Consider the following 55531-nt stretch of genomic DNA (forward strand, 5'->3'; position numbering starts at 1 on the left):
CGCGGGCCGTCTTCGAGTCCTTGGCGATCGAGACGAGCGTGCCGGCGCCGAGAACCGGCTTGCCGAGTTCGGGATGCGAAGCATAGGTCGGCATGTAGAAGAAGTCGGCATCCTGGCCGAGTTTCGTGCCCTCAGGGAAGAAGGACGGAATGAACGACGCCTGATGGTGCATGTAGCACTTCGGCGGAACGGAGAAGAGACCCTTCGGGCTGTCGCGGAAGTCGGTCGAGGCAACAGCCGCGACGCCGCCATTGACGTATTTCTCGTTCTTGGCGAACTTGCCGAATTCGTCGATCGCGGCAACGACGGCCGGATCGGTGAATTTCAGCTCGTTGGTCGTCCACTTGTCATAGGCTTCCGGCGGCTGCATGCGCAGCATGAGGTCCTCGACCCAGTCGGTCGCCGGCCAGCCGGTGGCGCCGCCGGAACCGAGACCGATGCACCAGGGCACGCCGCCATCCTTGACGATCTGATCGGTCAGAGCATGCAGCTCTTCCATGGTCGTCGGGATCTTGTAGCCGGCTTCTTCGAAGTTCTCCGGAACGTACCAGACCAGCGATTTCACGTCGGCCTTATACGGGAAGGCGTAGAAGGCTTCCTTGCCGTCCTTGCCCTTGTAGGTTCCATAACCGACCCAGCTGTCGCCGGCGCCGTAATTGTCCTTGATCCACTTGGAGTTGTCGTCGCCGAGCGGCGTCAGGAAGCCCTTGCTGGCGAGATCGGCCAGGAGGCCGGGCTGCGGCAGAACGGCGATGTTCGGCGGCGAGCCTGCCTGCGTATCGATGACGATCTGCTGTTCGTAGTTTTCGGAAGAGGAGTATTTGACATCGATGCCGGTGGCTTCGGTGAAATAGGCAAGGACGCTCTGGAAGAACGCCTCGTCCTCGCCGCGCCACGGCCCGAAGATCGTCAGCGGCTGACCCTTCAGATCGGCATGGGCAGCCTTGAATTCGTCATAGCTCTTCCAGTTGAACTTAGCATCTTGTCCCGGGGCAAATTTCAAATCGGCCGCGGATGCAGCACCGGCAAAAAGCGCTGCCGCGGCAACGCCCATCAAAAATGACTTTTTCATGTGATCATCCTCCCATCACAATCCCAACCGCGCCAAATTCCCTCAAAAAGAAATTTCAAAGCGCTTTGACACCCAACTCATTCCACTTTCGGTGGAAGGGAGTCAAGTCATTTCACGAGAATCCCGCCGTGAACACGCTTGTAGAGCGGTGCAGCGGCGGTTATCGGGAAATATGGAGCGATTTTTCTTGAGTCAAGCGCGCCAGATGCTACATAATTGAAAGCGCTTTGGATGCCACTGGGAGGCGGCAGGCCTTTTGAAGACGGCCGACGGATGGGCCGGGAGGAAGCATAGCAGGTGAATCTCAAACAGCTATCGGAATTGCTGGGGCTGTCGCAGACGACGGTGAGCCGAGCGCTGAACGGCTATCCCGAGGTCAACGAGGCGACCAGGGAGCGCGTGCTTCAGGCTGTCAAGGAAACCGGGTATCGGCCGAACAAGGCGGCGCAGCGGCTGGCAACCGGCAAGGCAGGCTCGATCGGCCTTGTCATGCCGACGGCGCCCGGCCACCAGTCCGACGTGCATTTCGGCGAATTCCTGGCCGGGCTCGGCGAAGAGGCCGTGCGCCACGACTTCCACTTCGTCATCATGCCGGCCGACCCGGACGACGAGGTTGCGGCGCTCAGGCGCCTTGCGATCAGCGGCAATGTCGATGCACTGTTTGTCGCCTATATGCGCGGCCACGACCCGCGGCTTCCCATGCTGAAATCGCTCTCGATGCCCTATGTCGTGCACGGCCGCTCCTTCGGTTCGGAGCCTGACTATCCCTATCTCGACATCGACAATGAAGGCGCCTTCTACGATGCGACGCGGCTGTTGCTGCAGTTCGGCCATACGCGCTTTGCGCTGATGAACGGGCCGATGCAGCTCGATTTCGCCATCCGCAGGAAGAACGGCGTAATATCGGCGCTTGCCGAGCGCGGGCTGGCGCTCGAGGAGGATTGTATCAGCCATGCGCTGATGACGGACGAGCAAGGCCTGCTGGCGATGGAACACTTCCTGCAGCTGCCGGAGCGGCCAACAGCCATCCTCTGCTCCAGCACGGTGCTGGCACTCGGCGCGATCCGCGCGGTCAACCAGGCGGGATTGCGGCTCGGCGAGGATATCTCGCTGATCGCCCACGACGACGTGCTGCCGCTGTTGAAGCCGGAAAACTTCTCCGTGCCGCTGACGACGACGCGCTCCTCGCTCAGGGCCGCCGGCGTCCGCATCGCGCAGCGGTTGATCGGCACGGTGAAGCAGGCCGGCCCCTTCCCCGACCAGGAGCTCTGGAAGACCGAACTGATCGTCAGGGCGTCGACCGGCCCTGCCCCGCAGGTATAATCAAAACTGCGGCGGAGTTTGCTCTGCAGCGCGATGGGCGGCGATGACCGTGTTGGCCATCAGCATGGCGATGGTCATCGGCCCGACGCCGCCGGGAACCGGGGTGATGGTGCCGGCGACCGCAGAGACCTCCTCGAAGGCGACGTCGCCGACGAGCCGGGTCTTGCCCTCGCCTCTTTCGGGGGCTGCCACGCGATTGATGCCGACGTCGATGACCGTCGCACCCGGCTTGACCCAATCGGCCCTGACCATCTCCGGCCGGCCGACGGCGGCCACCAGGATATCGGCGTTGCGGCACACCTCGGAAAGGTTCTTGGTTCTTGAATGGGCGATCGTCACCGTCGCATTGGCGTTGAGCAGCAATTGCGCCATCGGCTTGCCGAACAGGTTGGAGCGGCCGATGACGACGGCGTTGAGGCCGGAGAGGTCCTCGCCATGGGTGCGGCGGACGAAGACCATGGCGCCGGCCGGCGTGCAGGAAACCAGTCCGGTCTTCAGGTCGCCGATGGCAAGCTTGCCGGCATTGGCGATACTGAGGCCATCGACATCCTTTTCCGGCAGGATCGACTGGATGATCGGCTCGCTGTCGAGCGGCTTCGGCAGGGGCAATTGCACCAGGATGCCGTGGATCGACGGATCGGCGTTGAGGGTGGCGACGAGGGCTGCCAGTTCCTCCTGTCTGGTCTCGGCCGGCAGCGTATGCTGGACGGATTTGAAGCCGCATTCCTTGGCCATGCGGCCCTTAGAGCCGACATAGGCGTGGCTTGCCGGATCGTCGCCGACGATGACAACCGCAAGGCCTGCCGTGACGCCGCGGCTCTTTTCCAGCGCTGTCGTCGCACTCTTGACCGTCTGAATGACCGATGCAGCTACGTTTTTACCGTCGATTACTGTCGCCACGCGTCTCTCCGCCCTGTTTCGCGTCAATCTATGGATAGTTGGCGAGCGTCAAATGCCCGCTAACGCCCTATCCTGTCGGAAAGCAGCAATGCAATATCAAAAATGCAAGGAAATGTTCGTTCAACGCAGCGGCTGCCGCACTTCGAACGTATGAACACGAAGCCGGTCGCGCAGGCCGGAGATCTCGGAGCGTAGCACCTCCATCTCGTCGACCGTGGTCGAGACCGGTTGCGGAGCCGGCGGCGCGGAAGACAGCGGCGAGGATACCGGCATTTCCTCTTCGGATGCCACCATGGGTTTGCGCAGGCGCAGCAGGAAAGCCGCAGCAAGACCGGCGACAAGACCCGCGGCAGCGCCGGCCAGCGAGCCGCCGGGCAGGCCATCGGACGACGATATCGCCGTTGCCAGCGCCGGCTTCATGAGAGCGATATGACCGTCGGCGACCGTTCCCGCCGACGCGGAAGCCGAATCTTCCAGCCGCGAACGCGCGGCCGCCGCCTTGTCGCTGAGCTCGGTCAGCCGGGAAAGATCGACCCCGGTATCCCGGCTTTGCGCGATCAGCGTGTTGCGGCGGTCGTTCAGGGCCTTCCGCGCATCGACGGCGGCCTTGGCGGCGACGTTGGCGGTCTGGGCAAGACGGGTCAGCTCCTTGCCCATATTCTCCTTCAGACCATCGGTTTCAGCCTGCTGCCGCAAAAGGCGCGGATGGCGCGGGCCGAGCTCGGCCGAAAGCTGCGCAAGCGCTGTCTTGGCGACCGCATATTTGTCGCGCCAGTCCTGCAGCGCCGGCGAGAGCATATCGGAGGGAACCGAACCGTCGAGCACGCCGGCGAGTTTTGCGGCTTTCAATCGGTCGGCCTGCGCCTTGGCGTCCAGGATGGTCTGGTCGGCCTCTTTCAGATCGGCATCGAGCCCGTCGATCTGACGGCGAAGATCGACCGCCACCTTGACGTTGCCCTCGCCGCTCTTTGCCGTGAAGGCCTTAAGTTCTGCCTTCGCCGCGTCATAGGCCTCGCGCCAGGCGGCGTCGGTTGCGGCGTTGCCGCCGGGTCCGTCTGCTGGGGAGACCGCTTCGGCAAGCCTTGCAGCAATGCGCATGGATTTGCCGCTGTCGCCGGTCGTCACTCTCACGAGGATCGTGCCGGCGGCGGCATCGGGCAATATCTCGACCGCATGCTTCAAGGTCGCCTCGGCGCGCGAGGCCGGATCGGCAGCAGCCCCGGTCGCCGAGAGGAGATCGAGCGCAACGCCAAACGCATTGGCTCTGGGGCCGGCAAATTCGGGATCGTGATCGAGTTTCAGGGCGGCGACCGTCGAAGCAATCACCCGCGTCGACATCAGCCCTTTCGCGGCAGCCTCTGTGAAGGCGGCCCGGCTTGCGGCATCGGTCTTCACCGCAAGCGTCGCTTCGGCGCGGTAGAGGGTTGGCGAAGCCGGCATCAGTGCCGGCAGGCCGGCGCCGATCGTCGTCGCAACCGCCACCATCATCGCAAGACCAATGCCGCCGACGCGACGCCGTGGCGCCGCCGGGCGGGGCACGGCCGGTTCGTCACGGATCGCGGCCGGCGGCTCGGGCGAGATCATCGGCTCGCTGGCCGGAGCAGTCGGCTCTTCACGGCGCGCCTGTTCCTGAGGAAGCGTGTGGCCGACGTCGTTGGCGGCCCGCAGGCGATTGCCGAGGATGGTCTCGATGCGATCAACCAGCGGCGGCGTGGCCGCCGCTTTTGCGCGCTGCTCTTCCAGCGCGCGGCCGATGGCGCGCAGCAGTTCGGCCTCGGGCGGCGCGATATCAGGCCGGTTCGACCGGGGCAATCCATAGGGATCGTCATGGGCGCGCGCCGTCGCAGGCGGCCGGGCGGCTGCGCGATCGTGAAAGCTGCTTCTGGCCCTGATATCGTACATTTGCGCCACATCTCATGCACATGATGGCCGAATTCGCTCATCCGCACGGATGCAGATGATTAAATCAGTCTAAATATTCATGGCAAAGAAATGGTTAACCGCAGCGTGTAAGAATTATGCATCATTCCTCAAATCGGAGTCGATCCAAGGATAAATTTGCGCGCCTGAAAAGACGCGTTGCAGCGTCAGCTGGCTTTCTTTTGGTCTGACTGCGGCTGCAGCACGGTCACGTGCTCTTCCGGATGGCTGAGGATCCTTTCGCGCCGGCGGAAGCGGTAGCGCAGGACATGGAAAAGAAAGATCGGGATGCCGACGATGTAGCGGCGCCAGAGGCGCGTCGGCTCCTGCAGCAGGCGATACGCCCACTCCATTCGCATCATCCGAACCGTCTTCGGCGCACGCGGGACGGCGCCGGAGACGAAGTCGAACAGAGCGCCCACCGTCAGCACCAGGCGCGCATGATCGGCCCGGATATTGTCGTGGACCCATTTCTCCTGCAACGGCGTTCCCATGCCGACGATCAGGATATCGAGCTTCTGGCGCTCGAGCTCGTCGGTGATGACAGTGGAATCGACCGTGTCGAAATAACCGTCGGAGACCACGACGAATTCATGCCAGGGCGTATGCCGGCGGAAATTTTCCGCCGCCGCCTCGACGACCGAACGCGTGCCCCCGATGAGGCCGATGCGGCGCGGGGCCTCCATGAAGGTGAGGAAGGCCGGCACGAAATCGGTGCCGTTCAGATTGGCGGGAAACGGCGCACCATGGGCGATCTGCGATGCGATGTTGAGGCCGATGCCGTCCGGCAGCACCAGATTGTGCGACATGATCCGGTAATATTCGTCGTCGTGAAGTGCGGTCAGCATGTTATGAGCGTTGACGAAGCAAACCACGGTCTGGCCGACCGGAATGGAGGCCAGCTCGTTGATGAAAACGAGGGCGTCGTCCCAGCCGAGATCGCAGACCGGCAGATCGAAGATCGTCCGCCGCGATGCGAGCACCGCGAAGTTTGCAATCAGATTCATTCCTACCTCCTGCCGAGGGTGCTGCATGCGCCCGACATCCCGGAAAACAAGCCCATAATTCCGCACCGGAGGTCTCGAAAGGACCGGCCGCGTCCCGCCCGGACGGCGCCGTCCCGATCTCGGGAGGCGGCACACGCCAAGCTGTGACACCTGATATAGCAGGACGGTTTCAAACAACCCTTAGGAAATTTCCTTGAATTTCTATGCGCGTATAAGTGGTTTATTAACCACACGCGCCAACGAAAAACGGCGCCCTGCGGCGCCGCTTTTCGTCGATGATAATATAATGCTTAGTGGGCGGCAGGGGCCGGCGCTTCGCCGGCCGGTGCGGTCTCGACGATCTTGACAGGTGTGCCCATCTTCTTCGGCTGCCCGGCGGAGCTTTGCTTGACCTCTTCCTTGGAGAGATAGTCGAGCTGCTCCAGCATTACGTCGGCGACATATTCGCCGCCGAGGCGCTCGTTCATGCCCTTCTTGATCTCTTCGCGGAAGGCCTTCGGATCGAAGGATTTGATGTGGGCGATATCGACCATCTTGTTGCCGATGAGCAGGCTGAAAAGCTCGTCCGTCGTCATCTCGGCCAGCGGCAGCGTCACACCCTTCAGCATCTCCTTGTTCATCATGAAGGAAACGCGGCCAAGAAGGTAGCCGGTCACCGCGCCGTCACCGATGATCGGTACCGTGATCGTTTCACCCTTCACCAATTCGAGCGCGCTCTGCTTGGAATCCGTTGCCGCGGGCGCCGGCGCAGTCGCCAGGTACACCGAGAAATAGACCGATGCCAAGGTGATGGCGCAAACCCAGACACCGGTGAGGACGAGCTTGACCATCAGTTTCCACGCGCGGCGAATTGTTCCTGGGAATAGGTGCCGTCGGCATCGGCGTCCTGAACGGCGTTCTTCAGGAGGTCGGCGACGGCGCGGACCGCTTCGAGATGCGCCTCGACACGACGGGCATTGAGAACCAGCTTTTTCTTCAAGCCGTGCAGCTGATCGAGATGGGCAGCGGCGAGCTCGGCCGGATCGGTGTCGCGGAACAGCATCGACAGCTCGTAAAGGCAGCGGCTCTTATGCGCATTGGAGACCTTAAGATCAAACTGCGGGTCGTTACCGATCCGGGTGTTCTCATTGTCGATGATCATTTCGAGGCGTCCGAGAACGGATTTGATCCTGTATTCGTTCGAAACTATTTCCATGGTACCCCCGGTTATGCGTCGTTTAGAGCATGACGCCGACAAGCGTGCGCGGTTTTCGGCCGACGTCATCTCTAACTATCTGATTGAGAACAGGATTCATATTTCGGGCCAAGGGGCCTAAAATCATCCTGTTTTATCGGTCTTGGCGTCAGCGGTTGGCGTGCCGAATGTCTTGCGCTGGAAGTCGTCGATCATGCTGAGCGCAGTGTTACGGTCATCGTTATCGGTCGAAGCATTGACGATCTTGCCTTCCTGCCGGCGCAGCTGCTCGCTGTACATCTGCTTGGCGATGCCGATGCCGTCACCCTTGGCCATGACATTGCCAAGCTGCTCGGCCATCATGCCTTTCCAGATATCGCCAGTCGCGCCCTTGCCGTAGACGTCGTCGCTTTCGCTCGGCAGCATGTTCTTGACGAAATTCTGCAGAACCATGGCCTCGAATTTCCGGTAGCTTTCCGGCACTTCCTCAGCCTTGGTGCGGTTCTGGATGTTGTTGAGGCCACTCTTCTCGCCGATATGGTCGAGAACATCGACCGTATTGGAGAAGCCCTTGCCGTTCTCGGCGAGGCTCGTTGCAGCAAAGGCCGCACGATTTGCCTTCAATTTTTCCTGGGCTGCCTGAACCTCCATGGGGTCGGCAGCTTTGACAACATCCAGGACCAGATCACTGGGGGGCGAAATAGCCACGTTACAATCCTCTAAATTAAGATCGTAACGACTATGGATTTCGAAGCTTGCTGGAGGCTGGCGTTGCGAACTGCTGATCGATGACATCGTAGACCGCACTGTCATCGGCCTCGCGGCGCTCGGCCTCGAGGGCCTCTTTCATGCCTTCTTCAAAACGGTCGCCCTTGGCGCGTTCGCGCGCCAGCCGCATCTCGTGGACCTGCTGCATGCCGGTCAGCTGCTGGTCCTTGATGCTCAGCCTGCCGAATCGATCTGCGTAATTCTGCGAGAAAGCGTGGTGGACCGGATCCATGGAGCCGAGCGCGAGGATGACGTCGTCCATCGCCGCATTGACCTCGACGCGCTGGCGGCTGGTTTCGGCCAGATCGTTCTCGGCCATCCTTTCGATATGCCGCTGCACCGAGAGCAATCGCTTCAGCTTCTGGGAGCGGTTCTTTTCCATCATGACAGCCTCATCGCCCGATATAGATCGAGCCGAAGGACTGGCCGAACTGGCTGACCATCGCCGCAATGGAGAAATAGACCAGGAAAAGCCCGCCCATCAGCAGATAGGGCGTGGAGATGAAGTAAACCGGGATCTGCGGCGCCAGCTTGTTGATGAAGCCGATCGAGACGTTGAAGATCAGGCCGTAGATCAAGAACGGGCTCGACAGCCGCAGCATGATGTAGGTGGTCTGTTCCAGCGTATCGGTAAAGGAGATCAGTGTCGCGCGCATCTGCATCAGGCCGCCGAACGGCATGGTCGTGTAGGAATCGATCAGCGCGCGGAAGACGATGTGATGAAAATCCATGATGAACAGGATCATGATGCCGGCAAAGGTGACGAAGGCGGAAAGGCTGGTCTCCGGCGTATCTTCTAGGATGTCGGCGGAGCCGGGCTGGGAGTAGCCGACCATCATGGCGAGGATCGAGGCGGCGAACTGCATGCCGAGCGTGTAGATCCTTGCCAGCATGCCGTACATCACGCCGATCAGCGATTCGCTGACGATCAGGCCGATATAGGTTCCGGAACCGGTGTGAACGGCCGGATAGACGGTGTCCCAGAGCAGCGGCATGACGGCGATCGACAGCCCGCCGGCGATGAAGACGCGCAACTGGTCGGGCACGCGCGCCGAGGAAAAACCCGGAAGAGCCAGCACACAGCCACCGATCCGGCAGAAAACCAGAAACAGCGCGAGAACGGTCCCTTGCGGGTCTGTTATCATGAAATAGAGCCCAAAATCTTTATCTCGATGCCCTTGGCCAGTTCGACATGCGACAGGACGGGCAGCGTGGCGAACAGCCGTTCGATGATCATGCGCACATAGGAGCGTGTTTCCGGCGACGTGACAAGTACGAATGGCAGGCCGCGATCCATGAACTCACGGATAACTTTAGTGGCTTGCTCACTGAATTCCTCAAGGCTGCGCGGATCGATGTCGAATTCGATCACTTCGCCCTTGGCGTCGCGCTTCAGCGCCTGGTGGAAAGCGAGATCCCATTTGCTGCCCAGCCTGAGCACACGCAGCACGCCGTTGTCGGCAAGGTCGCCACAGAGCTGCTGGGCCATGCGGATACGGACATGCTCGACGATCTGCTCAGTCTTTCTGACATGCGGGGCGAGCTCGGCCACCGCTTCGAGAATGAGGTGCAGGTTGCGGATCGACACGCGTTCGGCAAGCAGAAGCTTGAGCACCGCCTGGAGGCCCGAATAGGACATGTGCGACGAGCAGATCTCGTCGGCGAGCTTCTTGTATTCGGGGTCGAGCCGGTCGATCAGCACCTTGACGTCCTTGTAGGACAGAAGCTGCGGCAGATTGTTACGGATGACCTCGCTCATATGGGTCAGCACGACGGAGACGTTGTCGATCGGCTGGAAGCCCTCGCGTTTCAGATCGTCGGTGAAGTTTTCGAGGATCGAGACGGCAGGCATGCCGAAGGCGGGTTCGCGGATTTCATCGCCGGGGATGCTCGGCCGCCGGCCGGCACCGGTGACGACGAGGACTTCGCCGACGCGCAGCAGGTTGGAGGCCACCGTCGTGCCGTGAATGCGGATCTGGTACGATTTCTCGACGATGGCGATATCGTCGGTGACCTTGATCTCGGGCACGACGAAACCGTATTGCGTGGCAAACTTCTTGCGCATCTTGCCGACGCGGAAAGCGAGTTCCTGGTGGGCGCCGAGCAGGCGCGTCGAGACCATCTTGCCGAGTGCAAGCTCGATCTCCGAGGTCCGCAGCACCGCCTTGACCGAATCCTTTTCCAGTTCCTTGCTCTGGACGACCTTCTTTTCCTCCTGCTCGCGGCGAAGCTTGTTTTCAGCCTCGACCTGGCGCGGAATGAACCAGGCGCCGAAAGCGAGAAGACCGCCGAGGAAGGTGAAAGGGACAAACGGCAGGCCCGGCATCAGCGCCAGGACGAACATCAGCACGGCCGAGACGGAGAGCGCGCGGGGGTAACCGCTGAGCTGATTGACGACCGCCTGGTCGGTGGAGCCAGTGGTACCGCCGCGAGAAACGAGAAGGCCGGCGGCGAGCGAGACGATGAGGGCCGGCATCTGCGAGACGAGGCCGTCGCCAACGGAGAGCTTGACGAAGACGTCGGCCGCTTCGCCGATCGGCATGCCGTGGCGGAAATAGCCGATGATGATGCCACCGAAGACGTTGATGGCGGTGATAATGAGGCCGGCAACGGCATCGCCGCGTACGAATTTCGAGGCACCGTCCATCGCACCGAAGAAGGAGCTTTCCTCTTCGAGTTCTCGGCGCCGGCGCTGGGCTTCCTTCTCGTCGATGATGCCGGCCGACAGATCGGCGTCGATCGACATCTGCTTGCCGGGGATCGCATCGAGCGTGAAACGCGCGCCGACTTCGGCGATACGCGTGGCACCCTTGGTGATGACGATGAAGTTGATGGTGATGAGGATCAGGAAGACGATCAGACCGATGACGAAGTCGCCGGACATCACCAGGCTTGCGAAACCGGCGATGACGCCACCCGCTGCGTCGTGACCTTCATTGCCGTGGGACAGGATGAGACGGGTCGTCGCTATGTTCAGCGCCAGCCGGGTCATCGTCGCGATCAGCAGAATGGTCGGGAAAGACGAGAAATCGAGCGGCTTCTGAATCCACAGCGCGACCATCAGGATCAGCACCGAAAATGCGATCGAGAAGGCCAGTCCCATGTCGATCAGGAAGGCTGGGATCGGCAGGAAGAGAATGCAAATGATGCCGATGATGCCGAGGGCAAAACCGACATCGCGCAGGCTCGGGGCGACTTTCGGAAGGGGGAGTGCAGGTGGTTGCGCCATATCGATTCCGTCTCTTCATGAGAGGAGGCCGACACGAAGTCCGCCCAGTTCGGATCGAGACTTAAATGGCGAAGCTTGCGCGAAGTTGGCTCAGAAGCCGGACTGGATGCGCGAGAAGACCAGATTGGTGAAAATCGAGATCTGCGAGCCGACGAAGGGGGCGGTTACGCCGACCACGACCAGCACGGCGACAATCTTCGGCACGAACGTCAACGTTGCTTCCTGCACCTGCGTCAGCGCCTGGATCAAGGCAATGACGAGACCCACCACCATTGCAGCGAGGACCGCCGGACCGGAGGAAATCAGCACGGTCCAGATCGCCGCTTGGAACAGATCCAATGCATCAGCTTCATTCATCTGAAGGCAACCTCATATCGCCCCGAAGCAGCCCCGCCGTGGCCGGGCCGCTATTGGTTGGTATCACCCGGCGCGTCGGCGCCGCGGTATCAGGTATCGCTGTTGTCGCTGGTCGTGGTCGTCGTGGCCGGCGCCTGGCTGGCAACAGTGATTCCCGCCTGCACGAGTATCTTACCGCCATCCTTGGTGGTCGCAATGACGCCGTCGGAATAAACTTTGACGGAATCGACGATGCCTTTGACGCTGCCATCAGCGCTTTCCATGTATTTGCCGACGTAGCTGCTGGCCTGGGTCAGGCTGGAGCTGGACAGCAGCGTGTCCAGCTTGGTGTTGGTCTGGATCGTCTGCTCGACCTGCGAGAAGCTTGCCAGCTGCGACATCTGCTCGCTGGCATCGACAGGATCGGTCGGATCCTGGTTCTTCATCTGCGCGATGAGCAGCTGAAGGAAATTGTCGTAGTTCAACGTCGCCTTCTGCTGGGCCGAATTCGTCGAGCCGGTCGTCGACGTGCTCACGCTTGATGTTGCATCTACCGCCATGGTGCAATCTCCCTGCGAATCTGCTCGACCATCGTCGGCGGCATTTCGTGGTTGTTGAGGATATTGTCTTCAATCGCATAGAGGCCGCGGATCGCTTTCAATGCATCGAAGGCGCGGCCGGTCGACACAAGCGCATCAATGCGCTTCAGTTCGGCGAGGATTTCCTCGTTTTTGAAGCAGCTGAGCAGCATGGTGATCGACTTGCGGAACATCGCCGTCGAGTGGTCCTTGCCCTCGGGGTTGATGAGGATCATCTGCGCGATGAAATAGAGCTGACGCAGGGGCGTGGTGGCAGCTTCCGGCTGCAGGACGTGATTTTCGAGAAGGAACGTCACATCATTCAGGAATTCCAGCGCGACCTTGCGGTCGACGCGCAGGACGGCGCCGTTGATGAAGATTCTTTCTCCGGCTTTCAGAGAAATGCGAAGTGTACTTTTCATTTAAGTCCATCCCTGATGATGGTGGTAACGTCGATGATGCCCTGGTAGTTATTCGACAGGCGTTTTCGGATCCTGTCGCATTCCTTCAATATCCAGATCGCGATCGAGATGAGGTTGGCCCTTAGCTGGATCTCCAGCTGATTGTCGGGATGTTTCAAATCCTCGATGAAGCTGATCCACACCCGGCGGGTATAAAACAGCGCTTCGATGGCTTCCCGGCCGTATTTTTCCTTTTCGCGCGCCAACGACAGCAGGTCTATGGACCGGTCAAGAACCTGCCATTCCCGCTCTTTCGCGTCGGCCACCGAGTCCTGCAGGACTTCGGCATATGAGAACTGATACATTCATGCATCCTTCTTTATACTGCGCGCCTTTGCTCATCAAAGGTAGTTTACGAGACTCAACTGCTGGATCTTCGAGACGATCGTATAAGCCGTTTCAAGCTGTGTTTCCAAAGTCTTGACGAGGGTCGAGGCCTCGTAGGGATCGACGCCCTGAAGATCGACGAGCTTGTTCTTGATGATGTTCGACTGGGCGTCGAGGGCGTCGTTGGACTTCTTGACGCGCTCCTGGGAAAGGCCAAGCTGGCTTGCCTGCGTCACGAGGCCGCTGGTCGCCTTCGTCGTGTAGGTGATCGCCTGTTTGGACACCGTGCTCATCGCGTCGCTGCTGAGGTTCTGGCCGAGCAGCGCCGAGGTCATCACCGAGGCGAGCGCCATGTAGCGCATGCCTTCGGAATTGGCGTTGGTCGAGGATTCGATCACTTCGGAGTTGCTGATGCGGCTTGTCATGTTCTGGTTCGATGCCTGCGACCAGCCGGTCGTCGCATTGGTCCAGTTTGCCTGGCTGAACATCGGCTCCACCGTCGTCGTGATGAAGGTGCTCATCTCGGTGCCTGTGAGAGCACTGACCGCCTTGCCGAGGCCCGTCGCATAGGTGTTCAACTGTGTAACGATGGCGGCACTCGTCGCTGTCGTCTTATCGGTCAGCGGCTGTACATCAGTATTGATGCCGGAGAACAGATATTCGCCGTTCACCATGGTATTGGCCGTGTCCATCATGGTGGACAGAGCGCTGGTCGCCGACTGGATGGCGACGGTGATGCTGCCGGGATCATGGCTGCCCTGGAGCGCCGTCAGCTTCGAAACCAGGCCGTCGCCGACGTCCTTCATCTTGGAGAGGCCAAGCTGGGAGGATTCCATGCGGGCGGTGACGAGCGAATTGCTTGCTTTGATCGAGTCGATCCTGTCGGTCTCGCGGCTGAAGTCTACGCTTCTGGCGGCATTGCCGCCGAGCGAGACGCCGATATCCGCATAGACTCCCGTCGTTGCCTCCATCGTCGCCTTGGTCATCTGGTTTTGCGCCTGACGGATCGTCAACCGCATCGCATTCTGAATGGCCGAACTTGAAATAAATGAGCTCTTCATGGCTTAACTCGCAATATCCAGCAATGACTTCAGCATTTCGTCGACGGCGTTCAGGATCTTGGTCGCCGCCTTGTAGGACTGCTCTATGTCGAGAAGCAGCGTCAGTTCCTCGTCGAGGTTGACGCCGGTCTCATTGGAATAGGCTTCGTCGGAGCGCGACAGCGCCGCCGAGGTGTTTTCCGCCGCCGTCGTAGCGTTGCTGCGGTACTGCTCGAGCCAGCCGAGAGAATTGGTGGCATATTCCATGATGCTGACGTTGGAATCGATGCCCGTCGTGGCGTCGAAACCGACTGCCGGTCCTGCTGCCGGGTCGAAATCGATGTCGGAGCCCAACGCGGTATAGAGGCGATCGAGGTCCGTCGTATAGCCGCTGAGGTGGGTAGGATTGTTGACCACGCCGTTGGCGTTGACACCGCCGTCGCGCAGGCGCATCGGATCGCCGCCCTGCGCGGTGATGACGCGGCTGCTGACGGTGATGGTCGATGCCATGCCGGCAATCGCGGTGCCGCCTGTGTCGACCGTGCCGCCGCTCCAGGTAAAGAGGCCGGGCACATAGGCCGGGCCGGCCGCGGTGTTCTGCTCCTTGAAGAGTGAGACCAGGCCGCGGGCGACTTCGTCGAGCTGCTTCTGGAAATTCGGGGCGATCTCGTCACGGACCTGGAGGAGCGATTGAAGGCTCCCCTGTGCCGTCGTCGTCGACCCGTTGCCGCGCGGTAGTGCGACACCGTCGATATAAACCGAATTGCCGACAGTGGTAGCGGTATAGACATCCTGAGACTTGAACGTCACCTTACGCGGAACCGTCTCGAAGAGGATCGTCCCGTCGGAGGTGCTCAGCACCATGTCGTTGTTGTCGCGCGTCGTGGTGTTGACGCCGACGATCTGCGAAATCTGCTTGAGAGCCTTCTCGCGTTCATCGAGAGCGCCGGAGGCATCCGCACCCGAGGCCGTGGCGGTCTTCACCGCGTTATTGGCCTTCTCGAAGTCACTGAGGAGCGTATTCAGCTTATCGACGTCGGTGGCGATCTGCTTGTCGGCGGTGGCGCGGACGTCCTGAACGGATTGCGAGGCATTGTTCAGCGAGTTGGCGACGTCCTGAGCGGCAGTGATGGCGCCTTGAGCGGCGACGGTGCTGCCCGGCGTCGTGCGGAAGGCCTGAAGCTTCTGCTGGAAAACACCGAGGTAGGTGGATGGCGACGTTTCGTAGTCGTTGCCACCCACGATCGACTTGAGGTCCTCAAGACCGCCGAGCAGGGCTTGCTGGGCGCTGTCCTGCGAGGATGTCTTCAGATATTGCCGCAGCAGGGCTTCTTCCTGTGCCCGGTCGATCTTGACGACCTGGGCGCCGTTCAAGGACGTGGTTAGCATCGCCTGTCGGCGCACGTAATCTTTGTTGCCCGCATTCGAGATATTGTTCGATACGACACTGCTCTGCGTGCCGGTATTGTTGAATATGTTCTGCGCGGTATTAAGTGCTGACGTGAGCGACATGGCTTAGCCGTTACCCTGCTTATCTCTTGAGGTTGACGAGGACGTCCATGATGTCGGAACCCGTCTGGAAGACCTTGGAATTGGCGGTATAGCTGCGCTGCGATTCGATCATCTCGGTCAGCTCGCCGGCAAGGTCGACGTTCGAACCCTCGAGGGCGCCCGATTTGATCGTGCCGAGACCGTTGGTCTGCGGGAAGCCGGTGACAGTGACGCCAGACTGGCCGTTGGCGCTGTAGACGTTGCCGCTCATCAAGGTCAATTTGTCCGGGCTTGCGACGTTGGCGAGCGGAATGCGGTAGAGCGGCTTGGTGCTGCCGTCTTCATACTTGGCATAGACGATGCCGTCGCCATCGATCGTGACATCCTTGACCGGAGTCGCCGCCTGGCCGTTCGGCGTTCCGGTACCGGCAAAGGCGGCGCCGAGCTGCGTCAGGCCGGAGAAATCCATGTTGATCGTCTGGCCGGTCACCGTGTCGGTGATTGGGACAGGGGCAGTCGAGGTCATCTTGCCGTTCGAGTCGAAGGTGAGCGTGCCGGTGCCGACTGGGCCACCGGCGGTGTAGGGGAAGGAGGTGGTGCCGCCAACCGCCGCGTTGGCGTTGCGGAACATCGCCACTTCCCAGGTGGCTGCCGTGGCGGGAGGTGCCGGCGGCGGCGCTGCCGCGACAGAGGCTTTCGTGAAGTAGAAGTCGTACATCACTTTGTTGCCGAGACGGTCGTAGGCGACCATCGAGACCTTCTTGGTGTCGGTCGTCGGGGTGGCGGGGTTGGCGCTCGGCCGGCTCGCGGCGGCAACGACGTTGGCGTTGGAATCGAGGTTGCCCTTGAAGATACCGGAGGTCGAGGCGATGGCGGTCAGGCCATCCTGAGTAACGTTGACGGGAACGAGGCCGTCGAAGCCGTTGACGACGACGGCGGGAGAGCCGGAGTCGTAGGAATAGCCCATCAGCTGGAAGCCGGCGGCGTTGACGAGATTGCCTTCATCGTCCTTCTGGAAATCGCCGGCGCGGGTCAGAACCGGCGTGCCGTCAGCGCCTTGGACGATGAAAAAGCCGTCGCCCGAGATCGCAAGGTCGGTGCTCGAGGTGGTGTAAGAGATATCGCCCTGGTCGGAGACGGCCTGACGGACCGAGCTCTGTACACCACCGGAATTGTAGTTGCCGCCTGAGGAAGGCAGAACCAGCGACGAGAAGCTCGTCGACACGGCCTTGTAGCCGGAGGTGTTCACGTTGGCGATATTGTCAGCGACGGTGCTGAGGCGGTTCGCCTGCGCGTTCATCCCCGATACTGCCGTCTTCATGCTGCCGAAAATGCTCATCTGAAAACCTCGTTTTACCTGTTAAGCTCGAGAGTATTTGGCGGGCCTTGCGTGAAGCTGTCTGTCATGGCGCGCTGCGAGGCCAATATCGAGATTTAGCCGGGCGCTGCCGCCCGGCCGGAAAAATCAGGCCCAATCGATGCAGTAACCAAGGAAGCGCTTGGAATCGACCGGATCGACGCCGAGCTTTTTGCGCAGCTTCTTGCGCAGCTTGGAGATGTGGCTTTCGACGACGTTCTCCTCGACCTCTTCATCGAAGATGCCGTAGATGGCGTTGAAGATCTGGGTCTTGGTGACCCGGCGACCGCGATTGGCGATCAGATATTCGAGGATGCGGCGCTCGCGCCGGGGAAGCGCGAAGACTTCGCCGTTGATCTCGGGGTCGCGACCGTCCGAGAAAACACGGATCCCACCGATTTCGGTATAGTTGGAGATCGCCTTCAGCCGGCGCCGGATCGCAGCCGCCCTTGCGAGGATTTCGCGGGGATGCACGGGTTTGCGCACCACGTCGTCGACGCCGCAATCGAACAGTGCAAGGGTGTTTTCCAACGAGTGCTGGTCGCTGACCGCAATCACCGGCGCCATCGACCGGTCTCGGATCGCTCGGGGCAGTTCGTAGTTACGCTGACCCTGACCGATCAGGAAGGCCTCGACTGCCGCTATATCGGAATCGGCGGCGGTCTGCACCCACTCGCCGAATTCAGTCGGATCAAAGCCGGTGGAGGGAATGCCCTCACGGCCAAACAGAGATGTGTATCCATCTTTCACGAGCTCACGCTCATCAACCACGACGATCATTCGTCCGCCTCCGAATCAGTCTGGCACTTCGATGATCTATGGGTACGAATCGCACGAATCGGCGACAACTCGTTAAAGTTAATGGCAGAAACTAATAATTGATTAAGATCTGTGTGGCGATTTGATCTATATCTAGTGGGTGAGATTGTTTATGCACACCAAAATTTCGTGGAAAAGTTAACGGTCTCTTAATTATGACTTGCGCGGGTGATTCACGCCGGATTCCTGCCATATTGTGACACAGTTTCGTCACAATACGCCTCTTCTATCTTTGGTTGAATCAATTTCGGCAAAAGTTACTCGCATTGGGAGTCCACTTGCCGTAGCCCGTGGCGACCAGATTGGCGATGACGCGGCAGACATACTGCTTCTGCGCGGGGTCGTTATTAGGCCCTGCGTGGTACCTGGCTACCGCCATCGTCCATGTCTCGTGACGGTCATGCAGGTTTCGGAGAAATTTTGCCGCATATTCCACATTGCGATGCGGATCGAACATATCCTCGGCCGAGCCGAAATTTCCGCCATGATAGTAGTGGTTGATCTGCATGCAGCCGATGTCGATGAGTTTGGCGCCACTGCTGCGAGCGACATCGAACTGCCTCATCGCATCCTGTTCCGAGGGCGGAAAGAACGCCTTGCCTTCGACGTTCATGGCATAGGGATAGAGCGAGCCCTTGCGTCCGGTCTCCGTCAGGCCGACCGAATAGAGGATGCCTTCCGGGATGCCGTATTTGGCAGCTGCCGACTGGATCTCACGCTCGCAGGCGCCGGTAGAGGCTACAGCCTCAGAGGTAAACGCCGCCAGTGCCGCCGCTGCGGCCAGCAGAAACGTCTTCAATACCGGTCTCGCCTGCGCCATTGAAGCCTCCATCCGTCCGCGCTGCCGTCTGATTGTGGCGCTCGCGCGCCTCGCCGCCCTGCCCCTGCTGAGGGAGCGACTGCTGCTGGGAGGCCTGGCTGCCTGCCTGATTGCCAGCGTCGCCACGCTCGACCGGCGCCATGCTGATAGTGACATTGTCGACCGCGTAGCCCTGGCTGCGCAGAGCTTCAAGGATCTTGCCGTGATCTTCCTTCATCTGACGATAGGCCGAGCCGGTTTCGACCTTGAGGTCGATGTTCAGGGCGTCGCCGGACAGGCGCATGGTGGCCGTCACCAAGCCGAGATCGAGCGGGTTCATCTGGATCTTCAGCGTGTTGACCACCTTGCCGGTGCTCGTCCATTCCGCCGCGTTGGATAGTGCCGAGCTCGGCTGCATGGCGCGCGCCCATTCTGAATCGCCGGAGAGAGCGGCGGTGACGGAGGCGGAATTCGAATTCTGCATCAGGCCGATATAACGGCGCGATTCCAGGACCGAAACATTTTCGACATCGGCCTTCTTCGAGCCGTCCTTCGGCCCGGCCTGATCGGTGCCGAGGTGAACATCCATCGACACGCCACGGCCATCGGCGCGGCTGATTCTGAACATCCTGCCGTCGGCGGCTTCGGCATTCTCCGATCCGGGAACCTTGACGTCATCCGCCTTGTCGCTGTCGAGGTTGCCGCTGACGGCCGCCAGGGCATCCGACGCATGGCCGCCTGCCTTGGCTTCGATACCATCGAGCTTCTTGCCGTCGGGTTTGACGTCATCGGCTTTGGCGGAGGGGTGATGCGCGCCTGCTGCCGCCGATAAAGCGACCGCGCCGTCGGTTGGTTCCTGCTTCAGCAGGCCGAGGACATCGGAAATGCCGCCGTCATCATCGTCGCCGTCGTTGTCTGTATCGGTTTCCAATGCATTGGCCTTGGCGTGTTTGCCGCCTTTGGCTGCCTGAGCGACCTCCTCGGCCGAGCGGTCCTTTGGATCGAGCTTGCCAGCGGCAAGATCCGCCGACATTTTGACCGCGGCCTTTCCGGGCTTTGCCGCAACCTTTTCGGCATTGGCGATCGCTTCCGGCTGCACCTCAGCCTGCGCCTTCAGCGCGGCGTCGCGGAGATCAATCAACGGTTTTGCGCCGTGGCGGCCGCGGATCGTCTGCGCCACTTTCTCGGCACTGCCATCAGCAACCGCACCCTGATCGGACTGCGCATCGTCGGCGTCGTCATTGGCGGTACCGCCGCTTGCCTTGGCAAGCGCGTCGGAGAAGCCATTCTTCTGGCCGGCAGCATCGTCTTTTCCGGCCGGTCGCGCAGATTTCGCAATCGCGGCGGACTCCGCACCGGCGGCTCCGCCGGAGACGCTCATATCCATCATTGTTCGTTGCCTTCCTGCGCCAGAAGACCGTCGATCTCGTCGAGCTTGGACCGATTGGTCGTCATAAATGCGTTGAATGAGGGGTCGGTACCCTGGCTCTGGCCAGTCGATGCCACACCTCCCGGAACAGGCTCGGGAAGCGCGCCTGGCGCTCCCGGTTGCGTCGTGATAGCCGCAGCCTTTTCAGAAGTGATTTCTTGATTAGAAGTGTTAGGATTCGGGGCTTGCGTCAAGCTTGCCGGGTCGGGAGCGCGCAGGATCTGATCGGCAACCGATCGCGCCGCCTCCTGCAGCGCCTGATCGCGCGGTGAAAGCGTGTTGCCGGCGATGCCGGTGACATTCTTCGCCGCCCGGTCGACATCATCGGTGGGAAGGCCGGCCATGCCGCCATAGAAATCCGCCAGCGGACCGAAAGCATTGTCGGTGCCGCCGCCAAGCGACTGCACACGCTCGACCGCCATATGCGCCAGCTCCGGCTTACCCGCGATCGCGGCAGCGCGGGCGATGCGCAGATAGACCTCGCGCTGGCGCGGCGCGTCCATGAAGGACAGGATGTCGATGACGTCCTGCGGCTTTACGTCGTGATCGTGGCCGACGACGAGCGTGACGAAAAGATCGGCGAACTGGCTGGCATAGGGCGAATGCAGGAAGCGCCTGATATAACGCTGCGAATAGGCCATTCCCCTGTCGAGCATCCCCTTGTCGACGCAGATGGCGACTGAGCGGCGCAACGCCGCTTCCTCGACGATCGTACCAGGTGCTGCAAGGCGCGCCTGGTCATAGAGATCCAGCGCGTCTGTCGGCTTCGTCGCGATCAGCACGTTGCCGCCTATCAACGCAAGGTAAGGGCCGATTTTCTTGTCGCGGTATTCCCTGGCCATCTCTTCCAGCGTCTTGGCGACGAGCAGCCCCTTGCCGCTCAGATATTTTCTGAGGACATCGGTAACACGGTTGTCGAAATAGCCGTTGACGTCGTGGGCGATGAGATATTCGAGCGTCTGCGGATTGCCGCCGCTCATCGCGTAAATCAACGCTGCGTCGACATTGCGGTCGTCATCGAAGACCGACGTAGCGACGCTGCGCAGCCGCTCGTCGATCGTGCCCAGCATGAAGCGCTGCATCTCACCGGCCGAATGATCGCCGGAGACCACGGAATCCTGCACGAACTGCAGCGACCGCATCATCTTGTACGGCTCGAGATCGTCCGGGTCCTGCGCCCTGCCTGCGGCCGACGAAAGCAACGCCAGGCCGAGGGCCACAAATCCGACATAGCGATGCTGCCGACGCGCCATCCTGTTATCCTCGATCCGCCTGCACCAGAATCTCGATCCGGCGGTTGGTCGCGTTGAACGGGTCGGACGGCAGCTTCAGCCGACGGTCGGCGAAGCCCGAGACCTGGGAGATACGCTTCTCGTCGAACCCGCCGCGCACGAGCATGTAATAAGCGCTCTGGGCGCGGTCCATCGAAAGCCGCCAGTTCTCGTTCTGCCCGCCCTTGTACGGGCGCCCGTCCGTGTGGCCGCGGATGGCGACCGCGCCACCCCTCTCCTTCAGGATCGCGCCGATCTTTTCCATGGCGAGCACCATCTCCTGACGTGGAACCGCAGAACCGATATTGAACATCGAATCGTCGTTCTGGTCGGAGATGCTGACCAGCAATCCGCCTTCGGATGCCGTCACGGTCAGACCTTCTGCAAGCTTTCCCGCAACGCCGCCGATCTGCTGGGCGATCTGCTCCTGCAGCTGCTCTGCTTCCTTCTGCTGCTGCTCTGTCTCATCAGTGCTCTTGTCGGCATCCTTCTGATGATCGGCGTCCTTTTGCGCTTCGGCCTTCTTATCGCCTGCCTTCTTATCGCCAGACTTTTTGTCATCCGGCGCCTTGCCGTCCTTGGCCTCGACCGCGCCCTTGTTTTCCTTGGTTTCTTTGAGTTCCTGGGCGGCGGCCTTCTGATCGGTGGTCAGCGGTACCGGCTTCATATCCTCGACCTTGGCGATCTCGGTTGTCTCGCTCTCGGCCGCCTGCTCATCGCTCTTGCCCGGAGGCGCGGACTTACCGGCTGTCGTGACCTCGACCTGCTTCGTCCAAAAATCCGGATCGAAGGGATCGCGATAGGCCTCGCCGCCGTCGGCACCGGTGGCCGGGCCGGAATCGGAGGCACCGCCGTCGCCCTTGGCGCTGACATTGGCCTGCTGGCCGACTTCCTGGGCGATCTCGGCGAGAACCGAATAAGGGTTTTCAAAGAAATCGGCCTCGGAATAATTTGTTTGATCCCCCGACGTCGAGGTCTGGTCGTCACCATCCGCCGAGGCCTTGCCGTCGTTCGGATTTTCTTCCTTCTGCTTCGACTTCTCCTGCTTCTCCTCTCCCTCGGCATTGTCGACGGGCTTCTTCAGGCCCTTTTCGGTCGGCTTTTCATCGGAGAGCTTGATCGGATTAAAATAGGTCGCGACCGAAGCCTTGGTCTCCTCGTTGGCGGCATTGACCAGCCACATGACCAGGAAGAACGCCATCATCGCCGTCATGAAGTCGGCATAGGCAATTTTCCACGCACCGCCATGGGAGCCATCGTGATCGCCGCCGCCATGTCTCTTGACGATGATGATCTCGTTCTTGCCGTGGTGGTGGTTCTCGCCTTCGCTCATTCCAGAACTTTCTTCAAGCTGGCCGCCCAGGCGGACATACGGGTGACGATAACGGATTCACCGATCTCGACGGCAAGATCGATATCGTCAGTCTCAACGTGGCGAACCGCCCCGGCATGTTCGCCGAGTTCGGCGTTCAATATGTCGAAAAGCCGGATAGGGCCCCGGACGACGATCGGTCCGGCCGCGCCCTCGAGGATGGCGGCGCGCAGCAGGGCGGCGAGGCTTTCGGCAGCCTTGGCGGCGAGCGCGTCGGTCATCACGGGCGCGATGGCGGCGGCAGCGCCGGCGCTGACCAGCTGCGCGACCTCTTCGGCGATATCGCGGATGCGGGAGGCAATGACCGCCGCCGCCTCGACTTCGTAGCGAAGCTTCAGCTCCTCGAGCTCACGCGCATGGACCTCGGCCAACGTCTGGGCCTCGGCTTCGTATTTCTCGGTCAAATCAGCGGTGGCTGCGGCATGACCTTGTGCATAGGCCTCGCGGCGCTCCACCTCGACGTCGATTGGCGGTTCGCTCGGTATTTCGGAAAAACCGTCGTCGCCAAAATCGTTCATGTCGATGATCGGCGCTGATGGCTCCGGTTCACCGAAATCCTTCAAATACCGGGAAAGCGTAATGCTCATAAAAAACCATCCAGCATCCGGGAGGCATGCAGCATATCCAGCCCCGCTCAAAACGACCTTGCGCTCAGGCACGTCGTTTCGAAACGGGCAAGGGCTTCACCTTGCGCCGGCACGGATTCGGACGATGCCTTCATGCCGGAAACTAGGAAGTCAAACTTGCGCGAGGATGAATGGCGCCGCCATCCGCAATCGCGCTCACCTTTATTCCAGCAGAATCAGAATCTTGCTCGAAGCCGTGTTGAGGATCGAGATTGCTTCGACAGCCATCTGCTTTTGGGTTTCGATCGCTTTCTGCCGGATCGAAGCCTCGTCCATGTCGGTATCGACGAGCGCACCAACGCTCTTGTCGATCGAATCGGCGAGATCGGCGGTATAATCTATCTGATCGTCGATACGCGTCTTCATCACGCCGATTGAAGCGGCTGTCGTCGTCAGCGAGGAGAGCAGCGAGTCGGTCACATCAAGCATATCGGTGAGTTGCGCATCGGTGGTATTCTGGCCGATCGCAATTTCCGTCCCTGTCGCCGGCGTGGTCGAGTTGGCGTTCAGCAGATAGTAGTTGCGCGCCGTAGCGCCGCTGTTGTTGATCGCATTAGCGTCGGCCGCCTTGGTGAACAGGCCACCGCTCGCATTGTTCTTGTCGATGAGGATGGTCTGCGACGACGGGAAATCGATGGTCCGGGCCTGATATTCGCCGGTCGGAGCGCGCACGAAGCTTGAGATGACCGACCATGTCGGGGGCGCGGTGGTATTTCCGTTCAGCAGCCAGTTCTCACCCGCAAACGAAGTCGATTCAACGACCGTCTGCAGTTGCTGCTTGTATTCGCTGATCTCGGCGTTGATCTTGTCCTTGTCGGTGCCCGGCTCTCTTGCCGAAACCAGCTTGGCGCGAATCTGCCCCATGAGATCGATCGCCGAATTCATCGCCGTGTAGGTCGCGTCCACCTTGGCCGCGCCCAGACCGAGCGCATCGCCGATCGTTCCGAGATTGGTGCTGTCGGAGCGCATGACGGTCGCAACCGACCAGTAGGACGCATCGTCGGCGGCCGTCTCGATACGATATCCCGAGGATACTTGCTGCTGGGTCTGGCCGGCTTCTTTGTTGATGCTGCGCAGCACCGCAAGCGCATTCACCGCGGCCGCGCTGGTAATCTTAACGGTCATCGACAGGCTCTCGGAGTAGGATAAAAGGGCAGGCCGGATTACCGGCGGCGACTAAGTGGCGTCATGCCTCCGGCAGGGTTTCCACCGGTGTGTCGCAAAAGCAAATCAACTCAAAGCGACGTTAACTCGATATCAACCTGTTCCGCAAGAGCGCGATGCCGAACCCGCCGCGCCGATCGTGATGGAAGTCAAGCCATTGATAGAAAATAAAGAACCGCGCCGTTTCGGGCGCGGTTCGGGAGGCTTTTTGCTTGCTGCCGGACGATGGCGCAAGATTCGATCCAGCTTCAGTGTCCGATTTAGCTGCGGAACAGCGTGAGGATGTTCTGAGCGCTGGAGTTGGCGATCGACAGCGACTGGATGGCCAGCTGCTGCTGCGTCTGCAACGCCGTCAACTTACTCGATTCCTCTTCCATATTGGCGTCAACGAGGCGGCCGACGCCCGAGTCAATCGAATCACTGAGTGCTCCAACGAAGTTTTCCTGCAGTTCGATGCGGGTGGAAATCGAGCCGAGCTGCGATGCAGCCTTGGTCATCGAGTTCAGGCCAGCCTCGATTGAGGTCAGGGCCATGGAGATCTCAGCCGAGCCGAAGCTGCTGATGTCCATCGAGTAGATCGAGCCGATTGTGCCGTATGATGTGCCGATAATTCCCGAGCTCGTCTCGATCGTACCGGTCGAGGTCATGCCAAAGAGGACGTTGCCCTGAGAGCTCGTGTCGAGAATGTAGTCCGTCGTCTTGACCGAGACATTGCCGCTGCCGTCGCGCACGAAAGTGGAAACCACGCTCTTGGTGCCGTCAGCGCCGGCTACCCAGTTTTCACCGGAGAAGGAAGCCGATTGCCCGATGCTCAGGAGCTGCTGCTGCAGCTGGCCGATTTCCTCCTGGACCTTAGTCTTGTCGACGCCCTTTTCGGTGGCGGCGACGATCTTCGCCTTGATCTCGCTGATGATGTCGATGGCGCTGGACATGGCGGAGTAAGCGGTGTCGACCTTGGCGGCGCCGAGGCCGAGCGCGTCGGAAACGGCGGAAAGTGCTTTGTTGTCCGAACGCATGGTCGTTGCGATCGACCAATAAGCGGCGTTGTCGGCTGCCTTTTCGACGCGGTAGCCCGATGATACGCGGTTCTGCGTGTTCTCTAGGCCGGCGTTGATTCCGCGGAGTGTTTGGAGGGCGGCCATTGCCGCGACGTTGGTCAAAATGCTGGTCATGAAATTATTGCCCCTTGTCGGCAGATAGAAAAAAGGGACATTCCGGAACGCTACCGGGAACGGGGACCAGCCTCATGCCTGTTAACCGATTCTTAGATTTGGTTAACCCACCGTGTCGTTGACCTGAGAAAACAGCATTATGGTTAATCGATCGTTAACGGACAAAAAAAACCGCGCTCCATGGAAGCGCGGTTCGTTGCTGGATGCCCGCCGGAGACCGGCGGGCCGTTGTTTTCCGTGAGTTATTAGCCGCGGAACAGCGTGAGGATGGTCTGCGAAGAGGAGTTTGCGATCGACAGCGACTGGACGGCTAGCTGCTGCTGGGTCTGCAGGGCGCTGAGCTTGGAGGATTCTTCTTCCATGTTGGCGTCGACGAGACGGCCGACACCGGAGTCGATCGAGTCGCTGAGAGCGTTGACGAAGTTCTCCTGCAGTTCGATGCGCTTGGAGATCGAGCCGAGCTGAGCGCCGGCGCTGGTCATGGCCTTCAGAGCCGATTCAACGTTGGTCAGAGCCGACTGGATCTGGCCGAGGGTGAAGTTGGTGATGTCCATTGCGTAGACGGAACCGGTCGCACCGTTCGACGTCCCCAGGATACCCGTGGAGGTTTCGACCGAGCCGCCGCTCATGCCGAACAGAACGTTGCCCGTGCTGCTGTCGTCGAGAACATAGTCGGTCATCACGACTGAAACGGCGTTGGAGCCGTCGCGGACGAACGAGGCAACAACGTTCTTGGTGCCGTCAGCGCCAGCAACCCAGTTTTCACCGGAGAAGGAAGCCGACTGCGCCACGCTCATCAGCTGCTGCTGGAGCTGGCTGATTTCTTCCTGAACCTTGGCCTTGTCAACGCCGTTTTCAGTGGCGGCAACCAGCTTGGCCTTGATGTCGCCGACGACATCGATGGCGCTGGACATGGCGGAGTAGGCAGTGTCGACCTTGGCGGCGCCGAGGCCGAGAGCGTCGGATACAGCCGAGAGGGCCTTGTTATCAGAACGCATGGTCGTTGCGATCGACCAGTAAGCAGCATTGTCGGACGCCTTGCCGACGCGATAGCCGGACGAAACGTGAGCCTGGGTTTCCTGGAGACCCTGGTTGATGCCACGGAGAGTCTGGAGGGCTGCCATTGCAGCGTTATTGGTGTTGATGCTCGTCATAGTTTGCTTGCCCCTTGTTGGCAGATTTTTAAACAGGGACATTCCGGAGTTTCGGCCGGCCCACAGCGATCAGCATCATGCCTGTTAACCATTTCTGTTAAGGTTAACTCGCCGTTTCGATGGGCCTAGAAAACACCAAGATGGTTAAGGAAAGCTAAATCGAGATCGGAAATTACTTAAAAATATCTGAGACTTAGAAGGATTTTCATTAACCTTATATTAAAACATTTCGCGGCCGGGAATGACCCGGCCGCGAAACTTGGAAACCTGGTGCCGACCGGTCTTAGCGGAAGAGCGACAGGATGCTCTGCGAAGAGGAGTTCGCGATCGACAGCGACTGGATCGCCAGCTGCTGCTGGGTCTGCAGGGCGCTGAGCTTGGAAGATTCTTCTTCCATGTTGGCGTCAACGAGACGACCGATACCGGAGTCGATCGAGTCGCTGAGAGCGTTGACGAACTCGTCCTGGTTGTCGATGCGCTTGGAGAGCGAGCCGAGAGCCGCGCCGGCGCTAGTCATGGACTTCAAAGCCGATTCAACGTTGCTCAGAGCCGACTGGATCTGGCCGGCGGTGAAGTTGGTGATGTCCATCGAGTAGATCGAACCGGTCGCGCCACTCGAAGTACCAAGGATCCCCGTGGAGGTTTCGACCGAGCCGCCGCTCATGCCGAACAGCACGTTACCCGCCGAGCCGTCGTCGAGAACGTAGTCGGTGGTGGTGACCGAAACGGCGTTGGAGCCGTCGCGGACGAACGAGGAGACCACGCTCTTGGTGCCGTCAGCGCCGGCAACCCAGTTTTCGCCGTTGAAGGAAGCCGACTGAGCGACGCTCAGGAGCTGCTGCTGCAACTGGCCGATTTCTTCCTGCACCTTAGCCTTGTCGACGCCGTTTTCAGTGGCGGCAACGAGCTTGGCCTTGATGTCGCCGACGACATCGATGGCGCTGGACATCGCGGTGTAAGCGGTGTCGACCTTCGCAGCGCCTACGCCGAGCGCGTCGGAGACGGCCGAAAGAGCCTTGTTGTCTGAACGCATGGTCGTTGCGATCGACCAGTAAGCGGCGTTGTCAGACGCCTTGGCGACGCGGTAACCAGAAGAAACGTGGTTCTGCGTCTGATTGAGGCCCTGGTTGACGTTGCGCAACGTCTGGAGAGCGGCCTGTGCGGAAGTGTTGGTGTTAATGCTTGTCATAAATCTGTCCCCTGGAAACTAGATACAAAAAGGAGGACATACCGGACTAAGTACCGGCGATGACGGACCAGCTTCATGCTACTCGGCGCCTTTTTTTGTTTGGCCCAAACCCGTCATGTCCAGGGCAATCTCGCAGCCAATGCTTGCCAACTTCTTAAAAACAGCGGCCCCGTTCCGGCTCCTTACATCGCATAGTTAATACCGGCTGAATCTATTCCTTCGCATGCTAACATACCGGGAAAGAAACCGTTTTCTCTCATGAACCGAAGGGTCTTCATGAGGCGCACCGGTTTCAAGCAAGCTTCAGATGCCAATGTGGCAGGCGCCGGGATAGCACCATCGGACCGATCCGACCTTTTTACGGAGGATGGCCCGTCCGTGCCTCGGCGATCGACGCCAGAACATTTCCTTCACGGAGTTGGGTTTTGAACAGCAAAGTTTCGTTCTCTGCGGCATCCAAGGATTACCAGATGGGCCGCTACACACAGTCCCTGGCGACGCTCAACCAGCTGATGGATGTCCAGCAGGATGCCAAGACCTATGCGCTGCTGGCCAAGAACCTCGTGCAGCTCGGCTTCAAGGCCGATGCCGCGAAAGCCTATGGCCTGGCCGGCAAGTGCGAAGGACCAAACGCCTACGAATACCAGAAACAGGCAGCCAAGCTGCATTACGAGACCGGCAACGAGGACGACGCTCTGCTGATCGCCATGCGAAACCTCGCCAAGGCACAGGAAGACCCGGAACTCGCCTTCGTGATCACCGCGATCTATCTGAAGCGTCAGCAGCGGGATATCATCCGCCCGTTCAAGACGGTGCTGTCACAGAGTGCCAATCCCGATCACATGCGCCTGGCAGCCCTGCTTCTGAGCGACGATCTGAACGACGCCACCAACCAGGGTCTCGCGCGCAACCTCTTCAAACGGTTTCCCGGCAATCTCGCATTCCGCTTCCTTCACCTGGTTTTCGCCCGCGAATTCAACGATTTCGAAGAGGCAGCTAAGCATCAGACGGTGGTCGACGCCGCCCTTGCAAAAGGCGATATCGAGATCCTGCGCAAGGACAACCCGTTCTATCATCTGCACTGGTGCGGCAACGAAGATTTCAACCGGTATGCCACGATCGGCACCACGCCCCTCAACCAGGAACGGGTGGCCTTCCGCCGCAACCAGCCACATATCTGGTCGAACAAGATCCGGATCGGCTACATGTCATCGGACTTCTGGGATCGCCACGCGACGATGAAGCTCTTGCAGCGTATCCTGGAACTGCACGACAAGGACCGGTTCGAGGTGACGCTCTTCTGCCATACAGGCCCGGAATACCTGAAGCACAACAATACCGACCGCAGCCGCTGGGGCAGGATCGTCACCATTCACGGCTTCTCCGACCAGGCGGTGCTGGAAACGGTGCGCGAGCATAACATCGACATCATGATCGACCTGAAGGGCCATACTTCGGGCAGCCGCGCGTCGGCCTTCAACTTGCCGCTCGCACCGGTGCATGTCGGCTGGCTCGGCTTCCCCGGCAGCACCGTCAACATCGACCTCGACTACGTCATCGGCGACCATTCGGTACTGCCCGAGGTGGCCAAGCCCTTCTACCACGAGAAGTTCTGCCGGCTGCCGGAGAGCTATCAGCCGAACGACCCGATGCATCGTCCTAAGCCGCGCGCCGTCACCCGTGAGCAGCTCGGCCTGCCGGAAGACGCCTTCATCTTCGCGTCCTTCAACGGCAACCGCAAGATTACGCCGGAGACGATCGACAGCTGGTGCCGCATTCTCAAGCGCGCGCAAAACAGCGTGCTCTGGCTGATGGCGAATACGCCGCGCAACCAGGCAAACCTCCTGAAGCAGTTCCAGACGGCGGGCATTTCGCCCAAGCGGATCATCTTCTGCCCGCGCGCGCCGTATGAAGAGCACATCGACCGTCAGCAGGCGGCCGACCTCGGCATCGATACCTTCCCCGTCAACGGTCACACCACCACCTCGGAGCAGCTCTGGGGCGGCCTGCCGGTGCTGACCGTCAAAGGCACCAACTTCGCCTCACGCGTCAGCGAAAGCCTGCTCAGGGCAATCGACCTGCCCGATCTCGTCGCAGACGACCTGCAGGCCTATGAGGACATGGCCGTTGAACTGGCGCAGAATCCCGGCCGGATCGCCGAATACAAGGCGCATCTCAAGGAGAAGCGCTACATCGCGCCGCTCTTCGATGCCGAACGCTTCTGCGACCATCTGGAGCAGGCCTATGAGATCATGGCCGAGCGTTCCAAGCAGGGTCTGGCACCCGACCACATGGACATTGCGGCGCTGCCGCTGCGCGCGGCGCCGTTCGCGGCGGAGTAAGGCTTTATAACCGCCACGAAAAACCCGCCGGAGCGATCCGGCGGGTTTTCACGTTCGGAAAAGGCCGATGCCGCAGCCGGTCAGTTGAATGAGCGCACCAGGCTGCCGACGAGCAGGTTCCAGCCGTCGATCAGCACGAAGAAGAGAATTTTGAACGGCAGCGAGATCGAGGTCGGCGGCAGCATCATCATGCCCATCGCCATGGTGATGGTGGCGACGATCAGATCGATAACGAGGAACGGCAGGACGACGAGGAAGCCGATCTCGAAGCCGCGGCGGATCTCGGAAATCATGAAGGCCGGGATCAGCACGCGATAGTCGATCGGATCGGTCGTCTGAATATTCTGGCCGCGCTCACGCGCCAGATCGACGAAGAGCGCCAGATCCTTTTCGCGGGTATTGGCCGACATGAAGGTGCGGAACGGTTCGGCGATCCGCTGGACCGCCTCGGTCTCGTTGATCTGATTGGCAAGCAGCGGCTGCACGCCGTTCTGCCAGGCCTGATCGAAGGTCGGCGACATGACGTAGAAGGTCATGAACAGCGACAGCGACAGAAGGATCATATTGGAAGGGGTCGAGGAGAGGCCCATGCCTGAGCGCAGGATTGAGAAGGCGATGATGAAGCGCGGGAAGCTCGTCACCATGATCAGGATGCCCGGCGCGACCGAAAGAATGGTCAGCAGGCCGAAGGTGCGGATGATCCAGGCAGCGACGGAGCCATCGACCGGCACGTTCAACAGGTCGGTCGGCAGCTGCTGTGCCACCGCCAGTTCCGGTACCGCCATCATGGCGGCAAGGAAAACTATGAGACGAATCATTCGATGACAAATGTCCTGAACATGACCTTCGATACGCGCCCTTGCGAGCGAAGGTCAACACGTTCCTGTATGTCATCCTTGAGATATTGAAAGCCCCGCGGCCCCTCGATCTGCTGCAGGGAAACGGTCCTGATATATGCGAGGATATCCTGATGAATATCCTCGGAAACCTTGACATCCGGCGGCCCGTTGAAAAGCAGCGCGACCTCGAGTCGGACCCAGTTTTCGGACGGGTAAGCGAGGTTCGACGTGATCGGTTCGAGCTGGACGACGTTGTTGGCCTCGGTCGAGATGTGGGCTAGGCCTTCCTCGCCCTTTTTCTTCGCTTCGGCGTCCTTGGCCTGCTCGGCCTCTTTGGCGCCCTTGATGTTAGGCGCGACGATCGTGCCGACCGTCCAGCCGCCGCCGGCGCCGAGCAACGTCAGGACGGCGACGCCGATGATCGTCATCAGCGTGCCGGATTTCTTCTTTGATTGATCTGCGCTTGCGTCTGGCTCTGCCATCGTCGTTCAGCCTCAAAGCGGCGAGAAAAGATCGACGGCCTGCTGGCCGCGCGGAGGCTGCTGCACTTCCATCAGGCGGCCGCGGCCACCGTAGGAGATGCGGGCTTCGGCGATCTTGTCGTAGGAGATCTGGTTTTCGGCATTGACGTCCTGGGGACGAACGATACCGGCGACGTTCAGGATACGCAGTTCCTGGTTCAATCGGACTTCCTGCGAGCCCGATATGACGAGGTTGCCGTTTTCGAGAATACCGGTGACGACGGCGGCGACCAGAAGCGTCAGCTTGTCGGTGCGCTCGATCTTGCCCTTGCCGTCGGTGCTGGTGTCGGAGCCATAAGTCAGGTCGGTCTTGGACTCAGGCGTCCAGCCGAAGATCTGGGCGTTGACGTCCCAGTTCATGCCGCTCGAATTCTTGCGGCTGCGGTTGGTCTCGTTGTCGAAGGAGCCCTTGTCGTTGATCTGGATGTCAACGGTCAGGATGTCGCCGACGTTGAGCGCGCGCGCATCCTTGAAGAGTGCGGCCTGCGAATCGCTCCACAGCGAATAGCCCTGCGCTACGGCGCGCGGCTGCTTCGGGTAAAGCGCCATCTGCGGCGTCTGGCCATAGGCAAGGCCGCTGCCGATCGGGCTCATGGCCGGCGCACGGCCGATCTCGCTGACTGCCGTCGGAGACTGGCAACCCGCAAGGAGTGCGAGGGCGGCAATCGCGGCCGGGAGACGCATATTCATGAAGGATCCTTCGACGTATTGGGATCGGACGCACTGGCGATGACACTGGCGATGGCCGCGGCCTTCTTCGCGTCCATCTCGTTGAGGATGAGGCTCGACTGACGCGGCCCGAGCCGCATGATCACGGCGGAGGCCACCTCGATCTTCATATCCTGCAATTGGAGGGCCGCCGCATCCGGCTTCATCTTCTTGTAGATCTCGGTGAGGCCGGCTTCCGCCTGCTTCAGGAAATCGTCGCGCCGCTTCAGCCAGTCCTGATATTCGGCCTTGCGCTTGTCCATTTCCGCCATGCGGGCGTCGATGTCGGCGCGAAGCTTTTCCAGTTCCTGCTTCTGCAGGAGGTAACGCTGGTCGCGGGCGGGGTCGGCGATGTTGGTGCAGAACTGCTTGACTTCGTCCTGGGAGATGATGTCTCCCGCCGGCGCATGCTCCTGCGCGAAGGCGCCCGGGATCGACAGAAGGACGAGCCCTGCTGCCGGCAGCGCCAGCCGGCGCAGCAATTGCAGGACCGTCATGTCTTTGATGATCTTTATCATTGCAGCACAAGCTCCGCCTGCAGGGCGCCTGCCGACTTGATGCCCTGGAGAATGGCGATGATGCCATCCGGCTTCACGCCGATATTGTTGAGACCGGCGACGAGGGTCCTGAGGTCGGGACCGTCGATGATGGCGACGCGCCCGCCGGTCTGCTCAGCCGCGATATCGGTCTGCGGCTGGACGGCCGTCCGGCCCTGCGAGAAGGGTTCGGGCTGGATGATCTGCGGCGTCTCGGTAACCTGAACCGTCAGTGTTCCGTAGCTGACCGCAACCGGCGAGACGCGGACGTCCGAGCCGATGACGATCGTTCCGGTGCGCTCATTGATGACCACCTTGGCCGGCGTATCGGTTTCGACGATGAGATTTTCGATGTCGGCCATCAGCCGGGTGAGATCGGCCGCGCGCGGCTTCTGGATCACCACTTCCTGCGAATCCTTGGCTTCGGCGACCGGGCCGCCGAAGCGTGCAGAGGCATAACCGTTGACGATGTCGGCGATGCGGATCGCCGTCGAGAAGTCGGGGTTGCGCAGCTGCAGCACGAGATTGACCGAATCCTTGAAGCGGGACGGAAGTTCGCGTTCGATGATAGCGCCGCCGGGCACGCGGCCGGCGGTGGTGACACCTTCCGTCACGGTCGCAGCCTGGCCCTGGGCCTGGAAGCCGGTGACGATGGCGGCGCCCTGCGCGACGGCGTAAATCTGGCCGTCGGCGCCGGAAAGCGAGGTCATGACGAGCGTGCCGCCGCGCAGCGACGTTGCGTCGCCGAGCGAACTCACCGTCACGTCGATGCGGCTGCCGGGGCTTGCGAAGGGCGGCAGGTTGGCGGTGACCATGACCGCCGCCGTATTCTTGGCGTTGGACTGGCCGCCCTGGGTCGAGATGCCGAGATTCTGCAGCATCGCCCGCATCGACTGCTCGGTGAAAGGCGAGGCACGAAAGCCGTCGCCGGTTCCCTGCAGACCGACGATCAGGCCGTAGCCGATCAGCTGGTTGTCGCGGCCGGCCTGAAGGGAGGCGATATCCTTGATGCGGGAGGTCAGCGCCCAGGCGGGCGCGACGTCGGCCAGGCTCATGGCGAAGACCGCGACAAGGGTCAAGAAACGGAAGAACAATTTCATTTTGCCCTCACATGGACCGTGCCGTCCGCAAGCACCGTGCCGCTGACGATAACGCCGGAATCCATATTGCGTGCGCGCACCACCTGCCCGGTCGAGCCGTCTTCGAGCGGCGAGCCGGCAGCCGAGATCGTCATCGCGCCAAGCGAAAAGATCAGGCGGATCGAAGAGCCGCGGGTGACCGTATAGGCTTCGCGCAGGCCCGAAACCGAAATCGTGCGGCCCGGCAGCAACGTGCGCTTGGAGACCATGCCTTCGACCTGGGAAATGGATTTGGCAAAATCGCCGGCGAGGTTGGGGTTGGTGACCTCGACCTCCTGAAGCTGGCTGGCCGACAGTGTGTCGCCGGGGTAGATGATCGTCGTCGGGACGACGGCATAACCCATGCCGGCATCCGCGTCCGCGGGCAAGAAAATGCCCGCGACTGCGATCGTGGCTGCCGCCACCCATCCTGAGATGTGTCCCGCACGGCAAAACATCATGTTTCGGCCCTTCCCTCTACTTCAGGTTCTTGCTGACGATGGTGGCCATTTCGTCAGCGGTGGTGATCACCTTGGAATTCATTTCGTAAGCGCGCTGGGCCGAGATCAGCTCGGTGATTTCCTTCACCGGGTCGACGTTCGAGGCTTCCAGATAGCCCTGCTTCATGTAGGCGAAACCTTCTTCGTCAGGATTGCCGACGACGGCTTCGCCGGAGGCTGCCGTTTCCTGGAAGAGATTGTCGCCGATCGGCTGGAGGCCGGCCTCGTTGACGAAATCGGCAAGCGTCAGCTGGCCAAGCGTGGTCGCGTCCGTCGCACCTGGCAATTTGGCCGAAACCTGGCCGGAGCGGCTGATCGTCAGCTCGGTCGAGCCCGTCGGAATGGTAATGCCCGGAAGGACCTCGTAGCCGTCGATGGTGACGAGCTGGCCCTGGTCGTTCTTGTTGAAGGCGCCGGCGCGGCTGTAGAGCGTCGTACCGTCGGTCGACTGGATCTGGAAGAAGCCCTTGCCGATCAGCGCTACGTCGAGATCGTTGCCGGTCTGGGTCAGTTCGCCCTGGAGGTGCAGGTTGCGCACCGCCGAGGTCTGGACGCCGAGACCGATGTTTGCGCCTTCCGGAACGACGGCCTGGTTGGCGCGGTTGGCGACACCCTTGGCGCGTTCGGTCTGGTAGAGAAGATCGGAGAATTCGGCGCGGGCGCGCTTGAAACCCGTCGTATTGATGTTGGCGATGTTGTTCGCGATGACTTCCAGATTGGTCTGCTGGGCATCCATGCCCGTTGCTGCGATGGCGAGCGCTCTCATGTGTTCGTCCTCAAATCAGTTACATCTGCATCTTGGTGACTTCGAGAAAGGCCGAGACGACCTTGTCGCGGATGGCGATGGCGGTCTGCAGCGTCTGCTCGGCCTGGAGCATAGAATCGACGACTTCACGCGTCGTCGCCGTGCCCTTGATGCCGGCAAAGGACATGCTTTCCGCCCCCTTCAGGCTGGTGACCGCGTCGCTCGCCATATTGCCCATGACGGAGGCGAAGCTCATGCCGTTGGCGGCACCTGCGGTGCCCGGCATGGTGGCGGCAGACGACGAGGCGGAATTTTCGGTGTCGACGGCGCCGAGCGCACGGGTCATCGAAAGATTGCTGACATTCTGGAGGCTGCTGATCATTATTATTGGCTCTTCAGGAGGTCGATGGTGGAGGAGATGAGATCGCGGGTCTGCTTGATGGTCTGCAGATTGGCGTCATACGAGCGATTGGCTTCGCGCATGTCGGCCATCTCGACGAGGATGTTGACGTTCGGCAGTTTGACGACGCCCTTCTGATCCGCAGCCGGATTGCTGGGGTCGAATTCGGTGCTGAAGTCGCCTTCATCGACGCCGACCTTCTTGACATCGACCGTCTCGACGCCGCTGGCGCGATCCATCTGCTGGCCGAAAGTGATCGTCTTGCGGCGATAGGGGTCGGCTCCGGGCGTGTCGCCGGTCGAGCGGGCGTTGGCGATGTTTTCCGAGACGATGCGCAGGCGGGTCGATTGCGCCTCGAGCCCGGAACCGGCGATTTTCATTGCTGCTGAAAGCGGATCCATGATTTTTACTTCCTGACGGTCATCAACATCATGCGGTTGAAGGAACTGACCAGCGAGGTGTTCAGATCGTATTGGCGCTTGATATCGCCCGACTTGGAGAGCTCCTCGGCCACGCCGACCGTATTGCCGGATTCCTGGATGCCGATTTCCTGGTCGAGTGCGGCGTCCTTGACGTCGATATCGCCGCTGTCGCTGAAATCATTGCCACTGAGATGAGCCGGATTGGTGCGCGCCATGTTGATGTCGGACTTGTCGAGCACGGCGTCGAAGGGCGTGACGTCCTTGGCGTGGAACTTCGGGGTATTTGCATTCGCGATGTTGCCGGCAACAACCTGCTGACGAATCGTCAGCCATTCCGCCTGTCGCGAAGCCAAGTCGAAAAGTTGGATCGGTTGCATGAGACTCTCCGTTTTTACTGTCCCGAACCTAGTGCGGTAATCTTGCGTGGGACTTACGGGAATTCAGGTTTCAAGCCGCCTTTCGCGGAGCGCCGCGCGCAAAAAACTGGGGCCCCGGCCGGTTCGCGGCGGAGCCCCTGTTGCCTTCCGGTTTGGCCGGCAGGTTCAGTTGTTCTGGTAGGTCTCACCCTTGGAGGTGACGATCATCCACTTGCCCTCGCGCTGTTCGATTGTCGCAAGGCGGCTCTGGTCCGGCAGGATCGATCCGACGCGCACCACATACATGCCGGAGGTATCCTCGATCAGCGCCCGGCCGTTGGAGACGTGCAGCAGCCGGAAGGACGACGTGCCGGGGAAGGGCTGATCCTCGAGGATGGGGCGGCCCTCGCGCTCCTTGCCGAGGTCGGAGACCGTCGCCGTCGTCAGCGGATCGATCGGTGGGGCCTTCTTATCCGGCTCGTTCTTGTTGACCATGGCAAGCGGCGAGACGCTGAAGACGTTGCGGGCCGGCCAATCCGGTAGTTCGCGCGAATTGTCGCTGGCGGCGACGTTGATGCCGAACTTGTCTTCGTTGAAGAACACGTACCAGGGAAAGAAGGCGGAGGCGCCGGCAAGCGCCAGGCCGGCAAAGGTCAGAAACCGATCCAGGCCGACGGCCTTCCGGCGTTGCTTGAGGGAAGCGATGCTTTCGTCGTCGAATTCGGCCACGTCTATCTCCTCTGAATGGGCGCGCCCTGATTGCCCATGCCGGCTGCAGCTTTGAGCGCGCCGGCGAGATCGGCGAAGGCATCGGCCGAGTCGCGGTCGCCCGGCGACTGTTTCAGGACGTCGTAAATGATCGGCACCTGCTTGACCGCCATGTCGAGATCGGGATCGGCACCCTGGCGGTAACCGCCGATCAGGCGTAGGTCACGCGTTTCCTCGAAGCGGTGGATCAGCACCTTCAGCCGCGACACCAGCTTTTCCTGGTCCGGCGTCCAGGCCTTGCGGGCAAGACGCGAGATCGAGGCGAGCGGATCGATCGGCGGGTAACGCCCTTCTTCTGCAAGGCTGCGCTGCAGGACGATATGACCGTCGAGAATGCCGCGCGTCGAATCGGCGATCGGGTCGTTGTGGTTGTCGCCGTCGACGAGAATCGAGATGATCGCCGTGATGGTGCCGGCGCCCTCGGGGCCGGGACCGGCGCGCTCCAGCAGGCGCGGCAGCTCGGTGAAGACGGAAGCCGGGTAACCGCGCGCGATCGGCGGCTCACCGGAGGCAGTCGCCACCTCGCGGATCGCATGGGCGAAACGCGTAACGCTGTCGACGATGAACAGGACATTCTCGCCCTTGTCGCGGAAATGTTCGGCGATGGTGACGGCCGTCAGCGGCGCCATCTTGCGCAGCATCGGGCTCTCGTCGCTGGTTGCGACGACGGCGATCGCCTTCTTCATATTGCTACCGAGCGTATCCTCGATGAATTCGCGCACCTCGCGGCCGCGTTCGCCGACAAGCGCAATGACGACCTTGTCGAAGGCGTCGGCGCGCGCGAGCATCGACAGAAGCGTCGACTTGCCGACACCGGAACCGGCGAAGATGCCGAGGCGCTGCCCCAGGCAGAGCGGCGAGAAGATGTCGATCGCGCGCACGCCGGTCTTGAAGCCGGTCTGGACACGCTTGCGCGTCATCGAGGGTGGCGCGGTATTGGCGATCGAACGGCGATCGAGGCCCTCGGTGATTGGACCCAACCCGTCGATCGGCTCGCAGAGCGAATTGACGGTGCGCCCACACCAGCTATCCGACGGTGAGATGCGGAAGGCGCCCTTGCGGATGACGGTATCGTCGATGCCGATCGGCTCGCCGGGTTCGATCGGGCAGACATAAATCAGGTCCGGCTCGACGCGAACGACTTCGCCGAGATGGACGCCGGTCGCCGATTTATGGGCGACGAACTCACCGAGGCGAACATGGCGGGAGAGACCGCGAACCGTGTAATGGCCGGCAGCAATGGTCTGCACGCGACCGCCATGGGCGACCGCGAACTCCGGCGATGCGTATCGGTCGACGAGGCCGGCCAGATGCGCCAGTTTCGGGGAAAGACCGTCCTCGGACAGAAGCGTGGTGCTCATGCTTAGCGGCTGCCCCCGAGGGTCTGCACGGCTTCCTTGAAGGAATCCTCGCTGTCGCGCATCAGCGACGAGACGCTTTCGAAGGCGCGGTTGACTTCGATCAGCTGGGTGATCTCGCGCATGGCGTTGACGTTGGAGTTTTCGAGATAACCCTGCTCGACGCCGACATTGAATCGGTCGACGACGGCGCGCGGCTGGTCGGTGGTCATGATTCCGCTGTTTTCGTAGCGCAGGTAACCCTTGCTGATATCGGCTTCGAACAATCCGAGCGAGGCGACCTGGCGGTCGCCCTGGTAGATGATGCCGTCGGTGCCGACGGCCGGCTCACCGCCCTTCGAATTGAGCTGGATCGGCGCGCCGCCGGCGTCGAGAACGGGATATCCGCGGATCGACACGAGTTCACCGGTATCCTTCAGCGTGAAGCGGCCGTCCCTCGTCAGCACGCGGCCGGCCGGCGTATCGAGCGAGAACCAGGCATCGCCCTTGACGGCAAAATCGAGCATGTTGCCGGTGTGCTGCAGTTCGCCATTTCCCTCGTTCAGATAGTCGTTACCCTGGGAAACGAAGGCGACTTTGGCGTTCAGCTTGTTCTTGGTGTTCGCCACCACCTCGTCGAATTTCACCTCGGTGGCGCGAAAACCGGTCGTGTTCACGTTCGCCATGTTGTCCGCAATGGTCGTCAGGCGCTTTTCGAGGGCAATCTGCGACGACAGAGAAACATAAAGACCAGATTGCATGTCGGTAAGCTCCAAGCATTGGCGATGAACGGTACGAAAAGCCGGCGTCGTCTCATGTGGTTCGGCCGGGGTTTCGCTGAGGCGGCATCTCAGAAACGGATGCGGGCACCCATTCGTCTCCTTTAGACTGACGGCAGATGCTTGCGCGAAGCTGGCACGCGGAAATGCCTTGCGCGCGGCCCTTTCATCAGCCTCACGCAAGGCAGAAACCCTATCCCTTTCAAAGAAAAGTAACGTTCAGATTGGGCTGACGATGAATATCATTATCGGATTTATAGTGACTTGCGGCTGTGTCATCGGCAGCTTCATGGCGATGGGCGGTCACGTGGACGCGCTTTTCCAGCCCTTCGAATTCGTGATCATCGGCGGCGCAGGTCTCGGCAGCTTCATCATGGCGAACCCGATGAAGATCGTGAAGGATTCCGGCAAGGCGCTTGGCGAAGCCTTCAAGCACGCCGTGCCGAAGGAACGTAATTATCTCGACACGCTCGGCGTGCTCTATTCGCTGATGCGCGACCTGCGCACCAAGTCGCGCAACGAAATCGAAGCCCATATCGACAATCCGGCCGAATCGACGATTTTCCAGTCGGCTCCTACAGTTTTGAAGAACAAGGAATTGACGGCGTTCATCTGCGACTACGTGCGCCTGATCATCATCGGCAATGCCCGCAGCCACGAGATCGAGGCGCTGATGGACGAAGAACTCAACACCATCATGCACGACAAGATGAAGCCCTACCACGCGATCCAGATCATGGGCGATTCCTTCCCGGCGATCGGTATCGTCGCGGCGGTTCTCGGCGTCATCAAAGCGATGGCTCACATCAACGATTCACCTGAGGTACTCGGTCACCTGATCGGCTCGGCGCTCGTCGGCACCTTCCTCGGCATTCTGTTGTCCTACTGCGTCTGCTCGCCGCTGGTCTCCCAGATCAAGATCGTGCGCAACAAGCAGCACCGCCTCTACGTCATCGTCAAGCAGACGCTGCTTGCCTATATGAACGGCTCGGTGCCGCAGGTTGCTCTCGAATACGGCCGCAAGACGATCTCGGCTTACGAACGTCCGTCCATCGACGCGGTCGAACAGGAAATGATGAACCCAGGCGGCGAAACCAAGGCGGCTTAAATGACTATGAGCAATGCTTCGCATGACAAACCGGCAATGGATCCTGCCCTTCTCGCCAAGCTGACAGGCGGGCTTGGCGACAGGGGCAGGGTCGCCAAGATCTGCAGTTCCTTCGGGGAAGTCTACAGCGAATTCTTTCCCGACGTCATCAAGAGCGAGACCGGCCTCGACGTGACGGTCAACTATCTCGGCTGCGAGATCGGCTATAAGAACCACCTGATCGACGATCTGAGCGCGAACGTCACCCTCGTCGACGTGACACTGCGCAACTGGTCGCAGAACATCACGCTTGCCTGCGGCAACGGTTTCGTCATCACGTTGATGGAGCACCTGCTCGGCGCCACCGCCGATACGATCGAGGAGCCGGCCGACCGGCTGCTGTCGATCATCGAAATTGACCTCGCAGTGATGGTTTTCGACAAGATCGCCAAGGTGCTGCGCGGGGCCGTCAACGCACCCGGTGGTTTCGAACCGAGCCTTTCGGCCCCGCATGCGCTTGAGCTGCGCGTCCGGCCGCCGGAGGACCGCCCGGACGAATTCGCCGCCGCCATCAATATGTCGATCACGCTTGCCGGCATCGTCTCCGAATTTTCGTTGATGGTTCCGCAGACGGCGCTGCTCAAGACCAAGGTGACACCGCCGAAGCCGAAGCGCCAGGCGACCGGCAAGTCGGCGGAGTGGACCGAACAGTTGGGCGACCAGGTCCGCCGCTCGCATGTCACGCTCGAGGCCAAGATCAGACTGCAGGACCTGACGCTGCGCACGATATCGAAGCTGATGGTCGGCGACGTCATTCCGTTCCGCGACAGCGGCGACGTGCGCGTCGAGGTCAGCGCCAACAGCAAGGAATTGTATGTGTGCGAGTTCGGCCGTTCAGGCGAAAACTACATGGTCCGCGTCAAGGATACGATGAACTCGGATGACGAACTCATCCGTCATTTAATGAATTAATCGGTTCTCTGGTTTTTGGGCTGCAAAGGCAGTTTGAGGCAAGTTTCAACTGGAATAGTGATTTCATGGCTACGAAGAAAACACAGCAGAACAGCGACCTCTCCCTGGATCTTCCGGGCAGCGAAGCGGATCTCGACCAGGCGATCGACGATCTGCGTGGCGTGCTGAAGCAGGATGCCGACGGCGACCTGCCGCATTTTGGCGACGACCTGCAGAACGACGCCTTCGCAGCAGGAACCGATCTGGCGGCCTTCGGCGGCGAGATGTCGGAAACCCCGTTCGGCGGCGACGATTTCGGCGGCGATTTCGGTGCCGGCAATGCCAGCCCGGCGGCCGGCATGGATTTCGGCGACAGCTCCTCCTTCGACGCGTCGCCGGCTCCGCTCGGCAGTGCGCTGAATTCGAACTTCGACCTGATCATGGACATCCCGATCGACGTCCAGATCATGCTCGGCACCAGCCGCATGCAGGTCTCCGGCCTAATGAACCTCAATGAAGGGGCGACGATCGCCCTCGACAAGAAGATCGGCGAACCGGTCGAGATCATGGTGAATGGCCGCAGGATTGCACGCGGCGAGATTACGGTGCTTGATAACGACGACACGCGATTCGGTGTGAAACTGATAGAAGTTTTGAGTACGAAAAAAGCCTGATCCCTGTGTGGGACGGAGAGGTTAGACCATGATGGACTTTGACGATTTCGGCGGCGCGCTAGCCGGGAAACCGTTGACCCAGGCTGAAAAGGCGGCGGCTGTTCTTCTCGCTATGGGAAAGGGAGTCGCCGGCCGGCTGTTGAAATATTTCACCCAGGCCGAACTGCAGACCATTATCTCATCCGCCCAGTCGCTGCGCGCCATCCCACCGGATGAACTCTTGATGCTCGTCGGCGAATTCGAAGACCTCTTCACCGAGGGCGCCGGACTGATGGACAATGCCAAGGCGATCGAGGCCATTCTGGAAGAAGGCCTGACGCCCGACGAAGTCGACAGCTTACTCGGCCGCCGCACGGCATTCCAGGCCTACGAAACCTCGATCTGGGATCGTCTCAGCGAAGCGGAGCCGACGTTTGTCGCACAGTTCCTGCTGCGCGAACATCCGCAGACCGTTGCCTATATTCTTTCGATGATGCCTTCCAACTTCGGCGCCAAGGTGCTGCTGCAGCTCCCCGACAATCGCCGTGCCGACATCATGAACAGAACGGTCAACATGAAGGCCGTCAGCCCGAAGGCTGCGCAGATCATCGAGAACCAGGTCATGACGCTGCTTGCCGAGGTAGAGGCAGAGCGCAATGCTGCCGGCTCGACGAAGGTCGCCGATCTCATGAACGAACTCGACAAGCCGCAGGTCGACACGCTGCTCACCTCGTTGGAATCGATCAGCCGCGAATCCGTCAACAAGGTCCGCCCGAAGATCTTCCTGTTCGAGGACCTCATGTACATGCCGCAGCGCAGCCGCGTCCTGCTGCTCAACGACATCTCGACGGATGTGCTCACCGTCGCGCTGCGCGGTTCGCCGCCCGAGATCCGCGAATCGGTTCTCTCCGCCATCAGCCCGCGCCAGCGCCGCATGATCGAATCGGATCTGCAGGGCGGCATGGGCGGCGTCAATCCGCGCGAGATTGCCATTGCTCGGCGCGCCGTGGCGCAGGAAGCGATTCGCCTGGCCAACTCAGGCCAGATCGAGCTTAAGGAGAAGGAAGGCGACGCTTCGGCAGCCGCCTAAAGCCGGGTGCGCATTGACCTTCGTTCGTGCTATCCGTTTTCGCCCCAGGTTTTATGCGTATCGGCCCCCGGGATACCGCTGCGCGCTTCCGGGGCGACATGCATAGCACTCCGAGACTGTTGACAAATCCAGCCGCCCGCAAGGCGGCTGTTGATCGCCGCGTCGCAGGCGACTACCCTTCCAGTATAGGCCGCGCTCTATAGCGCGTCGCAGGGAACCCGGTTTCCGCGGCGCGCTTTAGCTCTTTGTTTTGATGCATGTCGTCATCCCAAAATCGCTGCACAGGTTTGGGCGAATGCAGTAGCTGCTGCCTATTTATTTTACGGAGGGCCGCGTCTTGGCAGACGATGACAAGGACAGCAAAACAGAAGCCCCGACCGCGAAAAAGCAAAGCGATGCCGCTGACAAAGGCAACGTGCCGTTTTCGCGCGAGCTGTCGATCTTCGCGACCATCCTTGCCACCTATATCTATCTGGTGTTCTTCCTTCCCGACAGTGTCGGGCGCATGACTGAAACGCTGCGCGACATCTTTGAGCAACCCGACCAGTGGAAGATCGAGACGGGGCCGGATGCGCTTTCGCTGTTCGTCAAGCTCGGCTGGGCATGTGCGGCACTGCTGGCGCCCGCCTTAATTCTGTTCATGGTGTTCGGAATCGCCTCCTCCATCTTCCAGAACCTGCCGACGCCGGTGCTTGAACGCATCCGGCCGCAAGCGTCGCGCATCTCTCCCGCTAAAGGCTGGGAACGGCTCTTCAGCCTGCCGGGCCTCGTCGAGTTCGGAAAATCGCTGTTCAAGGTCGTCGTCGTCGGGGTGATCCTGTTTTTCGTGCTGAGGAGCGAATATTTCAGCTCGATCGACGCGATGTTCTCCGACCCGCAGACGATCCTGGTGCGGATCTCGACAGCGATGCGCAAGATCATCATCGTCGTGCTGATCGCCACCGCGATCGTGGCGATCGCCGATGTCTTCTGGACGCGCCATCACTGGTTCACCGAGCTGAAGATGACGCGGCACGAGATCAAGGAAGAAAACAAGCAGGCGCAGGGCGACCCCTTCGTCAAGGGCCGGCAGCGCTCGCTGATGCGCGACCGCGCGCGCCGGCGGATGATCGCCAATGTCGATCGGGCGACGCTCGTCATCGCCAACCCGACGCACTATGCGGTGGCGCTGCGCTACGCCCGCGAAGAAAACGACGCGCCGGTGGTGCTGGCCAAGGGCCAGGACCTCATTGCGCTCAAAATCAGGGAGATTGCCGAAAAAAACGGCATCCCGGTGTTCGAGGATCCGCCGCTTGCGCGCTCCATGTTTGCGCAAGTCTCGATCGATAGTGTCATACCGTCAGTCTTCTATAAGGCCGTTGCGGAGCTGATCCACCGGGTCTACGCCGCAGATGCCAAGAACAAACGGGTAAGATAAGCCGAATGAAAAAATGCCCCCACTCTACCCAGCGTGAAAAGATCCTCGCAGTTGCGATCAGCCCGGTCGCCACGGAACTGCGCCTTCTGGATGCTTCTGACCTTATCTCACTGCTGCGCTTCGAGTATTACGGCAACCTTTCCGATCTCGTCGCTTCGGCGGCGGAGCTTTTCTTTCATCCAGGCACGGTGAATTTCGGCCTGGGCGGCAATTATACGCTGGAATGGGGCGGCAAGCCGGAAGTCGTTCTCGATCTGGAAATCAAGCCGCGCGGCGTCACCGTTTATGCACAGCTGACGCTTGCCGAAGATCACGCCGGCATCGAGATCAACCATATCGCTTTCCAGAATCCCTCGGCCGATCCCGACGAAAACACCGTTTTCCTCCAAAAGAGCCTCCGGGAAGCGCGCTACAACGTCAATCAGTCGCCCCAGGCGCTGGCGGGCTGACATCTCCAGCACAACCAAGCTTTCATCCATCCTTCGACAGCGCATCGGCCGACAGTCGCAAACGTTTTTCAAAGTGAAAGAGCCCTGCCCGCGGGGCCTCAGCTGATGTAGCCGAGCCGGATCGCCTTGGCGATCGCCTGGATGCGATTGACGGAATCGAGTTTGATGGTCGCCGAGCCGAGATAGGCGTTCACGGTGTGCACGGACAGGCCGAGCTTGTCGGCGATCTCTTCGCTGATGCGACCGTCGCCGGCGAGCTGGAGACAGGCAATCTCGCGTTCGCTGAGCGCCTCGGCGGTGGCCGTGCGGCGTTCGTCGAGCGAGAGCAGATCCATCATGATATGGCAGCAGCGACCGTGCAGCTCGACGATCGTATCGCTAGAGGGATCAATTTCATCGCCGGTGAAAAGGATGAACCCGTTGCCGACAGCGCCGAGCCGCACTGGAAAGGCAAGGCCGGAAAAAGGCACAATACCGTCCTGCAGCCGCGTCATGAACGGGGCGAAGTCCGCAGGACCAGGTGCCGCACGGTCGTAACCGCCGGCCCATGAGAGCGGCAACAAAGACTTCTCGATATGTTCGAGAAGGATATCGCCATAGGCATCCGTGAAGGCCTTGCCGAAACCGGCATTGGAAGACCCCCAGTTCTCGAGTTCGCAGACAAGGCGCTGCTTTGCTGGAAGACCCGAGCCGCTGACTCGGAAAATCGCGAACCCTTGAGCATCGGCGAGCTTCTGCATCGCAATCAGCCGCGGGAAAAGATCGGACCGGCTGGAAATCCTGTTCACACGCACCATGCGCAGCTGCTCGGCGCTGCTCATCGTCCTGGCTGATGGATGCCCCATAGATCCCCCTATACGAGATTATTGCGGACGGCGAAGGCAATCGCCTCGGACCGGGTCTTGGTCGCCGTCTTGCGCATCACACTGGTGATGTAGTTGTTGATGGTATTGCGGGAGATTCCGAGGATCATGGCGATCTCGTCGCTGGTCTTGCCCTCGGCGATCCAGAAGAGGCATTCCAGCTCGCGGTCCGTCAATTCGAAATCGCGGTCGACCCTCGTACCACCGCAGCGGAGGAAACTCGCGACATAACCCGCAAGCAGGCCCACATCTCGCAGGCGCTCCGGCGAAAGGATGAACCCCTCGCCGAACAGGAACATCAGGGCCAGCCGCGACCGGCCGACATTGAAGGTGAGAGAACAATATTGACGGCTGGCGCCGTCCGGCACGTCGGCATTGTCAGGCATAAGAGCGAAATTCGGCTGGAACACCTGCATGCATTTTTCCAGCTCCGTCGAACGGGCATAGCCGCGAACCAGATCATTGGCGATACCCCTGACCAGATCAAAGGGCCAATCCGACGAAACAATGAAATCGAGACCACTTTCCTGGAGGAGATCGCAGCGCGCCAGAAGGTAGTGCGAAGCACCCACATACTCGGTCAGCGCCCGCAGACCGGACTGCAACCTGCCAGTGTTGGCGACGCCGTGCAGGCGTTGGAGGAGTTGATCGCGCGGCAACAGATCCGGCACCACCGCGCTTGCGAAATTCGCCATCTGCCTCTCGCCTTTGCTCACCTGAATTACGTTCATATCCATTGGCAATGTCCTGCGGCTGAGAAACGATCGAACTCGGTGCAACAGCAATTTTTCTGTATGGGATTCAGTTGAAGTTCCGCTCGAAGCCCATTTCGAATCACCCAAGGGTAAGCCAGCCGATGCAAATCACCATCTCCGACTTCTAAGGATTTACTTTCGCTGCCGCCCATGCCCTGATTCGATGACCAATTCCACCCCTCAAGATATAGGGGAGGCTAAGGTGATTCTGGGGGTATCGCAACGTCATTCGCGTTTTACGCGAGTTCGCCTTGATAAATTTCTCTACGGCGACACTTTTCGGCATCATGCTCCGGTGCGGTCGGATCTATTCCTGGTTCCGATGCTGAATGCCCGACATTTACAGTTACGTCTTCCAGACCAGCACCGGTGAGCGGTCCGTCATTTGTTTGCGGGAACCGACAACGATCCCGTTGCAGGAAATCAAGCCTGGCGCACATATGAAAAAGGCCGGTTGCCCGGCCTTTTTTTCTCACGCTGCCTCGTCGATCGCCCATTTCCGGAGGATTTTCGCGGCGCGTTCCTCGTTGATCTCGACCATGCGGGAGAGCTTGCGCTCCGGGCCTTCCTTGACGCGGCGATTGAAGTTTCCGTCGTCGTCGCCGAGGCTGAGCAGATCCTCGGTGCTGTCGAAGCCGAAGTCGGAGCCGAAGCCGTCCATGAGGGCTCCTCCGGGCGCGCCTGCGGAGGGCGCGAAGTCCGGAAGCTCGAGGCCGGCCGCCTCCGGCGTGGCGTCGCCGAGAACCGAGGAGCTGCCATTGCCGCTGACGCTGCGCACCAGAGGCCGCAGGCCCATCCAGACCACCACGAAGGCGACCGCGACGAAGGCAAGAGAGTTGATGATGCCGGCGAGGTTGCGGCTCAGCATATCCATGACGCGGACACCACCGGTGGCGTCTTCGAGCAGTTGGTTCTCAAGGAAGTCCATGGCGGTGACGGTGACCACGTCGCCGCGCTTAGCGTCGATGCCGGACGCCGAAGCGACGATCTTCTGCATTTCGGCAACATAGGCATCGATCTTGGCCTGGTCGGCGGGCTCGCCGACCATCTTGGCAATGCGACCCTTGTTGACCACCACGGCAATCGACAGCTTCTCGACCTTGTAGCTGTTGCGGGTCGTCGCCGTCGTCTTGCTGTTGATTTCGTAGTTGGTCTGCTCTTCGCGCTTGTCGGACTTGTCCTGCGATTCAGGCCCGGCGGAGCCGCCGGCCTCGGGAGCCGCCTGCGGAATGTTCTGCTCGACTGTCGTTGCACTGTCCGACTGTTTCTGCTGCGACTGCTGGGCTTCCTTCGTCGAGCGGACCGAGCGTTCGACCTTGGATTCGGGATCGTAGGTCGTTTCCTGGATTTGCTGGGCGTCCGTGTTGAGATCGGCGGTGACGCTGGAACGGAAGTTGTCCATGCCGAGAAAGGGTGCCAGCGCCTTGTCGATGTTGGATTCGACTTCCTGCTGAACGTTCTGGACGATGGTCAGCGAGCGGTTCAGCGAGCTGTTGCTCGCTTCATCGCCGGAAGCGAGCAACTGACCGGCGGAATCGAGGATGGTCACGTCATCGACGTCAAGCCCCGGCACGGCCGAGGCGACGAGGTGGCGGATCGAGGTCGCTGCACTGCGCCCGGTAGTGGCGCTGGCGCGAATCATGACGGAGGCGGTCGGCTTCTGCTCCGCCTTTCGGAAATTTCCAACCTCCGGCATGACGATATGCACGCGCGCGGCGGTGATGCCGGAGATCGACTGAATGGTGCGGGCGATTTCACCTTCCAGCGCTCGAACCCGCGTCACCTCCTGCATGAAGGAGGTCAGGCCGAGGGAGCCGACATTGTCGAAGAGTTCGTAACCGGCATTGGCGCTGTTCGGCAGGCCGCGCTCGGCAAGCAACAGCCGGGCCTTGCCGGTCATCCCTGCGGGGACGCTGATACTGGTGCCATCCGTACCGACCTGGAAATCGACGTTGGCTTCGGCAAGCGCCATGCTGATCTGGTTGAGGTCCGGCGAATCCAGACCGACATAGAGCGTTTCCTGTGCCGGCTTGTTGACGAAAAGGGCGGCCGCAAGAACGATTGCGATGGAGGCGGCACCGACGCCTCCGAGAATCATCAGGCGTGTTCGGCCAAGGGAACTGAAGTTTTTAAAGATCTGAACTAATTGATTTAACAGATTCATTCTGTTCTCGCACGATTCGTCAAAGACAAAGCAGGCTGATTGCCTCAGCTGACGAATAGTCGGCGAAACTTGTGCGAGCGTTTCGTGAAGCGCCGGCGGGAGCAAAAAAGGGCCGAATGAATGCGTCCCAAAACTTCGCAGCGGTTTTGGGAAACAACATCCACAAATCAAGACTTGAAGCGCCGTATGAATCCGGTTTGACGCGATGCGCCTTAGAAGAAATCGAAGTCGCCGGCTGCCTTGCTCAAGGGCTGGGAATGGCCGTGGCGTGTGGCGCCACCCAATGCCTTCTGCATTTCTGCCAGCTTGACGAGGCTGAGCGCGGTGGCAACGTCGACTGCCCAGCCGTGCGGGATTTCGCCGGTGATGGTGTCGATGAACTCGGCGAGGCCACGCGATTTCTGCACGGCGAGATCGATGCCCTGCATGACCTTCATGGCATCCGGCGCATTGAGGATTTCGGCGCCGCCGAGCTCGAGAAGCTGCGGCTCGATGCGCTCGATGAGATAGGCGACATCGTGCAGTTCGGAAACGATGCGCATCAGGATGTCGCTCAACGCCTCGACAGGCGCAGGCGGCTCCATCACCGGGTTAAATGTCATATGAAAATCCTCGCCATCAAAAAAATTCGATACTGGTTTCGACGGGCTTCGGCGGAGCGGCGGGGCGCTGCTCGAGAGCGACGGTTCTCTGCGTTTCGGCGCCGGTCAGGGGGTATTGCCGGGCACGACCGGAGACGGGCCAAAATTCAAGCTTGCGTCCATGGTCTCCGCCGGTGGAGGAGCCGACCACCGGAATGCCTTCATCCCTCAGGAACTGCATGGCGAAGGCCGCGTTCTGCTCACCGACATTGGAGAATGTCGAGATCGTCTTGGCGCCGCCGAAGATCTTGGCCTCCAGCCTGTCGCGCCGGGCGCCCTGCTTCAAGAGGCCGTTGATCAGCAGTTCCATCAGATGCACGCCGTAACGGGTTGCATCGCCGCCTGATGTCGGCGACGTCGCCGAACCGGGCAGCAAGAAGTGGTTCATGCCGCCGATGCCGGCGACAGGGTCTCTGAGGCATGCAGCCACGCAGGAACCGAGAATGGTCGAGAGGACCGCATTCGGATCGTTCAGAACCTTGTACTCGCCCTGAATGATGTGCACGCGGCGGGCTGCCCCCTCAGTGATCATTTCAGGGCTCCAAACACGGCTTCGATGGCCGCTTTCATCTTCTCGATCGTGAACGGCTTGGCGAGCACGTTGTTGGCGCCGAGCTGGGCTGCCTTCTGCACCAGTGCCCGGTCGCCCTGGGCGGTGAGGATGATGAAGGCCGCCTTCTTGGTGTTCGGGTTGGTGCGCACGGCCTGAAGGAAGCCGATGCCATCCATCTTCGGCATGTTGAAGTCCGAGATCACCAGGTGGTGCGGCTGCTCGGCCATGATCTTCATGCCCTGCTCGCCGTCGCCTGCGGACGTGATCTGCTTGAAACCGAGCTGGGTCAGCGCGTCACTGAGCAGCAACCGGCTCGTTACCTGATCGTCGACGATCAGAACTTTGATTTTCTCCGCGATCGACATTTTATTCGGTCCCTTCCTTTCGGGCGGCTGTCATTTTCAATATTTCTTCCCCGATGGCAGACAGGGGCAACTGCTGCTCAACGGCGCCAAGTTCATGGGCAACCCTTGGCATTCCGTAAACGACACAGGTTTTTTCGTTCTGGCCGAGTGTTCTGGCGCCGGCGTGGCGCATTTTCAACAATCCGGCGGCGCCATCGCGGCCCATTCCGGTCAAAATCACGCCGACAGCGTTGCGGCCCGCCAGCTCCGCGACCGAATCAAACAGCACATCGACCGATGGGCGATGACCGTTGACCGGCGCACGGTCAACGAGACGGCAGCACGGCGCCGAGGCACTGGTGACCTGGAGATGACGCTCGCCGCCGGGCGCCAGATAGATCTTGCCGATTTCGAGCCGGGCGCCGTCGGTTGCTTCCTGCACCACCGGCGCACAGAGGCGGTTCAGGCGTTCGGCGAAGCTCTTGGTAAAAGTCGGCGGCATATGCTGAGTGATGACCGTCGGCGGGCAATTGGCCGGAAACTTCTGCAGCACGGCGATCAGCGCCTCGACGCCGCCGGTCGACGAGCCGATCGCGACGATCTTGCGGCCGACGCGGAAATCGGCGACGGAGGGCGGGGGTGCTGCGGGGGCAACCGGCTGCGAAAACTGGCGCTGCGTGCGCGCGGCGGCCTTAACCTTCTCGGCGAGGTCGCCGAAGGGCCGAAGTTCGCCCGGCCCCGGCTTGCCGACGCAGTCGAACGCGCCGATCTCAAGTGCGGCAAGCGTCGCCTCGGCGCCGCGGTGGGTCATTGTCGAGACCATGATGACAGGCATCGGACGCAGCGTCATGATCTTTTCGAGAAAATCGAGACCGTTCATGTTCGGCATCTCGATGTCGAGCGTCACGACATCGGGGTTCAGCCGCTTGATCGCCTCGCGCGCTTCCAGCGCGTCGCCGGCTTGGCCGATGACGTTGACCTCGGGGTCAGAACTCAAGACGGCGGTGATCAGACCCCGCATCGTCGGGGAGTCGTCAACAACGAGAACCCTTGCCGGAGCGCTCATGCCTTCCTCCCGAGACCTTTGGCCGTATAGCGATAAGTCGTGATGCCGATATTGTCGAAGACGTGTTTTGCCTCGCCCGACACACGCTCGGAATGGCCGATGTAGAGATGCCCGCCCTCCGGCAGCAGGCCGGCGAAACGCTGCCAGATTTTCATCTGCGTCGGCTCGTCGAAATAGATCACGACGTTGCGGCAGAAGATGACGTCGAACTTGCCCTTGAACGGCCATTGCGCCATCAGGTTCAGCTCGTTGTAGGTGATCAGCCGCTTGACCCGGTCGTCGACCTGGAACTTCCTGCGGCCCTGGATCTCGACTTCGCTGAACCATTGCTTGCGCATGGCGGGCGAAACGGTTTCGAGCGCGCTTTCGTCATAGGCGCCGGCCCGGGCGATCGCCAGAATCTTCGGGTCGATGTCGGTTGCCAGGATCTTGAAGTCGTAATCGGCGACATTCGGCATCAGCGACAGCACCGTCAGCGCGATCGAATAGGGTTCCTGGCCGTCGGAGGAGGCGGCCGACCAGATGCGCACCCTGCCGCCCGATCTCGCCTGCTGCAGAAGTTCCGGCAGGACATGGTCGCGCAGGTGGTCGAAATGGTGGTTTTCGCGGAAGAAGCGGGTAAAATTGGTCGTCAGATGCGAGAGCATCTCGCGGCGCGGCGCGGCACCCGCCGGCGAAGCGACGAGTTCGCAATATTCCCGGAAGCCGGACAGACCGAGATTACGGATATGCTTCGACAGGCGCGAATAGACGAGCGACGCCTTGGTCTCGTTGAGGAAGATGCCGGCATCCGAATAAATCATCGCGGCGATCTCCGTGAGGTCGCGGCGCGTCAGCGGATATTCTCCGCTCGCCAGGACCTCGTCGGATCCCTGCCTGTGATCTTTTGCGCCCATTGCGTTCATGCGGCTTCGCTTTCGGTCTCGGGAAAGAGGGCTTCGAGTTCGATCAGGCAGATCATGCGCTTGTCGATGGCAAGAATGCCGCGGGCAAATTGACGCTCGAGCTCGGAGGAGATTTCGGGCGTCGGCTGGACGGTCTCGTCGGTCACGGTCAGGATATCGGACACGGCATCGACCAGCAGGCCGACGACCTTGCGCCAGACCTGGGCGACGATGATGACGTGACGGGCAGTCGGATCGGCCGGCTTCATGCCGAGCCGGGCAGCAAGGTCGATGATCGGCAACACCGCGCCGCGCAGGTTGATGACACCGAGCATATAGGCAGGCGAGTGCGGCATCGCGGTCGCCGGGGTCCAGCCCCGGATCTCACGAACCGACATGATGTTCACGCAAAATTCCTGATCCCCGATGCGGAACGCGATCAGCTCGCGGTCCCCCTCGTTCAGATTTTTCACGGCGTACGACATTGCCTTATCCTACCGCTGCTAGCGACATTTCCGCTTTGAGCGACTGGCCGCGCGAAGCGCCGACAACCGCGTCGACATCGAGGATGAGAGCGACGCGCCCGTCGCCGAGAATGGTCGCGGCAGCAATGCCCGGCACATGGGTGTAGTTGGCTTCCAGGCTCTTGATGACCACCTGGCGCTGACCCTGGATGGCGTCGACCATCAAGGCGCGCTGGCCGCCGCCTTCGGATTCCACCAGAAGCGCCACGCCCTCGACCGGGTTGGCCTGGGTCGCACGGAAGTTCAGGATGCGACCGACATCGACCAGTGGGCAGAAGCTGTTGCGGATCGAGATCAGCCGGTGGTTTGCGCCGAAGGAGTGGATCGCGGCCGCTTCCGGCTGCAGGGTTTCGACGATCGCAGTCAGCGGCACGACCAAGGTCTGGCCGGCGACGGTGACCACCATGCCGTCGAGGACGGCGAGCGTCAGCGGCAGGCTCATGGTGAAGACCGAGCCGTGGCCGGGCTTGGAGGTGATGTTGATACGGCCGCCGAGCGCCTGGATCGAACGCTTGACGACGTCCATGCCGACGCCGCGACCGGAGATGTCGGAGATCTTGTCGGCCGTCGAGAAGCCCGGCAGGAAGATCAGGTTGTCGATTTCTTCGTCCGACAGGTTGGAATCGGCCGGGATGAGGTCGTTGTCGATCGCCTTCTGGCGGACCTTCTCGCGGTTGATGCCGGCGCCGTCATCGGCAAGCTCGATCAGGATGCGTCCCGAACGATGCTTGGCGGTCAGGCGGACCGTGCCTTCGGTGTTCTTGCCGGCGGCTGCGCGCTTTTCAGGCGTTTCAATGCCGTGGTCGACGGCATTGCGGATCATGTGGGTCAACGGCTCGGCCAGCTTGTCGATGACCGTCTTGTCGACTTCGGTATTTTCACCTTCGGTGATGAGACGGATCGATTTGCCTGTCATGTCGGCGATTTCGCGGACGATACGCGACATGCGCTGGAACACCGGCTTGACCGGCTGGGCGCGGATCGCCATGACCGAGTCCTGGATCTCGCGTGTGAGCTGCTGCAGCTCTTCGAGACCCATATTGATCGAGGAGGTGCCGGTCGTGTCGTTCTCGATGACGCTCTGCGACAGCATTGCCTGGTTGATGACCAGTTCGCCGACTAGGTTGATGAGGCGGTCGACACGGTCGAGATCGACGCGGATCGTCTGGCCGGCGCCGGCTGCGGCGTTGTTCTGGGCGGCAGCACTTGCAGCGGCTGCGGCGGCGGCGGCCGATTCCTTCTTCTCGACACGGGCGGCGGCTGAGGCCATCTGCGTGACGTTGGAGGCGACCTCGGCGGCGGCAACGGCGGCAGCCCTCTCCTCGGCCCTTGCGTCGGAGGCGGAAACTTCTTCCGTTGCGCCGCTCTCATCCAGGATCGACAGATCGAAAGGAACCGGCACCATAGGCAGTTCGTCGTTGCTGGTCGCGTCGGCCCTTGCTTCTTCGACCGGCTTCACCGTCAGTTCGCAATCCCACTCGGCGAATTCAAAGACGGTGCGAATGGCGTCCTCGCCCTTGTCCGTCTTGATCGTGACGTTCCAGAAGAAGTAAGCGCCTTCGGGATCAAGTTCCTCAAGCCCCGGCAGGTCATCGGTATTGCAATAGATGGTCATTTCGCCGAGGCGCGAGAGGTCGCGCAGCAGCAGCGTGGCGTCATTGCCCTTGGAATAGAGTTCGTAGCGCGGCTTGAAGATGATTTCATAGGCCGGCATGCCGGAGCCCGCATCGCCCTCGCCGCCAAAATCGTCGAAGGAAAAGGGGACCGGCTGGAAGCCGCTGTCGTCGGTCGGCTTGGGGGTCGGCGCCGCAGCGGCCGGAACGGCCTTGGCTACGGGCTTTGCGGCCACCGGCGCCTCTGCCGAAGCCGAAGGGGACGGCAATTCACCATTGGCCAGCGCCTCGAGCTCCTTGACGAGGCTTCGGCTGCGGCTTTCATCGACGCTGCCGCCGTCGCGCGCAGCATTCGTCAGGTCGGCGAGCACGTCTGCCGACTTCAGCATCACCTTCAGGACGTCCTGGGTCGGCTCAAGCTTGTTGGATCGAACGCAATCGAGAGTGGTCTCGAAAACATGGGCGAAGGCGACCAGATCATCAAGGCCGAAGGCGCCGGCGCCACCCTTGATCGAATGCACGGCACGGAACACCGCATTGACGGTTTCCGGATCGCGATCACCATCATTCAATTTCAGAAGACCGGATTCCAACTCGGCGAGCTGTTCCTCGCACTCCTGGAAAAAGATCTCTTTGATTTCGTTCATATCCATCGGTGCAAATCCTGGGTTTAAGCGGTTACGCGCTCAATGGCATCGATCAGCTTGGCCGGGTCGAAAGGCTTGACGATCCAGCCCGTGGCACCGGCCTGGCGGGCGCGGTTCTTCTTCTCCGCGTCGCTTTCGGTGGTCAGGACCAGGATCGGGATCGCCCGGTATTTTTCGTTGCGGCGGACACCTTCGATGAAGCCGAAACCGTCGAGACGCGGCATGTTGATGTCGGTCACGATGACGTCAGGATTGGACTCTTCGAGAACCTCGAGACCCTCGATGCCGTCTTCCGCCTGGATCGTCTCGAAGCCGGCATTGTTCAGCGTCACGAGAAGCATGTTTCGGATGGTGCGGGAATCATCCACGGTAAGAACTTTTTTCTTCATTGCCGAATCTCCTTGGCAAGCAGGTGATCAAAATTGACGCCCACCAGCTGCATGGTTTTCTGAAATGCATCGGACACCTTGGAGAAGGTGAA

General features: G+C 60.6%; 60 protein-coding genes (2 of these 60 only partly in view). 8 read left to right on the forward strand and 52 right to left on the reverse strand.

Features of this window, described 5'->3' with window-relative positions; translation table 11 throughout:
* Nucleotides 1-1072, reverse strand: partial view of an ABC transporter substrate-binding protein gene (locus tag RCCGE510_RS20890; RefSeq protein WP_007633247.1) — the 5' portion only. 290 nt of this gene lie to the left of the window's left edge; 1072 of the gene's 1362 nt are visible here — the first part of the coding sequence; its start codon is at nt 1070-1072; its stop codon lies beyond the left edge, outside the window.
* Nucleotides 1073-1369: 297 nt separating this feature from the next.
* Between RCCGE510_RS20890 and RCCGE510_RS20895 the strand changes: the two genes are divergently transcribed.
* Nucleotides 1370-2395, forward strand: coding sequence for a substrate-binding domain-containing protein (locus RCCGE510_RS20895; RefSeq protein WP_007633249.1), 1026 nt, complete (start codon nt 1370-1372; stop codon nt 2393-2395).
* On the opposite strand, the gene folD is transcribed toward RCCGE510_RS20895, so the two are convergent.
* The 26 genes from folD to RCCGE510_RS21025 form a co-directional block, all read right to left on the reverse strand.
* Nucleotides 2396-3295: a bifunctional methylenetetrahydrofolate dehydrogenase/methenyltetrahydrofolate cyclohydrolase FolD gene (gene folD / locus RCCGE510_RS20900; protein ID WP_007633251.1), complete on the reverse strand. Its 900-nt coding sequence runs from the start codon at nt 3293-3295 to the stop codon at nt 2396-2398.
* Between the two features lie 120 nt (nt 3296-3415).
* Nucleotides 3416-5197 (reverse strand): hypothetical protein, encoded by a 1782-nt coding sequence (locus tag RCCGE510_RS20905; protein WP_007633252.1) that lies wholly within the window; start codon nt 5195-5197, stop codon nt 3416-3418.
* 185 nt (nt 5198-5382) lie between these two features.
* Entirely contained in the window at nt 5383-6222 is an 840-nt protein-coding gene (locus RCCGE510_RS20910) for a WecB/TagA/CpsF family glycosyltransferase (protein ID WP_007633253.1), read from the reverse strand.
* Nucleotides 6223-6512: 290 nt separating this feature from the next.
* A complete protein-coding gene (locus RCCGE510_RS20915) occupies nt 6513-7052 on the reverse strand; it encodes a hypothetical protein (protein WP_007633254.1) in 540 nt (179 codons plus the stop codon).
* Nucleotides 7052-7417 (reverse strand): hypothetical protein, encoded by a 366-nt coding sequence (locus RCCGE510_RS20920; protein WP_003556590.1) that lies wholly within the window; start codon nt 7415-7417, stop codon nt 7052-7054. Before RCCGE510_RS20920 ends, RCCGE510_RS20915 begins: the two co-directional genes overlap by 1 nt.
* A 123-nt stretch (nt 7418-7540) precedes the next feature.
* A complete protein-coding gene (locus tag RCCGE510_RS20925) occupies nt 7541-8104 on the reverse strand; it encodes a rod-binding protein (RefSeq protein WP_007633255.1) in 564 nt (187 codons plus the stop codon).
* A 31-nt stretch (nt 8105-8135) separates the two neighbouring features.
* Complete coding sequence (locus tag RCCGE510_RS20930; protein ID WP_007633257.1) at nt 8136-8549, reverse strand: hypothetical protein; 414 nt, start codon at nt 8547-8549, stop codon at nt 8136-8138.
* Between the two features lie 7 nt (nt 8550-8556).
* Entirely contained in the window at nt 8557-9309 is a 753-nt protein-coding gene (locus RCCGE510_RS20935) for a flagellar biosynthetic protein FliR (protein ID WP_007633259.1), read from the reverse strand.
* Complete coding sequence (flhA, locus tag RCCGE510_RS20940) at nt 9306-11393, reverse strand: flagellar biosynthesis protein FlhA (protein WP_007633260.1); 2088 nt, start codon at nt 11391-11393, stop codon at nt 9306-9308. The genes RCCGE510_RS20935 and flhA overlap by 4 nt, the downstream gene beginning before the upstream one ends.
* Nucleotides 11394-11483: 90 nt before the next feature.
* The gene (fliQ, locus tag RCCGE510_RS20945) at nt 11484-11750 is read right to left on the reverse strand and encodes a flagellar biosynthesis protein FliQ (protein ID WP_003584287.1); all 267 of its coding nucleotides are present in this window, start codon (nt 11748-11750) and stop codon (nt 11484-11486) included.
* 89 nt (nt 11751-11839) lie between these two features.
* On the reverse strand, nt 11840-12289 hold the full coding sequence (flgD, locus tag RCCGE510_RS20950; RefSeq protein ID WP_007633261.1) for a flagellar hook assembly protein FlgD: 450 nt from the start codon (nt 12287-12289) through the stop codon (nt 11840-11842).
* Nucleotides 12280-12729 carry a flagellar biosynthesis repressor FlbT gene (gene flbT, locus RCCGE510_RS20955; protein ID WP_007633262.1) on the reverse strand — a complete coding sequence of 150 codons (450 nt, stop codon included), beginning with the start codon at nt 12727-12729 and terminating at the stop codon, nt 12280-12282. Before flbT ends, flgD begins: the two co-directional genes overlap by 10 nt.
* A complete protein-coding gene (gene flaF / locus RCCGE510_RS20960; protein ID WP_007633263.1) occupies nt 12726-13073 on the reverse strand; it encodes a flagellar biosynthesis regulator FlaF in 348 nt (115 codons plus the stop codon). The genes flbT and flaF overlap by 4 nt, the downstream gene beginning before the upstream one ends.
* Nucleotides 13074-13109: 36 nt before the next feature.
* Nucleotides 13110-14156: a flagellar hook-associated family protein gene (locus RCCGE510_RS20965; RefSeq protein ID WP_007633264.1), complete on the reverse strand. Its 1047-nt coding sequence runs from the start codon at nt 14154-14156 to the stop codon at nt 13110-13112.
* A 3-nt stretch (nt 14157-14159) separates the two neighbouring features.
* Nucleotides 14160-15647, reverse strand: a complete 1488-nt coding sequence (flgK, locus tag RCCGE510_RS20970) for a flagellar hook-associated protein FlgK (protein WP_007633265.1) — start codon at nt 15645-15647, stop codon at nt 14160-14162.
* 19 nt (nt 15648-15666) lie between these two features.
* Nucleotides 15667-16965, reverse strand: a complete 1299-nt coding sequence (locus RCCGE510_RS20975) for a flagellar hook protein FlgE (RefSeq protein WP_007633266.1) — start codon at nt 16963-16965, stop codon at nt 15667-15669.
* 126 nt (nt 16966-17091) lie between these two features.
* On the reverse strand, nt 17092-17763 hold the full coding sequence (locus RCCGE510_RS20980; protein WP_007633267.1) for a winged helix-turn-helix domain-containing protein: 672 nt from the start codon (nt 17761-17763) through the stop codon (nt 17092-17094).
* Between the two features lie 280 nt (nt 17764-18043).
* On the reverse strand, nt 18044-18601 hold the full coding sequence (locus tag RCCGE510_RS20985; protein WP_007633268.1) for a lytic transglycosylase domain-containing protein: 558 nt from the start codon (nt 18599-18601) through the stop codon (nt 18044-18046).
* Nucleotides 18549-19991: a flagellar hook-length control protein FliK gene (locus RCCGE510_RS20990; RefSeq protein ID WP_037079363.1), complete on the reverse strand. Its 1443-nt coding sequence runs from the start codon at nt 19989-19991 to the stop codon at nt 18549-18551. The genes RCCGE510_RS20985 and RCCGE510_RS20990 overlap by 53 nt, the downstream gene beginning before the upstream one ends.
* The gene (motC, locus tag RCCGE510_RS20995; protein WP_007633270.1) at nt 19988-21283 is read right to left on the reverse strand and encodes a chemotaxis protein MotC; all 1296 of its coding nucleotides are present in this window, start codon (nt 21281-21283) and stop codon (nt 19988-19990) included. The genes RCCGE510_RS20990 and motC overlap by 4 nt, the downstream gene beginning before the upstream one ends.
* A gap of 4 nt (nt 21284-21287) precedes the next feature.
* On the reverse strand, nt 21288-22634 hold the full coding sequence (locus RCCGE510_RS21000) for a MotB family protein (protein WP_007633272.1): 1347 nt from the start codon (nt 22632-22634) through the stop codon (nt 21288-21290).
* On the reverse strand, nt 22631-23260 hold the full coding sequence (locus RCCGE510_RS21005; protein WP_007633274.1) for a hypothetical protein: 630 nt from the start codon (nt 23258-23260) through the stop codon (nt 22631-22633). The genes RCCGE510_RS21000 and RCCGE510_RS21005 overlap by 4 nt, the downstream gene beginning before the upstream one ends.
* A 201-nt stretch (nt 23261-23461) precedes the next feature.
* Nucleotides 23462-24424 (reverse strand): flagellin, encoded by a 963-nt coding sequence (locus tag RCCGE510_RS21010; protein ID WP_007633276.1) that lies wholly within the window; start codon nt 24422-24424, stop codon nt 23462-23464.
* A gap of 299 nt (nt 24425-24723) precedes the next feature.
* Nucleotides 24724-25635, reverse strand: coding sequence for a flagellin (locus RCCGE510_RS21015; protein WP_007633277.1), 912 nt, complete (start codon nt 25633-25635; stop codon nt 24724-24726).
* Between the two features lie 245 nt (nt 25636-25880).
* Entirely contained in the window at nt 25881-26789 is a 909-nt protein-coding gene (locus tag RCCGE510_RS21020) for a flagellin (protein ID WP_007633278.1), read from the reverse strand.
* 283 nt (nt 26790-27072) lie between these two features.
* The gene (locus tag RCCGE510_RS21025) at nt 27073-27978 is read right to left on the reverse strand and encodes a flagellin (RefSeq protein ID WP_007633279.1); all 906 of its coding nucleotides are present in this window, start codon (nt 27976-27978) and stop codon (nt 27073-27075) included.
* A 425-nt stretch (nt 27979-28403) separates the two neighbouring features.
* On the opposite strand from RCCGE510_RS21025, the gene RCCGE510_RS21030 reads away from it, so the two are divergent.
* The gene (locus RCCGE510_RS21030; protein WP_037079367.1) at nt 28404-30320 is read left to right on the forward strand and encodes a glycosyl transferase; all 1917 of its coding nucleotides are present in this window, start codon (nt 28404-28406) and stop codon (nt 30318-30320) included.
* A gap of 80 nt (nt 30321-30400) precedes the next feature.
* Here the strand turns inward: RCCGE510_RS21030 and fliP are convergent, their stop codons facing one another.
* The 13 genes from fliP to flgF form a co-directional block, all read right to left on the reverse strand.
* Entirely contained in the window at nt 30401-31138 is a 738-nt protein-coding gene (fliP, locus tag RCCGE510_RS21035) for a flagellar type III secretion system pore protein FliP (protein ID WP_007633282.1), read from the reverse strand.
* Nucleotides 31135-31641, reverse strand: a complete 507-nt coding sequence (locus tag RCCGE510_RS21040; RefSeq protein WP_007633286.1) for a flagellar basal body-associated FliL family protein — start codon at nt 31639-31641, stop codon at nt 31135-31137. The genes fliP and RCCGE510_RS21040 overlap by 4 nt, the downstream gene beginning before the upstream one ends.
* A gap of 12 nt (nt 31642-31653) precedes the next feature.
* On the reverse strand, nt 31654-32370 hold the full coding sequence (gene flgH / locus RCCGE510_RS21045; RefSeq protein ID WP_007633287.1) for a flagellar basal body L-ring protein FlgH: 717 nt from the start codon (nt 32368-32370) through the stop codon (nt 31654-31656).
* Nucleotides 32367-32906, reverse strand: a complete 540-nt coding sequence (locus RCCGE510_RS21050) for a MotE family protein (protein WP_007633288.1) — start codon at nt 32904-32906, stop codon at nt 32367-32369. The genes flgH and RCCGE510_RS21050 overlap by 4 nt, the downstream gene beginning before the upstream one ends.
* Nucleotides 32903-34024: a flagellar basal body P-ring protein FlgI gene (locus RCCGE510_RS21055; RefSeq protein ID WP_007633294.1), complete on the reverse strand. Its 1122-nt coding sequence runs from the start codon at nt 34022-34024 to the stop codon at nt 32903-32905. The genes RCCGE510_RS21050 and RCCGE510_RS21055 overlap by 4 nt, the downstream gene beginning before the upstream one ends.
* On the reverse strand, nt 34021-34503 hold the full coding sequence (gene flgA, locus RCCGE510_RS21060; RefSeq protein ID WP_007633301.1) for a flagellar basal body P-ring formation chaperone FlgA: 483 nt from the start codon (nt 34501-34503) through the stop codon (nt 34021-34023). Before flgA ends, RCCGE510_RS21055 begins: the two co-directional genes overlap by 4 nt.
* A 16-nt stretch (nt 34504-34519) precedes the next feature.
* Nucleotides 34520-35308: a flagellar basal-body rod protein FlgG gene (gene flgG / locus RCCGE510_RS21065; RefSeq protein WP_007633304.1), complete on the reverse strand. Its 789-nt coding sequence runs from the start codon at nt 35306-35308 to the stop codon at nt 34520-34522.
* A 19-nt stretch (nt 35309-35327) separates the two neighbouring features.
* The gene (locus RCCGE510_RS21070) at nt 35328-35669 is read right to left on the reverse strand and encodes a flagellar hook-basal body complex protein FliE (protein ID WP_007633307.1); all 342 of its coding nucleotides are present in this window, start codon (nt 35667-35669) and stop codon (nt 35328-35330) included.
* 2 nt (nt 35670-35671) lie between these two features.
* The gene (gene flgC / locus RCCGE510_RS21075; RefSeq protein ID WP_007633309.1) at nt 35672-36088 is read right to left on the reverse strand and encodes a flagellar basal body rod protein FlgC; all 417 of its coding nucleotides are present in this window, start codon (nt 36086-36088) and stop codon (nt 35672-35674) included.
* 5 nt (nt 36089-36093) lie between these two features.
* The gene (flgB, locus tag RCCGE510_RS21080) at nt 36094-36486 is read right to left on the reverse strand and encodes a flagellar basal body rod protein FlgB (protein WP_007633311.1); all 393 of its coding nucleotides are present in this window, start codon (nt 36484-36486) and stop codon (nt 36094-36096) included.
* Between the two features lie 165 nt (nt 36487-36651).
* Nucleotides 36652-37194, reverse strand: a complete 543-nt coding sequence (locus RCCGE510_RS21085) for a hypothetical protein (protein ID WP_007633314.1) — start codon at nt 37192-37194, stop codon at nt 36652-36654.
* Between the two features lie 2 nt (nt 37195-37196).
* Nucleotides 37197-38594: a flagellar protein export ATPase FliI gene (gene fliI / locus RCCGE510_RS21090; RefSeq protein ID WP_007633319.1), complete on the reverse strand. Its 1398-nt coding sequence runs from the start codon at nt 38592-38594 to the stop codon at nt 37197-37199.
* Between the two features lie 2 nt (nt 38595-38596).
* A complete protein-coding gene (gene flgF, locus RCCGE510_RS21095) occupies nt 38597-39331 on the reverse strand; it encodes a flagellar basal-body rod protein FlgF (protein ID WP_007633321.1) in 735 nt (244 codons plus the stop codon).
* 253 nt (nt 39332-39584) lie between these two features.
* Between flgF and motA the strand changes: the two genes are divergently transcribed.
* From motA to RCCGE510_RS21125, 6 genes are all read left to right on the forward strand, one after another.
* A complete protein-coding gene (motA, locus tag RCCGE510_RS21100) occupies nt 39585-40457 on the forward strand; it encodes a flagellar motor stator protein MotA (protein WP_007633323.1) in 873 nt (290 codons plus the stop codon).
* The gene (locus RCCGE510_RS21105; protein ID WP_007633325.1) at nt 40458-41408 is read left to right on the forward strand and encodes a FliM/FliN family flagellar motor switch protein; all 951 of its coding nucleotides are present in this window, start codon (nt 40458-40460) and stop codon (nt 41406-41408) included. It abuts the gene before it with no gap.
* A 65-nt stretch (nt 41409-41473) separates the two neighbouring features.
* Entirely contained in the window at nt 41474-42061 is a 588-nt protein-coding gene (fliN, locus tag RCCGE510_RS21110) for a flagellar motor switch protein FliN (protein ID WP_007633327.1), read from the forward strand.
* A gap of 28 nt (nt 42062-42089) precedes the next feature.
* Nucleotides 42090-43130, forward strand: a complete 1041-nt coding sequence (gene fliG, locus RCCGE510_RS21115; RefSeq protein ID WP_007633328.1) for a flagellar motor switch protein FliG — start codon at nt 42090-42092, stop codon at nt 43128-43130.
* 337 nt (nt 43131-43467) lie between these two features.
* Complete coding sequence (flhB, locus tag RCCGE510_RS21120) at nt 43468-44547, forward strand: flagellar biosynthesis protein FlhB (RefSeq protein ID WP_007633330.1); 1080 nt, start codon at nt 43468-43470, stop codon at nt 44545-44547.
* Nucleotides 44548-44552: 5 nt separating this feature from the next.
* Nucleotides 44553-44996 carry a hypothetical protein gene (locus tag RCCGE510_RS21125; RefSeq protein WP_007633332.1) on the forward strand — a complete coding sequence of 148 codons (444 nt, stop codon included), beginning with the start codon at nt 44553-44555 and terminating at the stop codon, nt 44994-44996.
* Nucleotides 44997-45094: 98 nt separating this feature from the next.
* Here RCCGE510_RS21125 and RCCGE510_RS21130 read toward each other — a convergent pair whose 3' ends face one another.
* The 12 genes from RCCGE510_RS21130 to RCCGE510_RS21185 all read right to left on the reverse strand — a co-directional run.
* Nucleotides 45095-45841 carry a helix-turn-helix transcriptional regulator gene (locus tag RCCGE510_RS21130; protein ID WP_007633334.1) on the reverse strand — a complete coding sequence of 249 codons (747 nt, stop codon included), beginning with the start codon at nt 45839-45841 and terminating at the stop codon, nt 45095-45097.
* Nucleotides 45842-45849: 8 nt separating this feature from the next.
* Entirely contained in the window at nt 45850-46596 is a 747-nt protein-coding gene (locus RCCGE510_RS21135) for a LuxR C-terminal-related transcriptional regulator (protein ID WP_007633337.1), read from the reverse strand.
* A 490-nt stretch (nt 46597-47086) separates the two neighbouring features.
* Nucleotides 47087-48778 carry a flagellar basal-body MS-ring/collar protein FliF gene (gene fliF / locus RCCGE510_RS21140; RefSeq protein ID WP_007633339.1) on the reverse strand — a complete coding sequence of 564 codons (1692 nt, stop codon included), beginning with the start codon at nt 48776-48778 and terminating at the stop codon, nt 47087-47089.
* Between the two features lie 212 nt (nt 48779-48990).
* Nucleotides 48991-49380 (reverse strand): hypothetical protein, encoded by a 390-nt coding sequence (locus tag RCCGE510_RS21145; RefSeq protein WP_007633341.1) that lies wholly within the window; start codon nt 49378-49380, stop codon nt 48991-48993.
* Between the two features lie 16 nt (nt 49381-49396).
* Nucleotides 49397-49951, reverse strand: a complete 555-nt coding sequence (gene cheD / locus RCCGE510_RS21150; RefSeq protein ID WP_007633342.1) for a chemoreceptor glutamine deamidase CheD — start codon at nt 49949-49951, stop codon at nt 49397-49399.
* Complete coding sequence (locus tag RCCGE510_RS21155; protein WP_003556488.1) at nt 49948-50337, reverse strand: response regulator; 390 nt, start codon at nt 50335-50337, stop codon at nt 49948-49950. The genes cheD and RCCGE510_RS21155 overlap by 4 nt, the downstream gene beginning before the upstream one ends.
* 1 nt (nt 50338) lies before the next feature.
* The gene (gene cheB / locus RCCGE510_RS21160) at nt 50339-51382 is read right to left on the reverse strand and encodes a protein-glutamate O-methylesterase CheB (protein ID WP_007633343.1); all 1044 of its coding nucleotides are present in this window, start codon (nt 51380-51382) and stop codon (nt 50339-50341) included.
* Nucleotides 51379-52287: a protein-glutamate O-methyltransferase CheR gene (gene cheR / locus RCCGE510_RS21165; protein WP_007633345.1), complete on the reverse strand. Its 909-nt coding sequence runs from the start codon at nt 52285-52287 to the stop codon at nt 51379-51381. Before cheR ends, cheB begins: the two co-directional genes overlap by 4 nt.
* Nucleotides 52284-52751: a chemotaxis protein CheW gene (locus RCCGE510_RS21170; RefSeq protein ID WP_007633353.1), complete on the reverse strand. Its 468-nt coding sequence runs from the start codon at nt 52749-52751 to the stop codon at nt 52284-52286. The genes cheR and RCCGE510_RS21170 overlap by 4 nt, the downstream gene beginning before the upstream one ends.
* A gap of 4 nt (nt 52752-52755) precedes the next feature.
* Complete coding sequence (locus RCCGE510_RS21175) at nt 52756-55056, reverse strand: chemotaxis protein CheA (protein WP_007633355.1); 2301 nt, start codon at nt 55054-55056, stop codon at nt 52756-52758.
* Between the two features lie 17 nt (nt 55057-55073).
* The gene (cheY1, locus tag RCCGE510_RS21180) at nt 55074-55439 is read right to left on the reverse strand and encodes a chemotaxis response regulator CheY1 (protein WP_003545492.1); all 366 of its coding nucleotides are present in this window, start codon (nt 55437-55439) and stop codon (nt 55074-55076) included.
* Nucleotides 55436-55531 carry the 3' portion of an STAS domain-containing protein gene (locus tag RCCGE510_RS21185; RefSeq protein ID WP_007633356.1) on the reverse strand. The gene runs 201 nt beyond the window's last position, so the window shows 96 of its 297 coding nt (coding positions 202-297); its start codon lies beyond the right edge, outside the window; the stop codon is at nt 55436-55438. The genes cheY1 and RCCGE510_RS21185 overlap by 4 nt, the downstream gene beginning before the upstream one ends.

The sequence above is a fragment of the Rhizobium sp. CCGE 510 genome, assembly GCF_000292525.1.
Taxonomy (GTDB): Bacteria; Pseudomonadota; Alphaproteobacteria; order Rhizobiales; family Rhizobiaceae; genus Rhizobium.

What these genes read in the sequence shown, in the direction of transcription:
- RCCGE510_RS20905 (WP_007633252.1), bottom strand. Translation starts at nt 5,197, where the DNA reads ATGTACGATATCAGGGCCAGAAGCAGCTTTCACGATCGCGCAGCCGCC.
- RCCGE510_RS20910 (WP_007633253.1), bottom strand. Translation starts at nt 6,222, where the DNA reads ATGAATCTGATTGCAAACTTCGCGGTGCTCGCATCGCGGCGGACGATC.
- RCCGE510_RS20915 (WP_007633254.1), bottom strand. Translation starts at nt 7,052, where the DNA reads ATGGTCAAGCTCGTCCTCACCGGTGTCTGGGTTTGCGCCATCACCTTG.
- RCCGE510_RS20920 (WP_003556590.1), bottom strand. Translation starts at nt 7,417, where the DNA reads ATGGAAATAGTTTCGAACGAATACAGGATCAAATCCGTTCTCGGACGC.
- RCCGE510_RS20930 (WP_007633257.1), bottom strand. Translation starts at nt 8,549, where the DNA reads ATGATGGAAAAGAACCGCTCCCAGAAGCTGAAGCGATTGCTCTCGGTG.
- RCCGE510_RS20935 (WP_007633259.1), bottom strand. Translation starts at nt 9,309, where the DNA reads ATGATAACAGACCCGCAAGGGACCGTTCTCGCGCTGTTTCTGGTTTTC.
- flhA (WP_007633260.1), bottom strand. Translation starts at nt 11,393, where the DNA reads ATGGCGCAACCACCTGCACTCCCCCTTCCGAAAGTCGCCCCGAGCCTG.
- fliQ (WP_003584287.1), bottom strand. Translation starts at nt 11,750, where the DNA reads ATGAATGAAGCTGATGCATTGGATCTGTTCCAAGCGGCGATCTGGACC.
- flgD (WP_007633261.1), bottom strand. Translation starts at nt 12,289, where the DNA reads ATGGCGGTAGATGCAACATCAAGCGTGAGCACGTCGACGACCGGCTCG.
- flbT (WP_007633262.1), bottom strand. Translation starts at nt 12,729, where the DNA reads ATGAAAAGTACACTTCGCATTTCTCTGAAAGCCGGAGAAAGAATCTTC.
- flaF (WP_007633263.1), bottom strand. Translation starts at nt 13,073, where the DNA reads ATGTATCAGTTCTCATATGCCGAAGTCCTGCAGGACTCGGTGGCCGAC.
- RCCGE510_RS20965 (WP_007633264.1), bottom strand. Translation starts at nt 14,156, where the DNA reads ATGAAGAGCTCATTTATTTCAAGTTCGGCCATTCAGAATGCGATGCGG.
- flgK (WP_007633265.1), bottom strand. Translation starts at nt 15,647, where the DNA reads ATGTCGCTCACGTCAGCACTTAATACCGCGCAGAACATATTCAACAAT.
- RCCGE510_RS20975 (WP_007633266.1), bottom strand. Translation starts at nt 16,965, where the DNA reads ATGAGCATTTTCGGCAGCATGAAGACGGCAGTATCGGGGATGAACGCG.
- RCCGE510_RS20980 (WP_007633267.1), bottom strand. Translation starts at nt 17,763, where the DNA reads ATGATCGTCGTGGTTGATGAGCGTGAGCTCGTGAAAGATGGATACACA.
- RCCGE510_RS20990 (WP_037079363.1), bottom strand. Translation starts at nt 19,991, where the DNA reads ATGATGGATATGAGCGTCTCCGGCGGAGCCGCCGGTGCGGAGTCCGCC.
- motC (WP_007633270.1), bottom strand. Translation starts at nt 21,283, where the DNA reads ATGGCGCGTCGGCAGCATCGCTATGTCGGATTTGTGGCCCTCGGCCTG.
- RCCGE510_RS21000 (WP_007633272.1), bottom strand. Translation starts at nt 22,634, where the DNA reads ATGAGCGAAGGCGAGAACCACCACCACGGCAAGAACGAGATCATCATC.
- RCCGE510_RS21005 (WP_007633274.1), bottom strand. Translation starts at nt 23,260, where the DNA reads ATGAGCATTACGCTTTCCCGGTATTTGAAGGATTTCGGTGAACCGGAG.
- RCCGE510_RS21010 (WP_007633276.1), bottom strand. Translation starts at nt 24,424, where the DNA reads ATGACCGTTAAGATTACCAGCGCGGCCGCGGTGAATGCGCTTGCGGTG.
- RCCGE510_RS21015 (WP_007633277.1), bottom strand. Translation starts at nt 25,635, where the DNA reads ATGACCAGCATTTTGACCAACGTCGCGGCAATGGCCGCCCTCCAAACA.
- RCCGE510_RS21020 (WP_007633278.1), bottom strand. Translation starts at nt 26,789, where the DNA reads ATGACGAGCATCAACACCAATAACGCTGCAATGGCAGCCCTCCAGACT.
- RCCGE510_RS21025 (WP_007633279.1), bottom strand. Translation starts at nt 27,978, where the DNA reads ATGACAAGCATTAACACCAACACTTCCGCACAGGCCGCTCTCCAGACG.
- fliP (WP_007633282.1), bottom strand. Translation starts at nt 31,138, where the DNA reads ATGATTCGTCTCATAGTTTTCCTTGCCGCCATGATGGCGGTACCGGAA.
- RCCGE510_RS21040 (WP_007633286.1), bottom strand. Translation starts at nt 31,641, where the DNA reads ATGGCAGAGCCAGACGCAAGCGCAGATCAATCAAAGAAGAAATCCGGC.
- flgH (WP_007633287.1), bottom strand. Translation starts at nt 32,370, where the DNA reads ATGAATATGCGTCTCCCGGCCGCGATTGCCGCCCTCGCACTCCTTGCG.
- RCCGE510_RS21050 (WP_007633288.1), bottom strand. Translation starts at nt 32,906, where the DNA reads ATGATAAAGATCATCAAAGACATGACGGTCCTGCAATTGCTGCGCCGG.
- RCCGE510_RS21055 (WP_007633294.1), bottom strand. Translation starts at nt 34,024, where the DNA reads ATGAAATTGTTCTTCCGTTTCTTGACCCTTGTCGCGGTCTTCGCCATG.
- flgA (WP_007633301.1), bottom strand. Translation starts at nt 34,503, where the DNA reads ATGATGTTTTGCCGTGCGGGACACATCTCAGGATGGGTGGCGGCAGCC.
- flgG (WP_007633304.1), bottom strand. Translation starts at nt 35,308, where the DNA reads ATGAGAGCGCTCGCCATCGCAGCAACGGGCATGGATGCCCAGCAGACC.
- RCCGE510_RS21070 (WP_007633307.1), bottom strand. Translation starts at nt 35,669, where the DNA reads ATGATCAGCAGCCTCCAGAATGTCAGCAATCTTTCGATGACCCGTGCG.
- flgC (WP_007633309.1), bottom strand. Translation starts at nt 36,088, where the DNA reads ATGGATCCGCTTTCAGCAGCAATGAAAATCGCCGGTTCCGGGCTCGAG.
- flgB (WP_007633311.1), bottom strand. Translation starts at nt 36,486, where the DNA reads ATGCAACCGATCCAACTTTTCGACTTGGCTTCGCGACAGGCGGAATGG.
- fliI (WP_007633319.1), bottom strand. Translation starts at nt 38,594, where the DNA reads ATGAGCACCACGCTTCTGTCCGAGGACGGTCTTTCCCCGAAACTGGCG.
- flgF (WP_007633321.1), bottom strand. Translation starts at nt 39,331, where the DNA reads ATGCAATCTGGTCTTTATGTTTCTCTGTCGTCGCAGATTGCCCTCGAA.
- motA (WP_007633323.1), top strand. Translation starts at nt 39,585, where the DNA reads ATGAATATCATTATCGGATTTATAGTGACTTGCGGCTGTGTCATCGGC.
- RCCGE510_RS21105 (WP_007633325.1), top strand. Translation starts at nt 40,458, where the DNA reads ATGACTATGAGCAATGCTTCGCATGACAAACCGGCAATGGATCCTGCC.
- fliN (WP_007633327.1), top strand. Translation starts at nt 41,474, where the DNA reads ATGGCTACGAAGAAAACACAGCAGAACAGCGACCTCTCCCTGGATCTT.
- fliG (WP_007633328.1), top strand. Translation starts at nt 42,090, where the DNA reads ATGATGGACTTTGACGATTTCGGCGGCGCGCTAGCCGGGAAACCGTTG.
- RCCGE510_RS21125 (WP_007633332.1), top strand. Translation starts at nt 44,553, where the DNA reads ATGAAAAAATGCCCCCACTCTACCCAGCGTGAAAAGATCCTCGCAGTT.
- RCCGE510_RS21130 (WP_007633334.1), bottom strand. Translation starts at nt 45,841, where the DNA reads ATGGGGCATCCATCAGCCAGGACGATGAGCAGCGCCGAGCAGCTGCGC.
- RCCGE510_RS21135 (WP_007633337.1), bottom strand. Translation starts at nt 46,596, where the DNA reads ATGGATATGAACGTAATTCAGGTGAGCAAAGGCGAGAGGCAGATGGCG.
- fliF (WP_007633339.1), bottom strand. Translation starts at nt 48,778, where the DNA reads ATGAATCTGTTAAATCAATTAGTTCAGATCTTTAAAAACTTCAGTTCC.
- RCCGE510_RS21145 (WP_007633341.1), bottom strand. Translation starts at nt 49,380, where the DNA reads ATGACATTTAACCCGGTGATGGAGCCGCCTGCGCCTGTCGAGGCGTTG.
- cheD (WP_007633342.1), bottom strand. Translation starts at nt 49,951, where the DNA reads ATGATCACTGAGGGGGCAGCCCGCCGCGTGCACATCATTCAGGGCGAG.
- RCCGE510_RS21155 (WP_003556488.1), bottom strand. Translation starts at nt 50,337, where the DNA reads ATGTCGATCGCGGAGAAAATCAAAGTTCTGATCGTCGACGATCAGGTA.
- cheB (WP_007633343.1), bottom strand. Translation starts at nt 51,382, where the DNA reads ATGAGCGCTCCGGCAAGGGTTCTCGTTGTTGACGACTCCCCGACGATG.
- cheR (WP_007633345.1), bottom strand. Translation starts at nt 52,287, where the DNA reads ATGAACGCAATGGGCGCAAAAGATCACAGGCAGGGATCCGACGAGGTC.
- RCCGE510_RS21170 (WP_007633353.1), bottom strand. Translation starts at nt 52,751, where the DNA reads ATGTCGTACGCCGTGAAAAATCTGAACGAGGGGGACCGCGAGCTGATC.
- RCCGE510_RS21175 (WP_007633355.1), bottom strand. Translation starts at nt 55,056, where the DNA reads ATGGATATGAACGAAATCAAAGAGATCTTTTTCCAGGAGTGCGAGGAA.
- cheY1 (WP_003545492.1), bottom strand. Translation starts at nt 55,439, where the DNA reads ATGAAGAAAAAAGTTCTTACCGTGGATGATTCCCGCACCATCCGAAAC.